This window comes from Paenibacillus antri, from assembly GCF_005765165.1.
Taxonomy (GTDB): domain Bacteria; phylum Bacillota; class Bacilli; order Paenibacillales; family YIM-B00363; genus Paenibacillus_AE; species Paenibacillus_AE antri.
Genome location: NZ_VCIW01000017.1, coordinates 115344 through 173014 on the forward strand (window position 1 = coordinate 115344; position 57671 = coordinate 173014).

44 protein-coding genes (2 of these 44 cut by a window edge) are annotated in these 57671 nt (G+C 55.8%); 8 read left to right on the top strand and 36 right to left on the bottom strand.

What is annotated here, in order from left to right; translation table 11 throughout:
• From FE782_RS22375 to FE782_RS22455, 17 genes are all read right to left on the bottom strand, one after another.
• Positions 1 to 752: the 5' portion of a polymorphic toxin-type HINT domain-containing protein gene (locus FE782_RS22375; protein ID WP_238392614.1), read on the bottom strand. Its footprint begins 328 nt before the window's first position; 752 of the gene's 1080 nt are visible here — the first part of the coding sequence; the start codon lies at positions 750 to 752; the stop codon falls past the left edge of the window.
• Between the two features lie 10 nt (positions 753 to 762).
• Positions 763 to 3363: a phosphoenolpyruvate synthase gene (gene ppsA, locus FE782_RS22380; protein WP_138196566.1), complete on the bottom strand. Its 2601-nt coding sequence runs from the start codon at positions 3361 to 3363 to the stop codon at positions 763 to 765.
• 218 nt (positions 3364 to 3581) lie between these two features.
• The gene (locus tag FE782_RS22385) at positions 3582 to 4277 is read right to left on the bottom strand and encodes a class I SAM-dependent methyltransferase (protein WP_138196567.1); all 696 of its coding nucleotides are present in this window, start codon (positions 4275 to 4277) and stop codon (positions 3582 to 3584) included.
• A gap of 212 nt (positions 4278 to 4489) precedes the next feature.
• A complete protein-coding gene (locus tag FE782_RS22390) occupies positions 4490 to 6139 on the bottom strand; it encodes an extracellular solute-binding protein (RefSeq protein ID WP_138196568.1) in 1650 nt (549 codons plus the stop codon).
• 42 nt (positions 6140 to 6181) lie between these two features.
• The gene (locus tag FE782_RS22395; RefSeq protein WP_138196569.1) at positions 6182 to 7060 is read right to left on the bottom strand and encodes a carbohydrate ABC transporter permease; all 879 of its coding nucleotides are present in this window, start codon (positions 7058 to 7060) and stop codon (positions 6182 to 6184) included.
• Between the two features lie 13 nt (positions 7061 to 7073).
• A complete protein-coding gene (locus FE782_RS22400) occupies positions 7074 to 7997 on the bottom strand; it encodes an ABC transporter permease (protein WP_138196570.1) in 924 nt (307 codons plus the stop codon).
• A gap of 9 nt (positions 7998 to 8006) precedes the next feature.
• The gene (locus FE782_RS22405) at positions 8007 to 9041 is read right to left on the bottom strand and encodes a LacI family DNA-binding transcriptional regulator (protein ID WP_138196571.1); all 1035 of its coding nucleotides are present in this window, start codon (positions 9039 to 9041) and stop codon (positions 8007 to 8009) included.
• Between the two features lie 250 nt (positions 9042 to 9291).
• Entirely contained in the window at positions 9292 to 9501 is a 210-nt protein-coding gene (locus FE782_RS22410; protein WP_138196572.1) for a helix-turn-helix domain-containing protein, read from the bottom strand.
• 10 nt (positions 9502 to 9511) lie between these two features.
• Entirely contained in the window at positions 9512 to 9994 is a 483-nt protein-coding gene (locus FE782_RS22415) for a DUF2975 domain-containing protein (protein WP_138196573.1), read from the bottom strand.
• A 211-nt stretch (positions 9995 to 10205) separates the two neighbouring features.
• Complete coding sequence (locus FE782_RS22420) at positions 10206 to 13307, bottom strand: efflux RND transporter permease subunit (RefSeq protein ID WP_138196574.1); 3102 nt, start codon at positions 13305 to 13307, stop codon at positions 10206 to 10208.
• Complete coding sequence (locus tag FE782_RS22425) at positions 13304 to 14341, bottom strand: efflux RND transporter periplasmic adaptor subunit (RefSeq protein WP_238392615.1); 1038 nt, start codon at positions 14339 to 14341, stop codon at positions 13304 to 13306. Before FE782_RS22425 ends, FE782_RS22420 begins: the two co-directional genes overlap by 4 nt.
• Positions 14342 to 14853: 512 nt before the next feature.
• Positions 14854 to 15966 (bottom strand): DUF2974 domain-containing protein, encoded by a 1113-nt coding sequence (locus FE782_RS22430; protein ID WP_238392620.1) that lies wholly within the window; start codon positions 15964 to 15966, stop codon positions 14854 to 14856.
• Positions 15967 to 16149: 183 nt separating this feature from the next.
• Positions 16150 to 16779 carry an HAD-IIIA family hydrolase gene (locus FE782_RS22435; protein WP_238392616.1) on the bottom strand — a complete coding sequence of 210 codons (630 nt, stop codon included), beginning with the start codon at positions 16777 to 16779 and terminating at the stop codon, positions 16150 to 16152.
• A 33-nt stretch (positions 16780 to 16812) separates the two neighbouring features.
• Positions 16813 to 17802 (bottom strand): HD domain-containing protein, encoded by a 990-nt coding sequence (locus FE782_RS22440; protein ID WP_138196576.1) that lies wholly within the window; start codon positions 17800 to 17802, stop codon positions 16813 to 16815.
• 43 nt (positions 17803 to 17845) lie between these two features.
• Positions 17846 to 18703, bottom strand: coding sequence for a DMT family transporter (locus FE782_RS22445; protein ID WP_158299505.1), 858 nt, complete (start codon positions 18701 to 18703; stop codon positions 17846 to 17848).
• Positions 18704 to 18809: 106 nt separating this feature from the next.
• Positions 18810 to 19775, bottom strand: a complete 966-nt coding sequence (locus tag FE782_RS22450; protein WP_138196578.1) for a hypothetical protein — start codon at positions 19773 to 19775, stop codon at positions 18810 to 18812.
• Between the two features lie 182 nt (positions 19776 to 19957).
• On the bottom strand, positions 19958 to 20443 hold the full coding sequence (locus FE782_RS22455) for a DinB family protein (RefSeq protein WP_138196579.1): 486 nt from the start codon (positions 20441 to 20443) through the stop codon (positions 19958 to 19960).
• A gap of 263 nt (positions 20444 to 20706) precedes the next feature.
• Between FE782_RS22455 and FE782_RS22460 the strand changes: the two genes are divergently transcribed.
• Positions 20707 to 21273: a hypothetical protein gene (locus FE782_RS22460; protein ID WP_138196580.1), complete on the top strand. Its 567-nt coding sequence runs from the start codon at positions 20707 to 20709 to the stop codon at positions 21271 to 21273.
• 105 nt (positions 21274 to 21378) lie between these two features.
• The gene (locus tag FE782_RS22465; protein WP_138196581.1) at positions 21379 to 21798 is read left to right on the top strand and encodes an NUDIX hydrolase; all 420 of its coding nucleotides are present in this window, start codon (positions 21379 to 21381) and stop codon (positions 21796 to 21798) included.
• Here the strand turns inward: FE782_RS22465 and FE782_RS22470 are convergent.
• Positions 21773 to 22438, bottom strand: a complete 666-nt coding sequence (locus FE782_RS22470; RefSeq protein WP_138196582.1) for a YitT family protein — start codon at positions 22436 to 22438, stop codon at positions 21773 to 21775. The two genes, FE782_RS22465 and FE782_RS22470, sit on opposite strands and share 26 nt — an antisense overlap.
• A 184-nt stretch (positions 22439 to 22622) precedes the next feature.
• On the opposite strand from FE782_RS22470, the gene FE782_RS22475 reads away from it, so the two are divergent.
• The gene (locus tag FE782_RS22475; RefSeq protein WP_138196583.1) at positions 22623 to 23069 is read left to right on the top strand and encodes an Lrp/AsnC family transcriptional regulator; all 447 of its coding nucleotides are present in this window, start codon (positions 22623 to 22625) and stop codon (positions 23067 to 23069) included.
• A gap of 82 nt (positions 23070 to 23151) precedes the next feature.
• Here the strand turns inward: FE782_RS22475 and FE782_RS22480 are convergent, their stop codons facing one another.
• Positions 23152 to 25722 (bottom strand): transglutaminase-like domain-containing protein, encoded by a 2571-nt coding sequence (locus FE782_RS22480; protein WP_138196584.1) that lies wholly within the window; start codon positions 25720 to 25722, stop codon positions 23152 to 23154.
• Positions 25723 to 25743: 21 nt separating this feature from the next.
• A complete protein-coding gene (locus FE782_RS22485) occupies positions 25744 to 26763 on the bottom strand; it encodes a carbohydrate-binding family 9-like protein (RefSeq protein WP_138196585.1) in 1020 nt (339 codons plus the stop codon).
• 110 nt (positions 26764 to 26873) lie between these two features.
• On the opposite strand from FE782_RS22485, the gene FE782_RS22490 reads away from it, so the two are divergent.
• On the top strand, positions 26874 to 29165 hold the full coding sequence (locus FE782_RS22490) for a helix-turn-helix domain-containing protein (protein WP_138196586.1): 2292 nt from the start codon (positions 26874 to 26876) through the stop codon (positions 29163 to 29165).
• A 74-nt stretch (positions 29166 to 29239) separates the two neighbouring features.
• On the opposite strand, the gene FE782_RS22495 is transcribed toward FE782_RS22490, so the two are convergent.
• The 6 genes from FE782_RS22495 to FE782_RS22520 all read right to left on the bottom strand — a co-directional run bounded on the left by FE782_RS22495 (position 29240) and on the right by FE782_RS22520 (position 42035).
• Entirely contained in the window at positions 29240 to 30880 is a 1641-nt protein-coding gene (locus tag FE782_RS22495; RefSeq protein ID WP_138196587.1) for an extracellular solute-binding protein, read from the bottom strand.
• Positions 30881 to 30965: 85 nt separating this feature from the next.
• Complete coding sequence (locus tag FE782_RS22500) at positions 30966 to 31877, bottom strand: carbohydrate ABC transporter permease (RefSeq protein WP_138196588.1); 912 nt, start codon at positions 31875 to 31877, stop codon at positions 30966 to 30968.
• Positions 31878 to 31898: 21 nt separating this feature from the next.
• Complete coding sequence (locus FE782_RS22505; RefSeq protein ID WP_439116451.1) at positions 31899 to 32858, bottom strand: ABC transporter permease; 960 nt, start codon at positions 32856 to 32858, stop codon at positions 31899 to 31901.
• Between the two features lie 302 nt (positions 32859 to 33160).
• Complete coding sequence (locus FE782_RS22510; RefSeq protein WP_158299506.1) at positions 33161 to 39496, bottom strand: FIMAH domain-containing protein; 6336 nt, start codon at positions 39494 to 39496, stop codon at positions 33161 to 33163.
• Positions 39493 to 40824: a neutral/alkaline non-lysosomal ceramidase N-terminal domain-containing protein gene (locus FE782_RS22515; RefSeq protein WP_138196590.1), complete on the bottom strand. Its 1332-nt coding sequence runs from the start codon at positions 40822 to 40824 to the stop codon at positions 39493 to 39495. The genes FE782_RS22510 and FE782_RS22515 overlap by 4 nt, the downstream gene beginning before the upstream one ends.
• Positions 40821 to 42035, bottom strand: a complete 1215-nt coding sequence (locus tag FE782_RS22520; RefSeq protein WP_138196591.1) for a DegT/DnrJ/EryC1/StrS family aminotransferase — start codon at positions 42033 to 42035, stop codon at positions 40821 to 40823. Before FE782_RS22520 ends, FE782_RS22515 begins: the two co-directional genes overlap by 4 nt.
• Before the next feature lie 189 nt (positions 42036 to 42224).
• Between FE782_RS22520 and FE782_RS22525 the strand changes: the two genes are divergently transcribed.
• The gene (locus FE782_RS22525; protein ID WP_158299507.1) at positions 42225 to 43607 is read left to right on the top strand and encodes an extracellular solute-binding protein; all 1383 of its coding nucleotides are present in this window, start codon (positions 42225 to 42227) and stop codon (positions 43605 to 43607) included.
• A 54-nt stretch (positions 43608 to 43661) separates the two neighbouring features.
• Here the strand turns inward: FE782_RS22525 and FE782_RS22530 are convergent, their stop codons facing one another.
• From FE782_RS22530 to FE782_RS22555, 6 genes are all read right to left on the bottom strand, one after another.
• Positions 43662 to 44552 (bottom strand): carbohydrate ABC transporter permease, encoded by an 891-nt coding sequence (locus FE782_RS22530; RefSeq protein WP_138196593.1) that lies wholly within the window; start codon positions 44550 to 44552, stop codon positions 43662 to 43664.
• Between the two features lie 13 nt (positions 44553 to 44565).
• The gene (locus FE782_RS22535; RefSeq protein ID WP_138196594.1) at positions 44566 to 45522 is read right to left on the bottom strand and encodes an ABC transporter permease; all 957 of its coding nucleotides are present in this window, start codon (positions 45520 to 45522) and stop codon (positions 44566 to 44568) included.
• Between the two features lie 63 nt (positions 45523 to 45585).
• Positions 45586 to 47223, bottom strand: coding sequence for an extracellular solute-binding protein (locus tag FE782_RS22540; RefSeq protein WP_158299508.1), 1638 nt, complete (start codon positions 47221 to 47223; stop codon positions 45586 to 45588).
• A 136-nt stretch (positions 47224 to 47359) separates the two neighbouring features.
• Positions 47360 to 48610, bottom strand: coding sequence for a DegT/DnrJ/EryC1/StrS family aminotransferase (locus tag FE782_RS22545; RefSeq protein WP_138196596.1), 1251 nt, complete (start codon positions 48608 to 48610; stop codon positions 47360 to 47362).
• A gap of 2 nt (positions 48611 to 48612) precedes the next feature.
• Positions 48613 to 50331, bottom strand: coding sequence for a polysaccharide deacetylase family protein (locus FE782_RS22550; RefSeq protein ID WP_138196597.1), 1719 nt, complete (start codon positions 50329 to 50331; stop codon positions 48613 to 48615).
• A 311-nt stretch (positions 50332 to 50642) separates the two neighbouring features.
• The gene (locus tag FE782_RS22555; RefSeq protein WP_138196598.1) at positions 50643 to 51155 is read right to left on the bottom strand and encodes an SRPBCC family protein; all 513 of its coding nucleotides are present in this window, start codon (positions 51153 to 51155) and stop codon (positions 50643 to 50645) included.
• Between the two features lie 202 nt (positions 51156 to 51357).
• Here FE782_RS22555 and FE782_RS22560 point away from each other — a divergent pair, with 202 nt between their 5' ends.
• On the top strand, positions 51358 to 52362 hold the full coding sequence (locus FE782_RS22560) for a ketoacyl-ACP synthase III (protein ID WP_138196599.1): 1005 nt from the start codon (positions 51358 to 51360) through the stop codon (positions 52360 to 52362).
• A 179-nt stretch (positions 52363 to 52541) separates the two neighbouring features.
• On the opposite strand, the gene FE782_RS22565 is transcribed toward FE782_RS22560, so the two are convergent.
• Positions 52542 to 53222, bottom strand: a complete 681-nt coding sequence (locus FE782_RS22565) for a glycoside hydrolase family 73 protein (protein ID WP_138196600.1) — start codon at positions 53220 to 53222, stop codon at positions 52542 to 52544.
• Between the two features lie 201 nt (positions 53223 to 53423).
• On the opposite strand from FE782_RS22565, the gene FE782_RS22570 reads away from it, so the two are divergent.
• A complete protein-coding gene (locus FE782_RS22570; protein ID WP_158299509.1) occupies positions 53424 to 54245 on the top strand; it encodes a nicotianamine synthase family protein in 822 nt (273 codons plus the stop codon).
• A 46-nt stretch (positions 54246 to 54291) separates the two neighbouring features.
• Entirely contained in the window at positions 54292 to 55464 is a 1173-nt protein-coding gene (locus tag FE782_RS22575) for an MFS transporter (protein WP_238392617.1), read from the top strand.
• A 54-nt stretch (positions 55465 to 55518) separates the two neighbouring features.
• Here FE782_RS22575 and FE782_RS22580 read toward each other — a convergent pair whose 3' ends face one another.
• The 3 genes from FE782_RS22580 to FE782_RS22590 all read right to left on the bottom strand — a co-directional run.
• The gene (locus tag FE782_RS22580) at positions 55519 to 56310 is read right to left on the bottom strand and encodes a serine hydrolase domain-containing protein (protein WP_138196603.1); all 792 of its coding nucleotides are present in this window, start codon (positions 56308 to 56310) and stop codon (positions 55519 to 55521) included.
• 122 nt (positions 56311 to 56432) lie between these two features.
• Positions 56433 to 56888, bottom strand: a complete 456-nt coding sequence (locus tag FE782_RS22585; RefSeq protein ID WP_138196604.1) for a DUF4871 domain-containing protein — start codon at positions 56886 to 56888, stop codon at positions 56433 to 56435.
• A gap of 258 nt (positions 56889 to 57146) precedes the next feature.
• Positions 57147 to 57671 carry the 3' portion of a hypothetical protein gene (locus FE782_RS22590; protein WP_138196605.1) on the bottom strand. It continues 516 nt past the right edge of the window, so the window shows 525 of its 1041 coding nt (coding positions 517-1041); the start codon falls outside the window, past its right edge; it ends in the stop codon at positions 57147 to 57149.

Genomic DNA, 57671 nt, shown 5'->3' on the forward strand with positions numbered 1-57671 from the left:
ATATTATGAACCCAAATCCCTAAGTCACTTACAAAGTAGGTATGGAAGTCAGCAACAGTAAAGTTGTACACCTTAACTTTCTCATCGTGTTTAACAATCTTGATGCTATCAATCGTCAAGGTATTGCCATTACTCTGCTGTAGCTTATCCCCCACCTGCAAGTCAGCCGCTAGTACCCAGCCTTTACCTTCAACCCAAAACGGATGGTTGTCGGTGGTCTCAATGACTTGGTCGCCTACGGTCAGTTCGTAGATGATTTCCTTATCATTTCGATACAGATGCGTGACTTCCTTGTAAGCTTGCTCGCCAGTCTCTTCATTCTTGGCGAGAACCATATCTCCGACTTCAATATCTTCGATATTCTTCTCCCCTTCGTCTGTGAGCACCTTTGTTCCGGCAGTGAAGCAGTTGCATCCTATAACTGCCTTCTTAACATCATCAACTACTTTTTTAAATGCGTCAGTGACCTTTTCTAAAAAGGCCGGAGCCTTTTTAATTACCGTTGGTGCAGCTTTAACGGCTCTTACTCCTGTCCCACCCGGCATATAGTCAATTGTATTTACGAGTGGTTGGATAAATCCGATTTTCTCATTTTCCCACTCCAAGGCAGCTTCGCAATAGGATTGTCCGAGAGCCTCAGTAAAGCAATGACCACTCGGGTCAACATACCGTAAGGGGTTGTTAGCTACATACGTATAAAGATTCAACGTCAACGGATTCGTAATATCCCCTTCATACGTATCCTTATCCATGATGCGGCCGCTACAATATCTCGATATACCCTTCTGTTCCATGTACGCGAATTCGTTGCCCATCTTTTATCAGTTTGGTAGCATTTTCTACTCCGACAACTGCTGGCAAGCCGTATTCGCGTGCGATAACGGCTCCATGGGTCATCAGTCCGCCGACTTCGGTGACTAGGCCTTTAATGGATACGAACAATGGCGTCCAGCCAGGGTCAGTAAAGGAAGTGACTAAAATATCCCCATCCTCTAGTACAGCGTCTTCCATTCTTAAGATGACACGTGCACGCCCCTCCACCACCCCGGAAGAAACAGGAAGACCTACCACAGCTTCGGACGGGAGATTTCCCCGGTTATACTTCCCTGTAATGATTTCGCCGTCAGACGTGATGACACGCGGGGGAGTTAGTTTTTCAAAAAATTTATATTCGTCTTTTCGTTTATCGATGATCCGATAATCAAGCTTGTTGGTACGCACGACCTCGTGAAGTTCTTCAAAAGTGAGATAGTATATATCTTCTTTTTCATGAATAACGCTCGCTTGTACGAGTTGTTCGGCTTCTTTCAGTAAAGCCTGCTTATAAACGAAGTAGCGATGAATCATGCCGTATTTTGGATACTCGCGATAACCGATGAAATTCCGGATTCGATCGATCATTCGTTTCGTTTCTTTGGCTTTTTGTTCACCATCCGGTAATCGTTTCAATCGAGCTAATAATTCTTGTTCTTTTTTCAAAGCTTCCCGGCGACCTTGCTCCATTTTTCGAATGCCGGCATTCGGTTCAAAGTTTTTGACGTTATTGAGAATCATTGGGACAAGTGTAATCGGCTTTTCGCTCCAACGAGTTTTGGTAATATCGATTTCTCCGGCGCATCGCATTCCGTATTTATTGAGAAAAGCATGGATAGCGTCTAAAGCTTCCTGTCCACCATCAAACGTAACGAGTTCATCCGAAAAGTTATCGTCTTTTACATGTTGTAGAAAATCGACTACTTCTGGATAAGGACGTATCGCATCTGCTACATCCAATAAAGCCAGACCCATTTCCGAAGTAATATTGTTTGATACAGATTGAGAAAGCGTATCTGCTGCGTTTTTTTCGCCTAACCACTCGTTCATGTTTTCATTGATCCATGATGAAGCATTCATAGCAGCCATAAACACTGCCGAACTTTGCGGGTCAAATAAAATCTTCTTTAATTGCTGGATATCTTCCAGAATAAAATCAAACAAATCCGCTCCCGATTTCGCTTGGATGTTTTGTTTTAACTCTTCTATCGATGTTTGACTACGCTTAATCAATTCAGAAACGATTGTCGGATTGTTATCGATTGGTATCGGTGTAACTGAATTGCTTCTGCTGGGACTCGGCGCTTCTCCGTCATTCGGTAATGATTTAATAAAATCTCCTCGCTCGATTATGGTCATAAGTGCGTCTTTCATGAGCGGATCATGTTGTCCCATGGTATTTAATAAAGTTTCTCTGCTGACGGGTGAAGCCAGATGATGCTTGATATCAACAAACAACCTCCCGCCGGCTTTACGCATAGGCGCAGGAGTCGTCAACAGGAAAAAAGACAATCCCAGCGGTTTCATGGGGTCAAGCATCATTTGTTGATGACCGACAGATACATAAACGTGGTTTTCTTGATCATTCGCTTCAGGGATCGGGTATAAAGTAGTGATCGGCCGGCTCTGGACAATGTAAAAAGTATCGTCAACCAAACACCATTCGATATCTTGCGGGCAGCCGAAATAAGCTTCGATTTGCCTTCCTGTGCGTGCTAGTCGTAAAATTTGTTGTTCGTTTAGCGTTTGAGTCATTTGCCGATCGGGATCGATTTGCCGGGTCTCCGTTCCGCCTTCTTTTCGTCCATAGACAGCCAACTTTTTGGTTGCTATCCTCTTTTCGACGATTTTCTCTTCGCGCACCTTATAGCAATCGGGAGATACCAAGCCGGAGACCAGCGCTTCCCCAAGTCCGAAGCTGGCATCGATCGATAGCAGCTTGCGGTTAGAAGTCATCGGATCCGCGGTGAATAAAATTCCTGAGGCCTGCGGGAAAACCATCTTTTGAACGATTACGGATAAATAAACTTGACTGTGGTCAAATCCATTTTGCATACGGTAGACGACCGCGCGATCTGTAAATAAAGAAGCCCAACATTTGCTAATATGCCGTAAAACGTCGTCGACGCCGAGGATATTCAAGTAGGTGTCTTGTTGACCGGCAAAAGAGGCATTCGGTAGATCCTCGGCCGTCGCGCTGGAACGCACTGCATAAGCGTGCTCCTCCCCAAACCTGGCGAGATTGCGTGTGACTGCTTCCACAACATCGGAAGGAATTTCTACTTCCATAAGGGTTTGTCGAATCTCCCTGCTGATTTCGCCGATTTTGTCCCGGTCTTCTACTTTAAGCATGGCTAGTCGATCCAACAAAGCGTGATACGTCTCGTTTTGTTCGATGGCTTTTCGATATCCCGCTGTTGTAACACAAAATCCTTCAGGTACTTGTATTCCTTCCATTTTTGATAATTCCCCTAAATGTAATCCTTTTCCGCCAACGAGAAGAAGCTGCGTCTTTTCCACTTCCTGAAAACTGAGGACCAATGAACTCATTCGATATCGCTCCTAACCAGTGAATTGTGAAAAAACATTTGACAAGGGATTGGCGGCGTGGTACACTTAAATTGTAAGATGAAATAAATATGCCTTCGAAGAATTAGGTAGTCGTAATCCGATTATATCATCGTGTCTTTTTATGCGCAATATATAAAGAACCTGGAACGCTGTCCAGGTTCTTTTTTTGATTTCCCGCTTCGAGGCGCGGCCATCATTCAGTTTTTATACCCCAACGCTCCGAAATGGTCGGGAACATCAGGGGCATAGGCGTTCGGCGGAGCGGCCGATTCCGAACCTGGCTCGAATGTCCTTATCGACTGGAACCCTACATCCATGAAATCGTTCAGATATTGAGAGATCGGGCGATGGTACGCCCCTAGCGTGGAGCGAAGGGTGCCGGTGCCTTTGGATTTCCAAAATTGCGGAGCGTATTGATATACCTTCCTTGATCCGTCCTCGTCAGGATGGCTGAACGGCGACTGGAAGCAAGGGTGCATAACGAGCCAAATCATGAATCCGCCGGGTTTGACGATTCTATAAGCTTCCCGGAAAACTGCCTTATGATCGGGAATGTCCATAAGCATCAAACTTGAGATGACTATATCGTAAGACGCGGTTTTAAAATTTGAGGGGAGAGCCATCGCGTCGCCATGGACCCAATCGACCTTTTCGTTCAACGCTTGCGCATGAGCCAGCAATTTTTTACTGATATCTACCCCTGTAACCGACGCACCTAATCTGGCTAATTCGCTCGAAAGATCTCCCGATCCGCAACCAAGATCGCAAATGGATGCTCTCGACAAGCTTGTAATCCGTTCCAATCGGCTAATGATGAACCGATGAGCTCGCCCCGGGCCGCCTTTTCGAACCATTTCCCTGTACTGATCGGCAAACGAATCATAATCGATCATGTCGCTATGCCTCGCTTTAACTTGGATTTATTTCCCACACCTTCATTGTACAGAATGAAAACCAATACGAAAAATATATTGTTTAGAACAAACCGTTCACAATTCGAGATCGGTTTATTTGCGTGCGGCTTCATTGATGCGTTGGGATCACGGAAAAAGAAAGACCCGCAAGCGGCACCTCATTCGGTGTCCGCTTACGGGTCGTCGCGCGATTAGTTGCTGTTATAACGGTCGAAAGCTGCTTGATATACTTTCAAATATTCCTCTACGCCCATATTGTGCACGGTTTGTACATAGCTGTCCCACTCCGTGAACGGCGCGGAACCGTTAATGAATTTCGCTTCCATCTCGTTCATGTACGTATGCATATCCGAACCGATCGTGCTCATGAATTCGGTTTCCGATTCGGTAAAGTTGAAATTATACCATAGCTCCTCGATTTGGTGCGGAGCGGCCTTGTTCCCGGCCTCGACGGCTTCCGGAAGCGATTCGGAGCCCTTAAACCAGTTTAAGTGCACATAACCGGGATAACTTCCGCCCATCCAGCTGACATAGTCGGTAAGCGCTTGATCCAACGTCAATCCGTCCGGGTTGTTTTTAATCTGCTCCACGAACTCCAAGGTCCCGTCCGTATTTTTCTTATAACTTACCCCTTCTTTGCCCATAAAGAACAGCGTCGCGCCTTCTTCGCCGAAGAAATGATCCATCCAACGGACCGTCGCTTCCGGATGCTCGTTTTTATCCGTGATAGCGAACGCCCCGGGCCATACCATCGGCACTTTGATATGCGTGTATAACTGATCCCCGTGAGGGCCTTTCAATGCTCCTAAGCCGATATAGTTCTCTCCGTTATATTGAGTTAGCGGATTCGGGTTGATGGTCGAAGCAAGCAATTCTTGCGCTCCTTTGGCATACAACGTCTTGCTGTCTTGCGTGAAAATGTCCGGGTCCACCAAACCTTCGGTATACAGCTTGTTCACGAACTCCAAGACTTCTTTATAATTCTGCGTCGTCCGGAAAAACCGCAGCTCGTTCGTCGCCGGGTCCACGTCCACATGCTTATGGCCGAGACCGCGGGTGCCGACGCCCCAAGCGCCTTTGATTTGATCGATGAACGCGCCGGTCCCTGTCCCGCTATACGGGATTTCGTCCAACTGGCCGTTGCCGTTCAAATCGGTATTTTTCACAGCCACCAGAAAGTCGTAATATTCCTGGATCGTCTGCGGCTCCTTGATTCCCAGTTGATCCAACCAGTCTTGCTTCACCCATAACGGCGTTCCGATCAACATCGGAAGGAATTCCGGGTCGTAGAAGGAAGGCATCGAGTAGATGTGTCCGTCAGGCATCGTGAGCGCCTTCCGCAATGCAGGGTACTTCTCCATCAAAGCCGTAAGATTCGGCGCGTACTGTTCGATCAACTCGTCCAACTGTACGAAGACGCCTTGGCTGCCATATCTCATCAGATCGGCTGCGGGCACGCGAGCAGTAAAGAACGCGTCCGGATAGTCGCCATTGGCGAGCGCCAAGTTCCGTTTCTCGGTTAACCCGTCGAACGGAACGAATTGGAAGTTAATCTTCATGTTACTCATTTGCTCCATCTCTTGGTACACGAGGCGCTCCTCGAACGGAGTGCTCCCGTTCGCGGGCGCTAACCCTGTAAAGAACGTCAGTTCGATCGGTTCATTGACGATAGGCATCCCCGTCGCATTGAAAGTCTGCTGCTGTTCGGACGAATTCGTCCCCTCGTTGGACGAGGCGGACGGGCTGGTCGGTTCCGCGGCGCCGCCGGCGCAACCTGCCGCTAAGCTTGCTGTTAAGAGCATCGAAGACGCTGTTCCTAGCCACTTTTTCCTTACCACCATGAATCTCTCTCCTCTATCGTTTTTATATATGCTCTGAGGGGATTACCCCTTTAAAGCCCCAATCATAACGCCCTTCGTAAAATACTTTTGCAAGAAGGGGTACAGCAGGAAGATCGGTAGATTCGCCACAACGATAATGGCAAACTTGACGGTTTCCTCGTCCATGATCGTTTGCGCATGCGCATGGTCTGAGGCATTGATCATCTCTTCCATCTGCCCTTGAATTAAGATTTCGCGCATAAACAGCTGCAGCGGATACTGCTCTCGATCCGTTAAATAGATGAGCGCATTGAAATACGCGTTCCAATGACCTACCGCGTAGAATAACACCATGACCGCCAAAATCGGCAATGAGAGCGGCAAGACGATCCTGAGGAGCGTTCGAATATCGGAGCTTCCGTCGATCGCGGCCGCTTCCAATATTTCGCCGGGAATACTGGTTTGAAAATAAGTTCTCATGATGAGAATGTTGTATACGGAAACGGCGCTTGGAATGATAAGAGCCCACATCGTGTTGGTCATGCCAAGGTCGCGCACGACCATATATGTCGGAATCAATCCCCCGCTGAAAAACATCGTAAACACGATCAAAGCCATAATGAGATTTCGTCCGTAGAAGCTTCGCTGGGACAACGGGTAGGCCGCCATCATCGTCATCACAACGTTAATGGCCGTACCGACGACCGTATAGAGAATCGTGTTCGCATAACCCGTGAGTAAGTCCCTATTACCGAATACCTTCTCGTAACCGGTGAAGCTGACGTTTACCGGCCAAAGCCACATGTTCCCCGACAGAACGGCGGCGGGATCGCTAATCGAAGCGCTGAGCACGAATACCAACGGATAAATGACGACGGCGCTTATGAATACCAGCAAGGCGCCGTTCACGATATCGAACGGATGAATGTTGCGCGATAGCATATCCTCTTCCCCTTTACCACAAACTTGTCTGATTCAGTCTTCGAGCCATCCGGTTCACCATGACGAGCAGCATAAAATTCACGACGGAATTAAACAGTCCGACGGCCGAGGCGAAGCTGTACTGCGAACCGAGGATCCCGCTGCGGTACACGTAGGTCGAAATGACGTCGGAGGCTTCCATATTCAACGAATTTTGCATCAGAAACACCTTCTCGAACCCGACGCCCATGACCGATCCGACATTCAGGATTAACAAGATAACGATCGTGGGACGAATGCCCGGCAAGTTAATGTGCCAGATGCGCCGAAGCCGCGACGCCCCGTCCACGCGAGCCGCTTCGTGCAGCTGCGGGTCGATGCCCGAGAGCGCCGCCAAATAAATAATGGAGCTCCATCCCATCTGCTGCCAAACACCGGAAAATACATAGATGCTCTTGAACCAATCCGGCTCCGTCATAAAATAGGTCGGCTGACCTCCGAACGCTTCGATCGCTTGGTTGACGATCCCCGTCGTCGGGGACAAAAAGATGACGACCATGCCAACCAATACGACGGTGGATAAAAAGTGAGGCGCATAAGTAACGGTTTGTACGAACCTTCGGAACGGACTGCTTCGCACCTCGTTGATCATTAATGCCAATACAATCGGGATCGGAAACCCGACCGCCAGCTCATAGAGGCTTATACCGATCGTATTTTTCAGCAGCCTCCAGAAGAAAAAGCTGTCGAAAAACCGTTCGAAATGTTTCCAACCGACCCAAGGACTGCCCCATATTCCCTTCGTGCCGATGAAATCTTTGAATGCGATTTGAACGCCGTACATCGGAAGATAATGAAAAATTAGAAAATATACGAGTACGGGGGCGATTAATAGATAGAGCTGCCAATGCCGCTTGACGGCGATATACAACTTTCTCGTCCTCAACGAGTGCTCCATGGTTTCCTCCTATGCAAAATGTTCGTGTTTGGCGCAGCTGCCTCGAATGACGAATTCGGTGGGCAAATAGCTGGTCAACGGCAGCGGGATTTTCCCTTCCATCCGTTGGGTCAGCAGCTTCACGGCAATCCGCCCCATTTCTTCCTTATGTACTCGAACCGTCGTCAGACCCGGATTCATGTATTGGGACATTTCGATATCGTCGAAAGACACCACCGACATATCTTCGGGAATGGACAGTCCGAATTCTTGAATCGCTTTGTAGGCGCCGTACGTCATCTTATCGCTTGCGACGAAAAGCGCCGTCGGCCTGTCGTTCATTCGCAGGACATCCACCATCGCTTCATAACTCTGCGCCGTATCGAAGCCGCCGTCCCGGATCCACTCGTGGATCAAGGGAATCGAGTTTGCGCCGAGCGCCTCCTTGTACCCTAGGTAACGCGCTTCCTGCTCGAGAGGGGCGCCTACCCTGGAGCTTCCGCCGATAAAGGCGATTTTTTGGTGACCGAGTTGAAGCAAATATTGAACTGCTTGTCTGGCGGCGCCGCGAAAATCGACCGTCACGCCATCGATTCCCGGCTCCTCTAGACCTCCCACGCAGAATAGCCACGGAGCCTGCTTCGACAGCGTTTTTATGATCGAGGACTTCAACGGACCGACGCAGATGACTCCTACATGCTGTTTATCGATGTCCGCGAACGGGTCGGACTTGAAGAAATCCTCGACTTCGACGGTAAAATCCAACGCCAATCCCTTCGTCATCAGCTCGCTTTCGATTCCGTAGATTATTTCTGAAAAATAAGGATCTTGATATTTCGCCTTCGCCTGATGTAAGACGAGTCCAACCCTGATCTCCGATGCTTTCTCGCCGCTTTCGTCCGGCAGTTGCAGCTTGTGATAGCCCAGTTCTTTCGCGATTTGGATGATCCGCATACGAGTTTGATCGTGAACCGGTGCGATCCCATGATTCCCGCTCAGCGCCCGCGAGACGGAGGATATGGAAACGTTCGCCCGATCGGCGATCTCTTTCAACGTAATTTTCATGACAACACCCGACTTCAATTAGATATCGAACCGCAGCCCGTTACGCCTGAAAAAAATGCAAAAAATTGCAATTTCCGCTTCGTTTTTTTCAATTTCTTGCTTTTAGTTTAGTCGTGTAGTGTTAAGCCCAGGTCAAATCTATATGTAGAATTGGTAAAGATAGATTTGCTCCTCATTCCATGCAAAAAAAAAGCACCGGCTCGTTATGCCGGTGCTTCGACTTCGTCTATTCGAACTTCAAGCGATCTCGTTATTCGTCGCTTTTGTATTCAAGAATATCTCCGGGTTGACAATCTAACGCCTTGCAAATCGCCTCTAGCGTCGATAATCGAACCGCTTTCGCCTTTCCGTTTTTCAATATGGAGAGGTTGGCCATCGTGATTCCGACTCTCTCCGAAAGCTCCGTTACGCTCATTTTTCTTTTCGCCAACATCACGTCGATATTGATTATAATGGCCATGTCATTCACCTCAGACCGTCAATTCGTTTTCTGTTTTTATATCGATAGCTTCTTTCAAGAGCTTTTGGAGAACAGCGGCAAAGACGGCAATGACCATGGAGGCGAAAATCAATACCATTCCGATGACGATAATTCCCGGGGCATCGTCTCTCTCCGCTATGAGGTAGAAGAGCGGCAAGCCTACAACATATAAGCCGCTGATCGCGATCGCGCAGTATTTAATAGACTTTAAAGCTCGTACCGATAAATCCGAGAACGCTTTGTTCTTGTCGATATAGCTGAGCAGTTTAAAAGCTTGATACAGAGCAAAGTAAAACGGGATTGCCGCTGCATACATATCGAGGAAAACGAGATATTTGATCGCCGTAAAATCCGGATACAATTCGGCTGCGTAACTCGCAATCTGCGGCACCAAAAATATGCACAAAGCAAGGACCGGGATTCCGATAAGGATGACTGCCGCCTTTAAAAAGAGTGTTGTTCCTTGTTTCATAAAAAGCCCCTCGCTTAATTTAAAATGTAAAATGACTCTAACACAATTCATATCGTTTTGCAATAAATCATTGCCGATATTGAATATAATTTTGCTGTTGCAAAGATACTGAATGTTGCAGAGATACTAAATTAGCGTATTCGCCCGCCCCACGACAAAGACGGCTCTTCGGTCGATCACGAAGAGCCGTCTTTATTTACTTCCTTTGCGCTTATCCTTGCACGGGAACTTCCGTCGCCGCCGGCGTTTCCTTCCGCCGGAACACCCGCTTCACTCGATTCGCGAACCGATCCGCATACACGTACATGACCGGTACGAGCAGCAGCGTAATGAGCGTGGAGAACGAGAGACCGAAGATGACGACGATCGCCATCGGAGCTTGCATTTCGGCGCCCTCCCCAATGCCCAGGGCCAGCGGCACGAGACCGAGCACGGTCGTGAGCGTCGTCATCAGGATGGCACGAACGCGGCTCGGCGCCGCTTCGACGATCGCCTCTTCAAGCGACATCCCCCTGCCGCGCAGCGTATTCGTATAATCCACGAGCACAATCGCGTTGTTGACGACGATGCCGGCGAGAATGATTACGCCGATGAGCGCCGTGATTCCGAGCGGCGTATTCGTGACGAACAAGCCGACCAGAATGCCGATCAGCGTCGGCGGCATGGCGAACATGATGACGAACGGGAACAGCAACGACTCGAACTGTACGGCCATTACGATGTAGACCAGCACGATCGAGAACGCGAGCGCGAGCCCGAGATCCGTGAACGACTCCATCATATCCTGCGACTGCCCGCCGGTCGAATACGTATAGCCGTCCGGGAAGTTCATGCCCGCCAGCGCCGCCTGCACGTCGGCCGAGACGGAGCCCAAGTCGCGGCCGACGACGTCGCTCGTCACGTTCACTTGCCGCTGTTGGTTTTCGCGTTGAATCATGGCCGGCCCCTGCACCTGATTGAGCTCGGCGACCGTCGACAGCGGCACCGTCTGCCCGGAAGGCGTCGTCAGCTTGAGCGACGTCAGCGCCGCCAGATCGGAGCGTTGCTCCTCCGGCAGGATGACCTTCACGTTGAATTCGTCGCCGCCCTCTCGGTACTGCGTCGCCGTCTGCCCTTCCATCGATAACTGAATCTCGCCGACGATTTGTTGATACGTAAGCCCGTAGAATGCGGCCGCCTTTCGATCGACGACGATATTCAGCTCCGCGTTGCCCTCCGAAGCCGATTTTTCGGGGTTGAAGACGCCTTGCACGCCGGAGATCGTCCAGATCACCTGGTCGGCCAGATCGTTCAACACTTGCTGATCCTGACCGTTGATCGCGATTTGAATGGGGCTCCCGCCGGCCAGCCCGCTTTCCAGCTCGGATACGGTAATTTCCGCGCCCGCGATGTCCGCGGCTTCCGCGGCGATCGCCTGGACGACGTCCGTCGTCGCGATCTCGCGCTCTGACGCGCCGACCAGGACGATCGTATAGCTCGCCGTATTGCTGCTGCCCCCTCCGAAGCCGCCTCCGCTTCCGACCGTGTAGTACGCGGTCTCGATAATATCCTCGTAAGGCTTCAGTAGACCGCTGACCTGCTCCGTAATCGGCAACATCTCTTCCAGCTTCGTGCCGCTCGGCGCTTCCACCGTAATTTGCATCTGGCCTTGGTCGGCACCTGGAATAAATTCCATTCCGATGAACGGAACAAGCGACAAGCTGCCGACAAGCGCCGCGAACGTCGCCAGCAGCGTCGTCTTCTTGAAACGCAGTACCCCTTTCAGCAGCCCCTTATAACCCGACAGCATCTTGTCGAACGCGCGGTCGAACCACACGAGACGCTGCTTCTTCGCCTTGCCCCCCAGCGGAGAAATCAATTGGGAGGATAGCATCGGGATTAATGTGATCGCCGCGATGAGCGACGCGACGAGCGAGAAAGAAACCGTCAGCGCCATCGGCAGGAATAAGTCCGAAGCGAGACCCTCGACGAAGACGATCGGCAGGAAGACGACGACCGTCGTAACGGTCGACGCGATGACCGCGCCGCCGAGCTCGGAGGCGCCCTTCATCGCCGCCTCCTTCATCGGCAGCCCCTTCTCGCGATAACTAAAGATGTTCTCGAGGATGACGATCGCGCTATCCACCATCATGCCGACCCCGAGCGCAAGGCCGCCCATGGAAATGATGTTCAGCGTCTGCCCCGTAAAATACATCAGCGTAAACGTGGAAATGACGGCGATCGGAATCGATAAGCCGATAACGAGCGTCGACCTTGCGCTGCGCAAAAATAAGAGGAGAATAAGCACCGCGAGCGCGCCGCCGCTGATCATATTGCTTACGACGCTATTAATCGACTGCCGAATGATCGTAGACGTATCCGCGATCGTCTCCAGCTTTACGCCCGTCGGCAGGTCCTCCTTCAATTCCTCCAACGCCGCGCGTACTTCCTCCGCCACGCTCACCGTGTTTGCGTCGGATTGCTTCTGGACGGAGAGAACCAGCGCTTCGTTGCCGTTCACGTACGAGAGCGACGTCACCTCCGCGAAGGTATCGTTCACCTCGGCCACGTCCGATACGGTAATTCGCCCGCCGGTCGGCAGATGAATGAGCGTATCGCCGATCTCGGCGACCGAAGCGAACTCGCCCTTGACGCTGAGCTGCAGATCGCCGACGCCCTTGTCGACCGTGCCGACCGGAGACGACAGGTTCTCCGTTCGCAACGCCTGCACGATCTGCGACGCGGACACCCCATAACGAGATAGCTTGGCCTTATCGAGCTCGACCAAAATTTCCCGTGTCTTCCCGCCCTGCACCGACACCGAGGCGACGCCGTCCTGCCGTTCCAAATACGGCACCACGACATCCTCGGCGAGCGCTTGAAGCCGAACCGCCTCCATGCCGGACATTCCCATCGTAATGACCGGGATTTGCTGCGGGTCGAAGCGGAGCACCGTGGGCTCGTTCGCGTTGTCGGGCAGGAACCCCTTCACTTGATCTACCTTCTCCCGCACCTCCATCAGAGCGTTATCCAGATTCGTGCCCGTCTTGAACTGCAGAATGATCAATGAAGAGCTCGGCTGCGACTGCGACATCAACGAATCGATACCTTGCAGCGAGCTGAGCGACGATTCCAGCGGCTCCGTAATCAGCTTCTCGATTTCCTCCGGCGCGGCCCCCTGGTACGAGGTCGCCACCGCGGCGATCGGCAAGTCGATCTTCGGAAATAAATCGATCGCGAGGCTTCGCAGACTGACGCCGCCGAGCGCCAAGACCGCGATCACGATCATTAAGACCCCGATCGGCCGCTTGACCGAAAACTCAACGATTTTCAATTCGCCGCCTCCTCCACGATGTTGACCGAGTTGCCGTCGCTAAGCGTGAATTGGCCTTTCGTCACGACGTCGTCATTCTCCGCGAGTTCCCCTTCGACCGCGCTGAGGTCGGATTGCGTCTGCAGCACCGTCACCGTCGTCTCCACGGCGCGTCCGTCCTTCACGAGGAAGACGTACGCGCTTCCGCCCTTCTCCACGATCGCCGACGTCGGTACCAGCGTCGCATCGCCGACGAGCTCGTTCTCAAGCAGAAACTTGGCCAGCATCCCCGGTTTGATGTTTTCTTCCGGATTCGGCAGCTCCGCTTCCAGCGTGTAGAAGCCCGACCCGTCCGCCACGGACGACAAATACGTTATCTTCGCCGTCGACGTCGTGCCGAGATCGGCCAACTCTATCTCCGCCTCCGTCTTGCCCAGAAGCGCCAGCATCTGATTCGTGCTAACGCTCGCGACGATCCGGATCGGGTCCAAAGCGACGATGCGCGCGAACGGCGAAGACTGGCCGACCAGTTCGCCGGGCTCTACTCCGACATCAACGACCTTCCCGTCGATCGGCGCTTCGATCACGGCGTTCTTCGCGTTCAACTGCGCGAGCTCGACGCGGAGCTGCGCCTGCCGCACGCTCGTCTTCGCTTGATCCAGCTGCGGCTGCGGCGCTCCGGAATTATGGAGTTCCTTATACTGATTTTGCGCTTGTTCCAATGCTAGGCGTTCCATCTCCAGCTGAATGCTCAGGTTTTTGCTGTCCAATCGCCCGAGCACGTCCCCTCTTCGAACGAGCTGATCCTTGACGACCGCGAGCTCGGAGAGCTCGCCGCTCATCTTCGGAATGACGTTCACGTCCGCGCTGGGAAGCGCCGAACCGATTAATTCACTTCGCAGCGTCAATGCGCCCTTCACGACTTTCGTAACCTGAACGGGAGTCACCTTCTCCTTGGCTTGCTCGGCGACGGGCTCTTGCATGCTGCAACCCGCAACTGCGGCGGAGACGACGCAAGCGGCCACGACCAACGTAACGGCTCTTGCAGATTTCACGGTTTCGTACACTCCTTCAATATTTCTCTATGAAAATGACTCATCGGTCACAACTATAACCTACATATACGCAAAAGGAAACCTCCAGTTTCATCATTTTTCGCGCGGCTTGGGATGACTCGTTGGTCAATGCCGACGATTCGCCGGAATATCCCACTCGGTGCGGCGCGGCCGCATCAGTAGCAGCACTTTGCGCTTCATCCCAATGGGTTCGCTCGAACTTCCCGGCCGCACGCGGTCGGGTGCCGTTGGCGCCGTGCGCGGACGGAGAAGAAGAGCGGGGGGCAGTTTATAAATAATTGATAACCCCTTCCTACCTGGGGTTAATCCTGTAAAAAAATAACGTCCGGCGAACCCATCGCCAGACGCTGCATATGCCTTTTACTATTTCATAAAAACCTCTCGTTCGGTTGGAGTATGAGCGGCCATTGGAGTCCTGCGGAAATGCCCCTCATAATGCGAAGGATTGGAAAAGGGGAGCCCCCTTCTGTAACGGTTGCCCTTGAGGTTCGTTATGGATGCTGCGGCGGCTTGTTCTCCCGCATGTCCATCAGGCTCTTCCTTCCCTCGTGGAACAACAGCTTGAGCGTCTTCGTCAGCACGATCTTATGCTCCTGCGATTGATTCAGCGCCCGAATCATCTGGGTAACCTTCTTCCACTTGGCGCGGGACAGATCCTCGATCGTCCAGACGTCAGCGGATTGAAATATTTGGAAGAGCGCATCGACGAATTGCTCGCGCTGAGGCTTCGCAAGCTGACCCAGCCACGACTTCAGCGCGGCCTCCACCACGCGGCTCTCCCTCGCCACCTGTTCCGCCCGGACAAAGCTCGGACCCATGACTTCCCAGGAAAACGCATCGTGTTGCATCAGCAAGGACTGATTGCTCCTTACGACTGCATACGCCTCCTCATGCTCCAGCAGCATGCCGACGACCGACGACTGCGGCACGATCGTTCGAATGCGATCGCGCATCTCAGCATAAGCGTCGCTCCTAGCGATCTTCGCATCGAATCCCGGTCCGTCGTTATTGTAGGCCTCTATGATTCGCGACTTAACGTCGGCTCGGCACATGACCGCCGCATACGCCGCGAGGTTGCCGCCCTTCGAATGACCGCCGAGCCGAAGCGGCGCGCTTCCCTCTACCGCTGTATCCTCCAAGTACCGGACCGCTTCGAACTGCGAGGGTACGGGCGTTGTAATGGTCATATTGAAATTTTCCTTCCAACCGACGATCGTACTGTCCGTTCCGCGGTAGGCGACATACACGGTGCCGTCCTCCAGCTCGACATGCATCGCAGCGAATTGCTTCGTTCGGTCTAGGTCGACGATGTTTTGGAACTTGGACAGCTTCGCGTTCGCGAAGCGGGCGCAGTGCCGAACCTTCCCCAGCAACGAGACGGAGTTGCGCACCATATGGCCGAAGCTCTGAATGCGGTCTTCGCTGTATAGATGGAAGTACCTCTCCGCCGCTTCGCGGATGGAAACCGACGCGTCGATCCATTCGGGCGGCACGACATAATCGAAGTTGACGTAGACCAACTGAGCGAGGACGAGATTGTCTACTTCATTGAACGGAGCTTGCTCCAGCGTTAGGTCTCCCCGCCAATCCAAATAATCTAACATATTCCCCACGCTTCCATCCCACCTCTTTGTTCGCGTTGCATGGCGTTTACTCGAAACCTATCAAATTCCGCACCTCATCCCATTCCATAGTTTGAGATTGCGTTATGCTGCCCTTTAGCGGAATAAGGCTGCCGATCGACGCATCGGCAGCCCGTCGTGTTGTAATACCACGTCTTTCACCCGCTAGCTCAAGGAAAGTAACCATTTAACTGCATCATTGATGTTATTGGCTACATAGTCTGGCACGGTCTCTTCCCAATTTCGTCTGAATTCAGTAAGCGAACCTTCTCCCCAGCCCGTTCTTACCAATATCTTTATTGCACCGACTGCATGTGCGGCTAACATATCGGTTTCTCCTACATCTCCGACAACGACGCATCTTGATAAATCCAATCCATGTTTTTTGACCGCTTCATATAACATACCAGGGTTAGGTTTCTTGCATTCACAGTTTTCTTGACTGCCGTGCGGACAAATAAACGAGTCATCAAAACCGTACTCTTTAAACTGTATCCGAAAGTCTTCAAGAGTGGCCTGACCCTTAGAAATCCTATGCTGATTGGTAAATGCAAACACCTTTATTCCGGCAGCTTTGAGTTCATTGATTGCTTCCTGAGCACCTTCAAACAAGGAGAAATCTTGTGGATGAATAAAGTGTCCAGTCCCGCCAATCGTACCATCTCGATCGATAAATACTGCTTGGAAATTCGACGTCGCGTTTTCCTCCTTCGCTCGTCCATTTTTAGTTTTCCTTTGAGAAAAGCATACCGCGATTTTAACATATCTCCGTTTGGTAATTGAAGAATATTCCAATCATCTGCTCTTGGTCGCGCTTCCCCCTTTCGCCTACCCCCACCAAACATAGTAAGTGCCGAGCATTTGATTGAGCTCTTCCATTGTCGCCATAATATCCGGCGACGATTCGGCAATCGAAATACCTCCTACAAGCGGCAATGCTAAATAGAGCTTACTCAACGTTGCTTTTTCCGCAAAAACCGAAGGTTGTTCCCGTGTCACGCGGATCCGCCACGATTGCGCGAGCAGCTTTTCATACTCTTCATTCGTGCTTTCATCGTTACGCAGCAACTGCTCGATATGCGCATCCGTCATGGCAGGCAATGCGGCGACATCCAGTTTACCTTTAGTAATTAAGCTGCGTACCAGCTTCCTCATCATTGCATTTATGCCGATATTGGCCGTGGATCCGTGCATTCGAGCCTCTTCCCAAATGAGATCGACGACATGCCCGCCGACTTCCGGTGTGAACTCGAGGCTTCCATTTATGTAATTTATCCCGTTCAATAGTTCGCTAGTGGATATACTCAAATATCCACCTGCATACGCGCTTCGTACCCAGGAGTCCAGATGATCGGCATGGAGAGTGCCGTCTTTGTTTCTCAGCAAGCTTCTCCGCGTGCCGTCGATATAGTCCATGACATCGACGGGGCGAACATTCGAAAGAGAAAGGATATTAGCGACCTCCTCCGAAAATATGACTTCCCGCGTCCATTGATGATGGTCCACCCCCTCAATCGAGTCGAGCGTATGGCTGAACGGCGCATGCCCGGCATCGTGAAGCAGCGCCGCGGCTCGTAACGCCCGGTTTTCCGGCTCGAAACGCGCTGTAAGTGCAAATACGCCCAATGTATGCTGTAGTCGGCTGTATGTATGGTGAGTGTTGATAAAAGACGCGCCGCCATGACGAACATAATGAAGCCGCCGCACTGGTTCGCTTCTCATTAGTTCTTTTTCTTCGTGGAAAAGCCGGATCGGCTGCCGCCAAAGCGGCTCCCAGAGATCGTCGAGAGCTCCGTCAAGTCTTAATCGATAATCCATCTCGAGAATCCTCCCTAGTATATAAATAAGATTCCATCCCTTATTACCAGACAATAAATACAACACCTATGAAAATAATTAGAGAGCCAAGTATTTTGTGGTGATTGTATCTTTCTTTTAGAAGATACACCCCAAGTAAAGAACCAATTACTATACTGGATTCCCTAACCGGCGCCACTAAACTTACTGGCACTTCAGTAAGAACAATGAGTACCAAAATATACGACAATCCAGCTAAACCACCGGCGATAGCCATTTTCAACCATTCGTTCTTCCATTGTCTGGTTACAGCGCCTATATTCCTGACCTGAACTGCGCCTAATACGAGAACCTGTCCAAGATTTTCAATAACATTTAAGGAAACGGGAGGTATTACAGATACCGCCAGCTTGTCGAACAGTGTATAGCACGTAATGAGAAGGCCGACCAGTAATGGGTAAGGCGACTTAATCATGGACGTAAGCGACTTTAATCCCATTGAGAAAGTTACGCCAGAATACATAATGTAAATACCAATAAAAATAAGAAAGCTGCCTACTACGCTTAGAAATGTAACAGGCTCACTTAGTAATATGGATCCGGCTGCGACTACAAGTAATGGTCCGAGGCCCCTCGAAATAGGATAAGCTAACGAAAAGTCGCTTTTCTCATAAGCTTTGGAGAGGACAATTGCATATGCACTATGCAGCACGATACTTCCCGCGCCCCAAAAAATCCACTCATATGTAATAGTAGCTCCTTTTGGCCAAAAGAGAAAACTTATGGGTAGAAAAATGATGACCGACCAGATTCTCAGCGACCATAAAAAGACCGCTTTATTTTCACTTTGTTTTAACATGATGTTCCAAAGAGCATGTGAAATTGATGCAATTAATACAAGGTAGAACCAGTAATTTGCCATCGGCATCCCCACAATATTCCAATTTTATAAATAAGCAGCCTCAAGAAATGCCGAAAAGCGATGGATCGGCTCCATCGCTTTGTTCTTCGCGTTCTACACTCCTACCTTATTTTGACTCGCCACGTAAGGCACGTCGGCGATCATGCAGCACCAGGAGGAGGGTCATTCCCATCATCACCCCAAGGACGGTGCCGGCTTCCACAGTCAGCACCTGTGCCAGGGGATACTCCGGGGCGTTCGGTGCATCGGGGCGGGAAGCGGACAGTTGGTTGAAAAGATTGTAAGAGAAAAGCATGCCCGACGAGATCCAAGCCGCTGCCATTGGAAGCAGGAACCTCCGAGAGCCTCTGCGGGAAGTAAGCACAAGAATACCCCATGCCCCTGCAAAAGCCCACACACCGGTACTCAACGACAGCAGGCGCCACCATAAATCGCGGTCACCCAGCATTACCGGGTCGATGCCAAGGGTTCCACCCAGCGCCCAGAACACCTTGATAACGCCAAGCAAGATGCACCCGCCTGCGACAAACCTGGCCAGGGAAAACTGCAGCTGCCGGGTGTTACCTTGCGGATCCCCGCAGTCAATCGGACCGCCCAGCGACTCCGGCCACCTCGTCTTGGCGTACCCTGCTAATGCCAGAGGCAGGCAGATACCTACTCCGACAAGCGAGAGCATGACGAAGACTTGCTCATAAACCCAATAGTCGGCCGAACCTGTTCCCATATCCCGACGAATTGCGGCCGGCCCAAGCACTGGCGCCAGTAGCAGCATAGGCACAAGAAGACCGGTGCCCACCCACACAGGAAAGACAACCAACCACGAGGGTAATCGCTCCCCCCACGGCCTGCAGAACGCCATTGCCAATAAAATGCCGGCCGCGGCGAGAACCATGGTGACCGCATTGGCAGTACGCCAGCTGGGGTCGCCCATTTGACTGGTTGGCATAAATAGACCAAACGTCCATGCGATTTTAATCAGCAGATACGGAGACACCGCTGCCGCGGCGCCATACCCCCAGATTTTTCGCATCCGGGTCAAGCGCGCGGTTTGATTTTCCGTTGTGCTTATCATTCGTCACTCCTGCCTCCTCCACCTATAGTCCGGTAAAGGACTAATTTCGAACACCACTCAAGAGTAACCCCTACATGTTTCGGGATTCTAATGAAAACCTAAAAGAAGTATAAATTCTTGTCGTTGGGTGGACGCACCTACGAAATGCGCGTAATAAATGCAATTAAAAAAAGCGAAGTAAGCTAAAGCGCCGATTCGGCCCAGTCGCCATGCAGTTTGCGGATATATACGATTTGGCCGATATGATACGCGTTATGGGTGGTCACGTTGGCGATGACCTGCCACCACTTGGCCGGCTCCTCGAACCCGTCCGCGCGCCGTTCCAACTTTTCGGGAACGAGCTCCTCCTGCCAGCGCAGCAGCACTTTCAGTAAAGCTTCCCTCAAGGTTTTGAAATCTTGGCCCTCCGGCACGACGAAGCTTGCGTCGTTGCTCGAAATCCGCGGCACGGCATCGAGCCGGGACGCCCGGCAGCGCTCCTGCCAAGTCTCGTTCCAGTACAGCAGATGCTGCGCGATCTCCGAGATGCTATTGACGTTCGCGTCCGGCTTCCGGAAGGCGTCTGCCTCGGACAAACCTTCGGTCGCCTGTTTGAAAGGCGTATACCAGCTCGGATCATCGGCATTGGCAAGCAGCTGGTCGGACAGTACTTCCTTCGCATGAGCCATGAAGACACGCTCCTTTCGATTTTTTTGATTCTGATTGTTGCCCCCACCCTCCCAGTATAATAAATTTCCAGGGACGATACAGGTAAACTTGCATCATTTCCAATCGTAGGGAATGAACCGATTCGAAGCTCGACCAGGTGTTAAGATCGTGAGATTCGCGGGTTATTTAGAAAGAGAGACAAGGACACAGACAAACCTATTGCAATATTCATAGGATATTACGGAAGAAAAGTAGGGGAATTGCAAAGAGGAGGTAATCCCGAATGACGATACGCAAAAGAAAGCCCTCGCTATTAAAACCGGGTCCGAGAGCGAAAAGGAAGCGGATCCCCGTTGCCAAGATCATGTCGATCTACCAAAGACGCCTTCGTCTGCACAATGCGATGCCTGTCAAGAACGTGTCCGTCAGCCAACGCAACATCCGAATCGGAACGGGCGAAGATTGGACGAATGCGATCGAAGTGACCAGAAACCCCGCTTGGGTGGAGGTAAACAATGCGGATTACGTCTGGAGCGATCGAAATCCCACCGGCGATTTCGCCGTCGTGTCTAGACGATTTCGAATTCCTCGAGGAGACATCGAACGAGGCAGCTTGTTCCTGTCCGTCGACAATTACGCCGTCGTTCTTATTAATGGAAGAATCGTAGTATACGACAACCCGGAAGCGAACGCCGCTTTTTTCAACCCGGGCAGAACATTTAACGTGAGACGGCTCTTACGCAACGGGCGCAACGATATCGTCATCATCGCCTTTAATCTCGGGGGTGCGCGATCGGACGCCAATCCGGCCGGCGTTGCCGCCAGACTGGACATCCGCGTTGACGATTAAATGCAACATTCTGGCGGTCCTTCGGGACGGCCTTTTTTGTTTTCCGATGGGGTCGGGGGCATACTGTTACAATAATAACGACGCTACTAAGAATGGAGTCGACAAATGAAAGCTACCTCGGTTGGAGTTCTCATTACGAACGGCATCGTGTACTTGGCCTGTCACTCCACGGGAAACTCCTTTTACGATCTTCCCAAAGGAATCATGGAGCCGGGCGAATCGCCCATTGACGTGTGCTGCCGGGAAACAAAAGAGGAAACCGGAATTTCGTTGGATCCGGCGCGACTCCGAGATTTGGGTGTGTTCCCCTACTTACGAAATAAAGATTTGCACCTTTTCCTCTGGGTTACCGATGAATTGCCCGATCCGAATAGGATGGTGTGCACCTCGTTTTTTGAACATCCCAGGAGCAAGAGATGGATCCCGGAGGTGGACGGGTACCGATATATCCCTTTCGAGGAGACGAATCAATGGATGGCGAAAAGCATGGCGGTTGTTCTCATGAAAATCCTCGAGAAGATTTGATTGCAACCGTGCCTCGCGGCGGTTTTCCCGCAAGCTGATTGCCGACGAATATTTTCTTCTTGTAAAACCCGATAATGCTCGAAACGATGATTACGGACGCGATCGACAGCATGCCTTCCAACGCTCCGACAGAATAGAAGCCAAGCAAGACGATGCCCGTATCGAACACAAAATTGACGTTTCCCGGATTCACGTTATACCGGTTCTGCAAAAACAGAGCTATAATGTTGACCCCGCCTAAAGAAGCGCGGTTGACGAACAACGTCGTTAATCCGATGCCGCAAAGGACGCTGCCGATGAACGTTCCAACAAACATGTTGAGAACGAAGTCTGGGAGCCAGCGATCGACGGCGGTCATCGTCGTCACCGACAAGACGGAAATCATCGTGGACAACGTGAAATTCCATCCCATCCGGATCGCCGCAACGAAATAAAACGGGATGTTCACGATGAAAAACAACAGTGCGAACGGCATGTCGAACATATAGGAGAGCGTCAGCGTCAGTCCCGCCGTTCCGCCCGTAACGACCCCAGAATGCTTTAGTACGATGAGTCCGAGGCTAACGAGCAAACAACCTGCCGCAATACATAACGGACGACCCGCCCCTGCAATCCGGCCGCGCCGAAATAGGTAAGTCATCGCGGCATCCCTCCCTGTATCCAATGGTAAGCGCTCGATATCCTGACGCCATTAGTTTACATGTTATAATACGAAGCTCGGAAAACATATGCATTTATGACTAAAAAACCGCCACAACCCTTTCCGTTCCGAATATAATTTGCTACGATTTATTGCATATTGAAACGAAGGAAGCTGAGAACGAATGGACAAAACCGATATTGCGTTATTGAACATTTTGCAGGAGGATGCGCGAATTACCGTGAGCGAATTGTCCAAGAAGCTGATGCTAAGCCGGCCGAGCGTCACGGAGCGGCTGCACCGCCTTCAGGAGAAAGGGATTATCGAGGGTTTCTCGGCGCGCGTATCGCCTGCGGCTTTCGGCAGGAATACGATGTTGATCATCCAGATCAGCGACTTGAAAATCCCCGCGATGCAATGGGAGAAGATGATCGTAGAGGAGCGGGACGTGCTCGAATGCCATCGAGTGACAGGGCACATCGGCTATGTCATCAAGGCGGCCGTGAACGGAATGGACGGACTTCGCGCGCTTGTGGATCGTCTCATGAATTACAGCAATTACGTGAACACGTCCGTCATCTTGACTTCTCCGGTTTCTTATCGTCCGATTGTTCCCACCGGAGAAGAATAGACGCCCTGTCTCAATAGAAAACAGCGGCAGCTCTGGACCGGAAGAAGTCCTTGGCTGCCGCTATTCTATGATTTCCTCGGGATTAATTCATCCCTTTTACCGTTCGGACCAACTCGGCCCCGATCCCGAGCTTATACCCTTCGGCAGCGTACCGAATTCGTCGCAAGCCGTCCACAGCGACGACGACGGGGCGGTCCATGCCGCGAAGACCTTCGAACGCGTCGCGAAGCCGACGCAACAGCTCCTCCCCCTCGTCGACCGCGATCGACGCCGTATCCGGCAGCCCTTCCGGCGACGCCAATCGCGAAGACAGCGCATCCCGGACGAATAACCGGATCGGTCCGCCCCAACGTTCGAGCTCGTGCTTCGCTTCGCGCAGCTCGCGCTGCAGATGCTTCGAAGGTTCCCGCTCGGGATCCAGCCACGCGAAGACGGCGCCGGCTCGCGCGATGTCGGATCCCCCCGCCAGGCCGGCGAACGCGACTTCGCCGATCTGTCCCAGCACAGGGATCCGGACGGACTCCTGCGGGAAGGCAAGCTCGACAAGTGCCGTCTCGCCGGGCGACACCGTAAAGAACGCGAGGCGCGCACGAGCCGTGCCGTCGCTTAACCGGACGGCCGTCGTCAGCCGATACAAGCCGGCAAGCACCTCGTAGGGCTTGCTGTAGACGTCCTTTTCCCCGAACGGAATTTGCAGCGTATGGAACAAGCCGTCCTCGAGGCGCGCAATCGTGAAGTTCAGATGGTACGCCGCTTCGACGTCCGCGGATGCTTCGGCTTTCGAGAAGACCACCGTCCCCTTCTCTCCGGGCGCTGCCGGAACCTCCGGCTCTCCGAAACGCGCATCGCGCCATTCGCCGGCTTGCCAGTATTGGGGGCGCAGGTCCAGCGGCTCGAGACGCGCCGGAACGCCTACGCTTCTAGCCGCCGCCACGAACAAAATATCCCGGCTGAGCGGATCCGCCGTCTTCATCCGATACGTCCCGACCGGCGTCGTCATGCCCGCATACCGGTCGACGTCCCGAACGATTCGCAGCTCGCTCCGAAGCCGCTCGACGAGCGCCTCCGGATCGTCTCGGAACCGCCCCCGCTCCTCCTGGGAGAACGCCGCTTCGAAGAACGCCCGGTAAGGCGCGATCATCTCGTGACGGACGCGCGGGCAGAGCACGTAAGCGTCGAACCGTTCCGGCGCGTCCGCCTGGTCCGCGTACGCCATCGCCCCCTCCAGATGGTCGAGCAGCGCAGGCCGGAACGTATCCGCCAAATCCTTATCCCGCAGCGTCTCCAACAGCCGCAGCGCCCATTCCCCGCGGCGGGGCGCCGCCTCTCGCAGAAACGCCGCGATCTCGGCCCAGTTGCCCTTGGCCTTCCGCAACGCGGCTCGCACCCGAGGCGCCGGAAGCCGAAGCGCGGTCGCCAGCTCGTCGGCTTGCTCTTCCGTAACGAACGTCGCCTCGAACGCGGCGCGAACGGCGGTCCCTTCCCGCATGCGCGCTTCGTGACGCTGCCGCTGCGCTTCCGTGACCGGCGCGTCGTCTCCCTCTTCGGCGACCGGCGGGGGCGTCATCTCCCACTCTAGCTCCTCGCCGGATTCCGGCGCCGCGCGAAGCGTCAACTGGAACTCCGGCCCTTCCGCGACGCGGACGCGCCGAAAGCCCCAACCGGTATCGGTCCTCGCGTGCACGAGCAGGTCGCCGTACCCGGTCGTCAAGCTCGCCCGCCCCGAATCGTCCGTCCGGCGCGTCGCGATCGAATAAAACTCCGCGAAGTTATACAGTTGGAAGTGTACCTCCGCGCGCCGCGGGTTCCCTTCTTCGTCGACGACCCGAATCGTGATTCGCTTCGTCGGCGCGTAGTTGTCCAGCATATTGATTTCCGCATACCACGGGTGGTCGGAGCAGATTTCTTCCGCCCCCGCATAGTCGGCGGCGACCCTAGTATTCACGAGCATCGCCCTGCGGGCCGGCGCCCGGAACCACCCTTCGTTCAGCTTCGGCTCGGGCTCGCACGCCCCGAGGAAATGCCATCGACCGTCCGCCCAAGCCTCCACCCACGCGTGGTTCGAATCGCAATGCGCCCAACGGGGCGTGTAGCATTGCCTCGCCGGAATGCCGATCGACCGGAGCGCCGCTACCGCGAGCGTCGACTGCTCCCCGCAGCGGCCCTGCGCCGTACGCATCAGCGTCAGCGGAGACACCGTGCGAACATCCGTGCCGACATAGGTCGCCGTCTCGTGGCACCAATAATTCGTCTCCAGAATCGCGTCGGCCATGGAGAGATCCTTCACTCGGTCGTACAGACGGTCGAGAAGGACGGACCGGCTGTCGTCGACGTTTTCGTTGTTGACCCGATAAGGCAGCACGAAATGCAAGAAAATATCGTCCGGCACGCTCCTCCCCCAAGGCATCCGCTCACGGACCGCTAACGCCTGACGAACATGGTTCAGGAAGAAAGCCCCGTCGTAATCCGCCAGATCGTGCAACGGCATGTACGCGAATAGAAATTTCAGCAACAGCTTCTCTTCCGGCTCCAACGGTCCGTCCAATAACCGGAACAGGTCTTCCTGGCGGTGGCGCGCCCATTCTCTCTTCATCTCCAGCTTACGTTCCAGCGTCTCCGCGTCTAATCCGTAGTTCATCGTATACGCAGTCATTCGTCTTCCCCGCCCTTCCGCTTATTCTCTCCAAAGCTTCCCGTCTTCGCGAATATGCAAACGCGTGCGCCCGTCGCCGGACGGCGCCGAGGCGTGGAACGTACCGCTCGTCGTCTCGAGGCGCAGCTCGCATGTCCAGCCTTCGTCGTCGACGAGCCGCTCCGGTTCGTCGCAGTAGACGCCATGCTCCGCGTAATAATTCCGTTCGCGGTAGTACAGCTTCCTGAGCTCCCACTTCACGCGTTCCTCGGGCGGCAACGTCCATTCCATCTCCGGCTCGCCCGCGAACTGAACGTACCCCCACAGCTCGGGATAGTGCATGTTGACGATCCCCATGGGGCTCCACACCCAGTTCTCCTCCGGCAGCGGACGGCCGGTAGCCGGATCCTTCCGCTTCGCGTAAACGCCGTCTTGCACGTCCACGTGCCACTCCACCCGGGAGAAGTTCACGCGCCAGAAATCCCCCTCCGACGGACGCCATCCGCCGGGCGCGCACTCCTTCAAGCTGTCCCACGGCATCGCGATTTCGACGCTCCACTTCCGATTCGCCGCATCCGGCCGGTTGATCGTACCGTCGATATGGACCGCCGTGCGCAGGCCGCGGATGTCCCATCCATTGATCGCCGGCCCCCCGTCCCGGTAAGGCTTCGGGAGCAGCAAATCCCATACCGTGTTGAAGGCGTTGATTTCGAATTCATAGTAGTTGTGCGAGTCGCCGTCCGGGTCGATGAAAATTTCAAAGTCGTTGTCGTAGAAAATGACGGAATCCCGCTCGGTTTGCGTCGCCCAAATCTCGTCTTCTTCGAGCTCTGCGCCGAAGTAAAAATAATCGTCGTCCCAGAGCATCTTCGCTCTCGTTCGTTTCGCAGGCAGGGGCTTGCGGTCGCCTTCGATGTCGACGAAGTCGTCCGTCCAGGGAGCCGCCCCCCAGAACGGCTTATCCAGACGGCCGTCGAGCTCCGACGGTCCGACGGCTCTCCGGCAGACGTAATGTTTCGGTTCGTAGGCGATGTTCGGTTCGGGCACAGGGCTTCGATTCATCGTTTTTTACCTCCGGTCAACATAAACATTGATTTCATGCCGAGGTTCCCCTATCATTTTGGTAGCGGATACATGACTATAGAACAGATCCGACGCGCGGGGGATACGACATGAAATGGAACCATTATAAGTCCAAATTACTGCTCCGGTATACCGTTTCGTACTTATCTATTTTCCTAGTCCCTCTCATTTTTCTCACGGTGATCATCTATCAGAATGCCGTAGACAATCTCCGTTCGGAAATCGAGCAGAAAAACGTGAACCAATTGGTTCAAGCCAAAACCGTCATCGACGGGCGGATGAAGGAGCTGCAGGATATCGCGTCGCGCATCGCTTACGACGAGCAGCTGACCCCTTACCGGGTACAGCACCCGTATTTCAGCCGTGAAGCGATCGCCGCGTTGGACAAATACAAAGCGACGAACGCCATCATCAGCGAGTTGTTTCTGTATATCCGAGGCGACGATAACATTTACTCCACGCAAGGGATGGAGCATCTCGACGTCTTTACGGAGCGGTACAAATTTCATAATTGGAAACCGGAAGCGCTTTACCGAGATTTGAACGAGACGCAGCATCCGACGATGCGCCCGGCGGAATCGGTGACGCAGAGCGCGTTGGTGCAGAAATCGCTGCTGTCGTTCATGGTGCCGATCACGCCCAACAAGCCGTATCCGCACGGCACGGTGCTATATTTTATCGACGAATCGAGCTTGACCGACCTTATCGACTCGGTCCTCGGGGACTTCCAGGGCATGACCGTCATCTTCGACGAACAAGGTCGAATATTGGCCGCGAACGCGCATCAAGAGACGATCGACAGCGGCGACGCCAGTTCATTGTCCCGGCTCGAGCCCGGCATTCACAGCATTCGCGCGGGCAGTCAACGACATTCCGTCGTCTCCGTCCGTTCCAGCGCGAACGGATGGACGTACGTCACCTCGATGCCGAGCGACCAATTTTTCAGCCGGATCTTTCATATCCAGACGTTCATCGTGATCGTGTTTTCCGTCGTCGTAGCGTTCGGCACCCTGATCGCGGTTCTGTTGGCGAGACGGCAGTACTTCCCGATCTCCGATCTGATGGAGTTCGTGAAGTCGAAGAAGCGCGGAGCGGCCGCGCCGCAAGCTCCGGCCAGCAACGAACTGGAATGGATTCGCGAGACGCTGCGCGATTACAGCCTGCGGATCGACATGCAGGAGCCGTACGCCCGCAATCAGTGCCTATATATGCTTCTAAAGAACGGGACCGGGAACGACCTCCCGCTCGAGCTCATGCACACCCTCGGCATTCGCCTGGAGCACTCGTATTATTTCGCGGTCCATCTCGGTTGGAACGGCACGCCCGGACCGAAGGACGGCAGCGAGCGGAGCGCGATGATCGAACCGTTCTCCGACGCCGGCCTGCCTGAGCTCGACGCCCATGTGTACGGCATCGAGCTGCCGCACCCGGATCGGCTCGCCTTGATCGTCGGCTTCAACGCCGAGCAAGACGCCCAGGCGCCGGTTCGAATCCGAGGCATCGTCGACGAGCTGCGGCGCATCGCCGGCGAACGGTACGATTCGCTTCCGTCGATCGGCGTGGGCACCGGCTATACCGATCCTGCGGACTTGAACCAATCGTACGTCGAAGCGACGTCCGCGTTCGAAAATCGGGTTTCGAGCGAGGCCGGGAGCGTCGTCTACTTCGACGACCTGTCGCATTTCCACGACGGCGGCGAAGCGTTCTGGCTGCCGAAGGAAGTGCTGCTGAAGCTCGCGCAAAGCTTGAAGCAAGGCAACCTCGAGGTCGCCGCGCACATGGTGTCCACCGCTTTGACGAATTTGCGGGCGGGCGTCGCCCCGATGCCGCTGCTGCGCTGCATCTGCTTCGACCTGTTGAACACGATGCTGAAGACCGCTTCCGAGCTCGGCATTCGCGATGTCGTCCAAGTCATTCCGCAAGTCACGACCTTCGAGTCGCTGGAAGAGCTGGAAGAGAAGCTGTTCGTTCTGGCGGCGAACATCTGCGAGCAGGTCGAGCGGAAGCTCGAAACCGAAGAACGCTTTCTTCTGGACCGAATCATGGCGTACATCGAGGAAAATTACGCCGATTACTCGCTGAGCCTGGAGTCGATCTCGGAAAAGTACGCCGTCTCCCCATCGTATTTCAGCCGTTCTTTCAAAGAGAAGGCGGGCATTAACTTTTCGAAATATATTTGGCAGAAGCGCCTCGACGAGGTCATGCATCAACTGAAGTCGACGAGCGACCCGCTGAAGGACATCATCGCGCGCGTCGGCTACCTCGATCCGCCGAACTTCATCCGGAAGTTTAAGAAAGAGACCGGGCTGACGCCCGGACAATTCCGCAAAATGTACGGAAATCAGGAATCGGCGGCCGCGTTAGCCGCCGACGAAGAGTAATCGAAAGCCAACCCCGCGGGACCGTCCGGTCCTGCAGGGTTGGCTTTTTTATGCCGGTATGCCGCTAGCCGTTCTTATTGATCCCAACGGTCGTAAGCCGCTTGGTAGATTTCCGCGATGCGATCCGCGCCCATCTTCTTCAGCTGGGCGACATAGTTGTCCCAATTGCCCAGCGACTCTTGCCCCGTTACGAATTTCGCCTCCATCTGCTTCACGTACGTGTCGAGGTCGGAGCGCAGCTTCGAAGCTTCCTCCTGCTCTTGTTCCGTCAAATAGACGATCGGGTACGGCACCTTCGCGATCGGTACGAGCTTCTCCTCGTTCTGCTCGAGAATCCATTGGTCGTACTCGTTCTTCAGACCCTTCGATACGTCGTTATCCACGACGCCCGGGGTGACGATGCCGTAATTCGGCGTCAGCGTCGCGCGGAACTCCTCCCGATCGCCGCCGCCCGGCACGTCGAGGAACTTCTTCACGCGGTTCGCCTTGTCCGTGTACTCCCACAGCGTGCCTTCCGGTCCGAGGTCGAACAACGTCGAGCCTTCGTAGCTGTACAGATAGTCGATCCAGCGGATCGTCGCTTCCGGATGCTCGTTGCCGCTCGTAATCGCGAACGCGCCGCGGGACAAGCCCGGGTGCTTGCCGTACACCGGCGAATCGGCGATTTCGCTCTTCAGCGGCTTCATCATTTCGTCCTCCGGGTCCGGCTCTCCGCCGAGCGTGAAGTACGGCAAGTAGTCCGAGAAGATCGCGAGCTGATTGTTTTTCCCTTTAGCCTTCTTCTGCTCGTCGGTTTGCGAGAACGTCTCCTTGTCGAGCAAGCCGTCGTTCCACAGACGATTGAGGAACGTCAGGTACCCCTTATAGCCCTCTTCCATCGGCGTGTAATGCACTTTGCCTTCTTTGTCGCTATAGATGACCTCGTTGTAGATGCCCCACCAGCCGAGCATGAACATGCGGACGTCGTCCAGCTTGACCGACGCGAACGGAATTTCGTCCGCTTGGCCGTTGCCGTTCGGATCTTCTTCCTTGACGCGCTTAAGATACGCGTACAATTCTTCCGTCGTCTCCGGAATTTTCTCCATGTTAAGCGCCTTCAAAAATTCGCCGTTGTACCACATCGGCCCGCGGTACCAGACGGCGGACAGGTCGATGCGCGGCAAGGAGTAAATATGACCGTCCGGCGTCGTAATCGACTTGCGGATATCCGGATGCTCGTCCAGCACCTTCTTGATGTTCGGCGCGTAATTGTCGATCAGATCCTCCAACGGGAGAAGAACCCCTTGAGCGCCGTACGTGACTTCTTCCGCAGGCGTAATGCTGGCGGCATAGAACATATCCGGATAATCGCCGCTGGCGAAGACGAGGTTTTTCTTCGTTTCGAAGCTGTCCATCGGCGCGTTCCGGTACTCCAGCTTGATGCCGGTCAGCTTCTCCATCTCTTGAAGGACGACCATGTCCTTCCAATTTTGCATGCCGGTATCCGGCGCCATGATCGACAACGTAACCGCCTCGTTGACGATCGGGAACCCTTCCTTGTTGAAGTTGCCTTTTTCCGCGGATTCCGCTGCGGGTTGTTCCGCGGTTTCCCCCGACGAAGACTCCGTCGCTGCGCCGCCTTCCGAGTTCGGCGACTCGGACGTACCGCAAGCGGACAGAATGCCGAACACCATCGAGAAGGCTAATACAAAAGACCACACCTTAAACCTTTTCATTGATGATCCTCCCTTTATAATCGATTATATAATATCCGAGTCATAGAAACCCGGTTATTACTGCGGTTACGGCCCGCCGGGGCGATCAGCCCTTGACCGATCCGATCATGACGCCTTGCACGAAATACCGCTGCAGGAACGGATACACGACGATGACGGGCAAGGTGGAGACGATAATGACCGCGTATTTCACGAGCGACGCGACGTCCGCCTTGTTGTTCATCGCGATGGCGACCGAGCTGTCGACCGCGACGCCGGTCATCTCCGCGGACATCTCCTGCAGAACGAGAATTTGGCGAAGAATCATCTGCAGCGGGTACTTCGACTCGTCGTTCAAATAAATCAACGCGCCGAAGTAGCTATTCCAGTGGCCGACGCCGTAAAACAGCGCCATGACCGCGATGATCGGGGCCGACAGCGGCAGCACGACCGTCGCGAACAAGCGGAGGTTCGTACAGCCGTCGATATGAGCGGCCTCCTGTAACTCCTTCGGGATCGTCGATTGGAAGAAGGTGCGCGCCACGATGATGTTCCATACGGAGGCCGCACCGGGCAGCAGCAGCGCCCACATGCTGTTCACAAGCCCTAGATCCTTCACAAGCAGATAGCTCGGAACAAGACCGCCGCCGAAAAACATCGTCACGAGGAACATCCCCATGAAGAACCCGCGGCCGACGAAGTCGGAACGGCTCAGCGCATAAGCCGCCGGCAGCGTCACGAATAAGTTCAAGGCCGTGCCGACGAGCGTGTATACGATCGTGTTCGTGTAACCGGACCAAATCTTCGGATTGTTGAGCACCAAGCGATACCCGTCGAACGTAAGCCCTTTCGGCAGCAGCCACATCTCGCCGGAGTTGACGAATTTCGGATCGCTGACCGACGCGCTGACGACGTACAGCAACGGATAAGCCACGATAATTAAAGCAAGAACCAGAAATACGTAATTCACGAAGACGAAAATTTTATCCCCCGTGGATTCTCTCGCAAGCGAAGCCATGCTTTCTTTCCCCTCCCCCGATTACCACAGACTCGTTTCGCTGGTGCGCCGCGCGATTTGGTTGACGGCGATCAGCAGGATCGCGTTAATGACCGAGTTGAACAGGCCGACGGCCGTCGAGAAGCTGTACTGGGCGTCGAGCAAGCCCGATCGGTATACGAACGTGGAGATGACATCCGACGATTCCATGTTCAGCGGGTTTTGCAGCAGCAATATTTTCTCGAAGCCGACGCTTAAGATACCGCCCATGTTCAGAATCAACAGGATCGTGATCGTCGGGAAAATCGCCGGAATGTTAATGTTCACGATGCGCTGGAACCGGGTCGCCCCGTCCATGATCGCCGCCTCGTGCTGCTGCGGGTCGACCGCCGACAGCGCGGCCAAATAGATGATCGTCCCCCACCCTGTCCCTTGCCAGACGCCCGACAAGACGTACACCGTCTTAAACCATCTCGGATCGGTCAGGAACTGCGGAGCTTCGAAACCGAACAGCTCCACGAGATGGACGATCATTCCCGTCGACGGCGTTAAGAACGTAATAATGATGCCGGACATGACGACGACGGAGATGAAGTGCGGCGAATACGTCACCGTCTGCACCGTACGTTTGAAGAAACTGTCCTTCACCTCGTTGAACGCCAAAGCGAGAATGATCGGCAGCGGGAATCCCACTGCAAGCTCGTACAAGCTGATGCTTAACGTGTTCCATAATAAGTCCCAGAAATAATACGATTCGAAAAACCGGGTGAAATGCTCGAATCCGACCCACGGGCTTCCCGTGATCCCCTTCGTCGGGATGAAATTTTTGAACGCGATTTGAATGCCGTACATCGGTCCGTAATGGAAGATGAGGTAGTAAAGGAATGCCGGAGCTATAAATAAGTACAACTCCCAATTCAACAACATCCTCGACCATGCCGTTCTCCCTTTCGTCTTCCGCACCGCGTTCGCGGCGATCGCGCGCTCCCCGTGCTGCTGCACCGCGTCCACTCCTCTCTTCTTCGTTGCTGGCCAGCGCTTGTAAGTGCTTACACTTATGATTAAGGATCTGGCGGGGCGTTGTATATATGTCGTTTTTTATTGTCAGCCGGCTGCGGGAAAATGCGGGTTTCGCCGCGTTTCGTCCATCCGATTGTCATTCCCGCGGTGTCGCTTCCGCCGCCGCGATTGTCACTTTCGTGGTGTCCATATGTCGATTTTGCTCCCGGGGAAAAAGAAAAGCGAACGAGCCGACGGACTATCTCCGTCGGCTTCGTTCGCATGGAACGCTGCTATTCTAAGAGTTACTTCTTCGTCAACCATGCCGCATCGGAGCTTAGCGCGGCGAGCGCGCGTTCCGAAATATACTCCCGCAGCGGCTCTCTCGCAAGGGCGGCGGCGAAGTCCCCGAGATGCTTGGCGGACTGCTCCTCCTCCCCCTTCTCCTCATGATGCCGCGCCTGCCGGAGAAGATTCGTCAGCTGGGCGGCCAGCGGTCCGGACACCTCTCCGGACGCGATGTACGAAGCTAAGAGCGCCTGCATCGACGAGACGCTGGTCGAGATCCGAAGCGTGACCTCCGCTTCCGCCGCGTTGCCTGCCGAATCGGTCGCCGTCGCGACGATTCGGTACTCTCCGAGCCGGCCGGCGAAATCGAGCGGTTCCCCGCTGTAAAGCTCGCCGTCCAGACGGATCGACTGCGCAGCCACCCCGGAATGCGGATCCGACGCCTCCAGGGAGAGGAGGATCGGTTCGCTGTCCAACGCCTCGACGACCGTACCGGCAGTCGCCGCCTTCCCGTTGATCGTAAGCGTCAGCTCGGGCGGCGTCGCGTCGACGCGAACGGTCAGCGTCTTCGGCGCTTCGACGTCCCCGGACGCGTTCGTCGAGCGATACAGCATCTCGTGAACGCCGCTTACGCCGATCCGAACGGGAGACTCGTACGCGGTCCAGCTCGCTCCGCCGTCGAAGCTGTATTCCGTCCGCGCGACGGCGCCCGCGCCCTGCACGACGGTCAACGTCACCGACGCCTCGCCCGCGTACCATTCGCCATGCCGTTCCCCGGATACTTCGGCCTCGGTCACCGGAAGCACCCGTTCGTCGGTCAGCGGGATGCGAAAGCGCGCCCCGACCGCGAAATCATAAATATATCCTTTGGAGAAATCGTTCGGATCCGCCCAGCGGCGGATCGGCGTGACGTCGCCGATGTCGAGCGCGTAACGATCGTCCCCGAGGGGTGCTGCCGCCTCGATGCGATAGCTGGCGTTGCGGACGCCGTCGTTAGCGATATACACATATTGCCCCTTCAACTGCCCCGCATCGACGCCGGCTTCGTCCAGCCGCACGACGATTTCGTTCTCGACGTTCAGCTCCCTCGTAAAGTCGACGACCGTGCCCGTTGCGGCGACGCCGCCGTGCGTATACTCGATCGCCCGTCGGCCGTTCTGCTCGGAGAAGACGCCGAAGCCGCCCGCGAACGCGAATTTGCCGTCAACGACGTATTCGACGTTCGGATGAACGCTGCTGACGATGTAATCCGTTCGGCCGTTCGTCAGCGTCACCTTGACCGCCCTCGCGTCTTCGTCCGCCGCCGGGCGTCCGTTCACCGCGACGGGCACCGCTTCGATGGATTCGACGTAACGCTCGCCCTTGTACGGCTCGATGACCGACGTGAACGTGGAGCTCAGCTGCGGCCCCGAACGATGCGCGATCAAATAACGCATCGTCGCCGGGTTGCCCGGCTTGTTCTGCGGCGGGACGCCGTCCGCCAGCGCGACGTCGTCCGCCTCGCCGAGCATCGTCAGTCGCAGATGGACGTCGGTCGGCGCGCCTGCCCCGTTGCCGTAGATGTCCCACGTATCCTTCACGTTCCAGTCGACGCTGAACCGGTCCGCGGGGGAGTCGTCTCTGGCGACGTTCTTTAAATAATGGAACCCCGGTCCCATATACCCCGCACCGGCGACGCTATCCCCCGCCGGGCGCTTCCCGAACTCGACGCCGGGTCCCGCGTACGTTCCCGTCGGCTGCGGGGCAAGCTCCAGCCCCTCCGTCGTCACGACGGCGTCGGCGGCGTGGAAGCTGAAGTGATGCTCGCTTCCGCCCTTCACGCGGAAGAAGTCGACGGCGTACGAATTCGCCTCGTCCACCTTGATCATCGCCGTCGTTCTGCGGTACATCTCGGTTTGCGGATACGCCTGCGGCGCTTCGACCTCGACGAGCTTCACCATCTCGCCGTCATGGAAGCCGACCGGCTGCGCGACGATTTGGGTTTGCTGCTTCGACCGATCGACCAGCACCGTGTTATGGCTGATCGTATGATTCTCCCATTCGCTGCGGCGCGGCGTCGACCAATCGGCGAATTCGGGATAGCCCAGCTCCGGCAGCAAATCGAGTCCGAACGCGTGCAGGCCGAGGTTCAGCGTATCCTTGTGCCCGTGGCCTCCGTTGCGGCCGTAATACATCCACACGTCGCGCTGCGTATCGACGTTGCGCGGATCGTTCTTCACGGCGAGCGCCGCTTCGTCGTACAGCAGCAGCTGAATGACGCCCAGCTTGTAGTTCGTCGCGGCGTCGCGCTTGCCGACGCCTTCGAACCGGATGAGATGCTCTCCTTCGGTCAGCTCGAGCTCGGCGATCGTCTCGAGCTTCGAGGAGGCGCCGCTCGATCCGTAGAAATCGATCCGTCCTGCGACGGTCCCGTCGACCAAGACGTCGTAGATGCCGTAGCTGGCGGCCCGGAACGGCTTCACGTTGATCTCGTACCGATCCGTCTTCGGCACCTCGAACGCGAAGGCGATCGCATGGCCGGGCGCCTCCGCATTGAATTGGATCGTCCCGCTGTTCGCGAACAGCTGATAGCCCGCGGTCGCTTCCCCGATGTCCAGCTGGCTGAAGTTGTAGCCCAATCCGCTGAATCGCCGCCCGTTCTCCCCGTCGCGCAACGCGGCGAAGCCGTACCCGGTCAAGTTGGAGCTCTTCAGATGGAGCGGCCCATGCGTCTCGATGGCGGCCGCGATGTCGTCCGCGATCCGCTCCGGATCCGCGGTAAAGATGTCCCCATGGAGGCCGTCGACCTGATTGCCGTTCCGATAATAGGCGAGCTGCGCGTATACCGGGTCGCGGTACTTCTCGAACGCGGTCAGCAGCTGACCTTGATCGAGGAAATTCGCCGGCCCTCCGGCATTGCCGGTATCGCCGATCAGCGCGAAATACCGATCGCTCAGCATGAGCGGATAGGTGGCGGAAAACATTTTGCGGAATTTCACGTTTTGGTACAAATCCGCCTCGGGATACAGATCGTACCCGTCCAAGATGTCCGCCGTCTCTTGGAACAACCCGACCCAACCGCTGTTGTACGCGGGCGAAGCTTCGTTGCCGGCCCCGTCGCGGTCGACGTCGTCGACGAGCAGCGCCGAAATGTTGCCCCCGGTCACTCGGTAAGGTCCTGAAACGAGTCCGCCCGTTTTGAAATTGAAATCGAGCCATTCCTTCGTCTCCGGCATCGCGTCGAACACGACGGCGGCCATGGCGAGCGTCGCTTGATGCATGCCGTTGTTGCCGCGGATTTGCGCGTTCCGCACGGCGGGATAAATTTGCTTGACGAGGCCGTCCTCGATGTTGCGCTTGATGCCGACCGCGGACCGCTTCAGCACGCCTAGATCGTACCGATCGGCTTTCCCGCTCAGGAACGCAATGATTTCCGGGTCGTCGATCGCCGGGAAGAAGGCGTCGTAGGCGCTGACGAAGTTTCTGACGAGCCCCGTCTCCCAGATCGAGCCGATAATCTTCCCTTTGCCGGTTCCCCCATGCGAGTTCAAGAAATCGGTCGCGCTATAGGCGGCGATGTCCATGTCGGGGTACACGTCTGCGATCCGATCCAGCAGGATGACTCCGGCCCGCGCGTACCGAGGATCTCCCGTATACACGTACGCATCCCGCAGCGCATTGACCGCCCGGCTGATCTGGCCGCCGTGCCAGACGAACCAGTGATTGTAATAGGCAACGAACGTCCACCGATTGCCGTTCTCGTCGACCCAGCCGTTGCCGTCGTCGACGCCCCAGGTCGGCCCCTTCTCCGGATACAGCGTGTTGACGAGCAGGCTGCGGTCTGCGAGCTCCTGCCGGAACACGCCGTTCGCGTCCAGCCCGCTCTCGTAATAAGCGGCGAAGTCGTTCGTCGGGAACGTATAGCCGCTGCTCGGATCCGTCAGCTTCCATGGCTTCGTCTCCGGCTCGGCTACCCAAGGATAGTTGCCGTACTTGTTGATTTCCGTACCCGTGATCGGACTGCCGAGCGTTTGGTTCACCGCATAGCTGCGCGGAATCGTCTGCGGCGTGACGAGCTTCCATAACGCGTCGTATCCTCTTGCGAGGAACCGTTCGGCTTCCGCGACCGCGCCTTCCTTCTCGTTGCGGGCCCACTCGTAGGCTTCGATGTTCGCCCTCGCCGCAGCTCGCTTCTCATCCGTGAAATACGTGGTTCTCGTCTTGCGGTTCGTCACCGGCTCGGCCGTCAGGTCGATAACGGCGGTATGGCTCGCCTCGCCGAGCGTGACGGCGACGGCGATCGACGCCGCCCCCGGGCCGACGACGGCGATGCGCCCGTCGGACGATACGACGGCGACGGTCTCGTCGCTGCTGGCGTACGCGACGGACGCCTGCGCTACATCCGCGGGCTCGCCGTTATTCAGCGTGCCCGTCAGCGCGATGCGCGCCTCGTCGCCGACGAAGAGCGCCGAGCTCCGGATCGTCGCTTCGATCGCCGCGAGCGCCGGGGCTGCGACCAGGATGACCGCGCTGCCTCGAACCGTGACGCCTCCCAGCGTCGCCGTCGCCTCGATCGTCGCGGAACCCGCCGCGATCGCGGCGACGACGCCCGCATCGTCCACCGTCGCGACCGACGGATCCCGGCTCTCGAACCGCACGACCGCGTCCGAGAGATCGACGACGGCGCCGTCGTCGGCGTACCCCGTCACGGTCAGCTGCGTCGTCGCTCCTTCGGTTAAGGCGGCATCGGAAGCCGAAACGTCGACGGCCGCGAGTCGCTTGTCGTTCACGCGCACCGTCGCTTCCGCCTCCCGGGCGACGCCGTTCAAGGTAACGACCGCCTTCACCTGCGCGGTGCCCACTCCCACGGCCGTCACCGTGCCGTCCGATCCGACGGCGGCGACGGACTCGTCGCTGCTGACATACGACCGCGCCGCGCTTTCCACGGTTCCGAGGTCGTATTCATAGCCGTCGTCCAGCATCCCGAACAGCTCCAGCTTCGTCGTCTGTCCGACCATCAACTCGGAGGCGCCGGCCGCGGCGCGAAGCGTCAGCAGATTCGGAAACCGATCGACCTCGACGAGCTCCAGCTCGCCGGGGTACAGATGGAAGTAGCCCGCGCGCTGCAGCACCTCGAGCCGCGCCTTGTGAACGCCGGCCGCCAGCTCGAACGTGCGCAGCGCCTGCTTGCCCTTCTCCTTCTGGTAAGCGGCGGAATAGAAATTGTATTCCCCCGCCGCCGCGCCGTCGACGAGCAGCCGGCCGACGGCTCCGCTCGAGGCGCCCGCGCCGTTCAGGTGCGTACGGTATATTCCCGTCTCCGGCACATGCAGATCGAAGTCGATATACTGCCCGACCGCATTCGCCTGCACTTGAATGCCGTATTCCTGATGCCGGTACGAATTGTGGCCGAGCGGCAAGCGGACGTCGACGATTTCCCAACCCGCCGACTCGAGCGTAGAATCCACCGGCAGCTTGAAGTCGTACACGAATCGATTCGGCGGTTCGCCGCCGGCGTCGGACGAGACAAGGAAGTCAAGCGTCCCCCGCCTCGTCACGCCCTCGTAGGTCGCTTCCGCGGTAAGGGTCGCGGCGCCGTCGGCGATCGCCGAGACGACGGCGCCCTGTCCGTCGCTCTCGACCACCTGCAGAACGGAAGGGTTGCTGCTCGTATAATAGACGTTCTCCGTAACGGAGACCGGCGTGCCGTCGGACAGCGTCGCTTCGAGCGCCACCGGAACCGCTTCGCCCGGCTGCAGCGCCGTCTTCGCCGCGGACAACGCGACGGTATCCAGCTCGACGAAAGGCGTCCCGCCGACGAGCTGCAGCTGCTGAAGATATAAGTACGCATAATATCGGTTGTTGGAAGCGAGCAGCCGCGTTCCTTTGGCGGTGAACGTCAGCGTATGCATTCCCTTGGACAGCCTCAGACCGCTTGCCAACGCCGCCGTTTCAGGCGTCGCCTTCGTGTCCGACGTATGGTAGAAGCTATGATCGACCGCGACGATCGCATCGTCGATCGCGATGTCGACAGTGCCGCCGACGATGTTTCTCCAATAGATCAGGTTCACGTCGTATAACCGGCTCTCCGGAACATAGAAGTTAACCCTTATGTATTCGCCGTTCGCGTCCGGCGAAACCGCCGCGTTAATCATCTGGAAGCTCGTGGCGGTCAGCCGCATGCCGGCCGGATTCGTCGCCGCCACGTTCCAGCTCGGGTCGTTCGGCGCATTGACCAATTGGGCGAAAGCATAAGAAGTCTCGACCGGTCCCGACTCGGCGCTCGCGACCCCCGGGGACAACCGGGCGCTTCCCAAGAGCAAGGCCGCGATCATGAGCCAGATCCAGAATCGTCTTCCGTGCAAGTCCATCATTCCATCTCCTCCCATTCTAGAACATTATCAAGCAGCGCCTTCATCGACTCGACGACGCGGGCTTCTACCTCCGGCGCGAACGGGGACGGCAGCGCGAAATAGTAGGCCGATTCCGCCGGCTCGTACCCGCCTTCCGCGAGCTGTTCCGCGGTAGGGACGTAGCCGATCATGCCGTTGCTGTAGGGAAGCGGCAGCGCGGCGCCTTGCGCGTACGACTTCGCGAAAGCGCCGTACGCGCCGACCATCTCCGCGTTCATGGCGAGCAGCGTCAATCCCCGCGCGATGCGTACGCCGTTCAGCTCCAGCGGAATCGTCGGCGCGAGTCGGTCGGGACGCGACGACAGCAGGCGGGCCCATTCCCCGCGGATGCCGTCCGCCGCGGCAGCCTCCTTCAGCCGACCGGGGCCGGGAACGCCCTCGAGCGGAAGCTCGACCGCAAGACGCCCGGACGCAAGTTTCGCGGGCTCGAGTCGCTCCATCGGTCCTTCCAGAATGCGAACGACCTCGTCCGCCAGCCTGCGACCCAGCTCGAGCACGTCGCTTCGCTCGCCCTTGCGGAACCCGCCGTCCTGAACGAGTGCCGGACGAATATCGCCGCAGCAGCCCTGCAAGTACGAGGCCGTCGCCCCTTCGCCGAGCCATCGCTCCGTCAGCGTCATGGCGATCCCCGGAAAGTCCGGATGGACGACGTTGTCGTCCGTCGTCGTCGGGTGGCACGCGTAATGCGCCCACACGCCCGCGGTCGTTCCGTCGGCGCGGCGAAACCGGACGACGACGACTTCCGGATCGCACGGACCTTCCGGGTTCGGCGCCATCGCGATGCGACCGTCGATCCGCCGGCGGCGATGGACGCCGATCGCGCACGCCCCGCGCCCTCGCTCGACGGCAACGGGCTCCAAGCGGGCGAACGCGTCGTCGACGCACGAGAGCAGCCGCGCTTCCAGATCCCGAACGTAATCCTCGTCCGGCAAGCCGAGGGACGGCGCGAACCGATCGCTCGTCTGCGGACCGCCGTGGGTATGCGTCGCGTGCAGGATGACGGCCGACGCCGGCAGCCCCCAACGCGAGCTTAGCTCGCGAAGGAGCGCCGGCAGCCGCTCCGATCCCCACCAGATGAGATCGGCCTGAACGAACAACGCCCGAACGGGCGCCCCCCCGGCCGGCTCCCCGCTCTCGAACGCCCACGCCTTCAGTAGCAGCGGGCGATCCACCGCTACGAAGGCAGAGCGGCGGGACGCGAAGCCGGCCAGCGGCACCGGATGCCGAGGCGTGATGTCGACCGTCGCGACGCCTAAGCGAAGCCCCGGCGAAATCCCCTCGCGCCTCATGCCGGGCCGAAGCTCCCGGCGGCCAGCGGCGCGACGACCTTCTTGACCGCCTTCGCGACGTCGTACATATCCGCCTCTTCGCCCAGAAGCACTTGCTGATGCAGCCAGAGCGCTTCCTTCTCGCAGGCCCGCTCGCTCACGGGGCAATGGTAAGGCCGCCGCTCGCCCGTCCGTTGCTCGATCTCGCGGATCACCGCGCGATTTCGGTTGAGCGAGACGTAGCCCGGAGCGACGGGAATGCCCTCCGCGCCGATCCGCCGAACGACTTCGTTCTTGTCGACGCGGTCCGCCAGCTCCGGCGCAAGCTTAAAGATATAAAGATGGTACGCATGCCGCGTGATGCGCGGATCTCTGCGGAGCGTCTCGATGCCTTCGACGTCTTCGAGCAGCTCCGTCAGCAGGCGGCCGTTGCGCTCGCGCCGTTCCATCTGCTCCTCGAGACGGGTCATCTGCCCGAGCAGGACGGCCGCCTGAAATTCGGTCATCCTCAGGTTCCAACCGATATGCTCGTGCTGGTACCAGGCGCCTTCCCGAATGCGCCCGACGTTGACCAACGACCATGCCATGTCCGCCAGCGCCTTGTCGTTCGTCAGAATGATCCCGCCTTCGCCGGCGTTGATGTTTTTGCTCGACTGGAAGCTGAAGGTGCCGAGGTCGCCTATCGCGCCGACGCCCTTCCCTTCCCACTGCGCGCCGACGGCTTGCGCCGAATCCTCGATCAGCGCAAGTCTATGCCGCTCCGCAATCGCCTTCAGCCGGGTCATATCGGACGGCGCGCCTCCGATGTGCACCGTCACGACCGCCTTCGTCTTCGGCGTGATCAAAGCCTCCACTTTGTCGGGATCAAGAAGCAGCGTATCCGGCTCCACGTCCGCGAAGACGGGAATCGCGCCGAACAGCAAGGCGGAGGTCGCGGTCGCGATGAACGTATACGGCGGCATGATCACCTCGTCCCCCGGGCCGACGCCCGCCGCCAGCAGCGCGACCGTAATCCCGACCGTTCCGTTCACGACGGTGACGGCATGAGCCGCTCCATGCAACGCCGCGAACCGCTCTTCGAACTCCGGCAGCTTCACGCGGCCGGTCCCGCCCCACTTCCCCGAATGCAGCACCTCCAGCAGATGCCGCTCCTCCGCTTCGCCGTAGATCGGCCATTCCGGAAACGGCCTCGTCCGCACCGGCGTCCCGCCATCGATTGCCAACGGTTCCATCCAACATTCTCCTCCCATAAGCGAATAAAAATAAGTAGTTGTATCATACCTGTATTATAATAGGGCATGCTTGGAAACGCCAGCACAATATTCGCGCGGGATGACAAATGTATTAAAGTTGTATTTCTTTTTTTCTTGCATTAAAATACTTAGTAATCCATGGCAATACATAGGAGCAGTGTGCCGTCTATGAAGAGAGAAAACGAGTTTCGCTATTCCAAGCTGGCTAATATTTTACGAGAGCAAATTCTCTCCGGTTATATTAAACCCGGACATTTCTTAATGTCAGAAAACGATCTGTGCAAGCATTACGGCATCAGCCGAACGTCGGTCCGCAAGTCGCTCGACCAGCTGGCGAAGGAAGGCCTCATCGTGAAGAAAGTCGGCCAAGGGACGATCGTATCGCCCGATCTGGTCGTCGAACATACCCAAAACAAGGTGCTTCGCATCTTCACGACGTCGCCCTCCAACTTCTTCGATCACTGCATGCCGATTTTGATCGAGGCGTTCGAGCGGGAGTTTCCGAATGTGGAAGTCAAGTGTTTAAGCTTCTCGACGTCGGAGTTCTGGGAATCCGTCCAGGCCAGCATCGAGCTGGGGCTTCGGCCGGACCTCATCTTGACGACGGACCGGCTTTTCAGCGACGCGGGTTCGATGATCGACTTTATCGATCTGAACGACCGACTAGGCGAAATCCGCGATCTTATGTACCCTCGCCTTCTCGCTCCGTTCCTTCGGGACGGAGAGCTGAAAGGAGCGGTGGCGACGTTTTCCACGTTATACCTGGCCTACAATCCTAACCTGTTCCGGAAATACGGCGTACCGGAGCCATCGGATTTGTGGACGACCGAAGAATTCTTAAGCGCCGCCCGCCGTCTGACGATGGACACGAACGGCGACGGCATCGACGATCTGTACGGCCTTACGCTGTCTTCTTCGCTGAATCGCTGGCCAGTCATCGCGTTGCAGAACGGAGCGGACTTCAAGCCGACCAGCGGAAAGGCGCCTCTCGTGAAGACGTTGACCTTCATCCACGACCTGCTGTATCGGGAAAAGGTCGCCACGTTGTCGCCGAGATACGTGTTAAACTCCGAAGCCTATGCGCGCGAGAAGGCGGCGATGATGATCACCACCTCCATCGAGATGGCCGGGTGGAGAAACAACGGACTGGACTTCGAATCGAAGGTCGCGTCCCTCCCGTTCGGCGAACGAATGGGCACGATGCTGATCGCGAACGCCTTCATGATTCCTTCGGAGAGCGACGAAATCGATTTGGCCGTTCGGTTTCTGCAGATGGCCTTGTCCCCGGACATGCAGGAGAAGCTCGGGGAAACCGCCGGCTTTATGTCGGCCCTGCGCCCCATCAACGAAGCGATCTGGAGCAAATCCTTGCTTCAATCGTTGTACATCGGCGAAGACATTACCGAATACAGCTACTTCCTGCACGAGCTGTTCGGCGATTTCGGGCTGGTGGACGATTTGGAAAACGAAATGCACTTATACTGGTCCGGCTTGGAATCCGCAGAGGAAATCGCTGAGAAGCTTCTTTCCATGATGGATGGCCGCGACTAGCCGCCTTACAGCAAGAAAGCTTCCGTCGCCGATGGAAGCTTTCTTCGTTTTCGCTTACCCTTTCACCGCTCCGAGCAGCATGCCTTTAATGAAGAAACGCTGCAGGAACGGGTAGATGGCGAGCACGGGAAGGATCGCCACGACGACGGTCGCCATCTTGATCGTCTCCGGCGGCAGCGTCTGCAGCAGCATCGGATTCGAGATCGACAGTTCTTGGCTCACGTTCGGCGTCTGAATCATATTGCGTAGCACGACTTGGATCGGGTAAAGCTTCTTATCGCTCAAGTACATGATCCCCGCGAAATAGTTGTTCCAATGACCGACCCCGTAAAACAAGCCCAACGTGGCCATGATCGGCGCCGACAACGGAAGGACGATGCTGGCCAGCGTCCGCACGTCGCCGCAGCCGTCCACCTTCGCCGCCTCCTCTACCTCGGTCGGCAAATTTTCGAAATACGTCTTCATGATCAGCAGGTTGAACGTCGAGACGAGCCCCGGGATCATGAGCGACCATACCGTATTCATCAGCCCGGTCGCGCGAACGACCAGGTAGAGCGGGATCAGTCCGCCGGAGAACAGCATCGTGAACACGATCGCGAGCAGTACCGCATTGCGGCCCGGGATGAATTTCTTCGACAACGGGTACGCCAGCAGCGTCGTCACGATCAAATTCAGAAGCGTGCCGACGAGCGTCACGAATACCGTGATCCGCAGCGCCTGGGGGACGGTCCGGCTAGAGAAGATCGCTTCGAACGCTTCCGTCGTGAAGGCGGAAGGGAAGAGCACGAAGCCTCCGTTTCGCATCACCTCGGAGTAAGGCGTGACGGACATGACGAACACGAAATACAACGGAAACAGCGTCAGCAGTCCGAAGATCGTCAGAAGCGCGTATATCACGGCGTCTGCGATGCGGTCGGACGTTGTTTTGTACGCGATGCGGGACACAGCGATCGACCTCCTACCAGATTCCGGATCCACCAAATCTTTTCGCGAGCTTGTTTGCGCCGATGACGAGCGTGAAACCGATGACGGATTTGAACAAGTTCATCGCGATCGCTACGCTGAATTCCAGCTGCTCGAGACCGCGGCGGAACACCCACGTGTCGATAATGTCTCCGACCTCGTATACGCGCGCGTTCAGGAAAATATACACCTGATCGAAGCCAGCGTCCAAGATGCTTCCGATGCGCAAAATCAACAGCAGGATAAACACGTCTCGGATGCCGGGTAGCGTGACGTGCCAAAGCTGGCGCCAACGCCCGGCTCCGTCCACGACGGCCGCTTCGTAGAGCTCTTGGTTTATGGTAGCCAACGCGGCAAGGTAGATGATCGCGCCGAATCCGGTATTTTTCCATATATCCGTAGATACGAGAATCGTTCGGAACAAATCGTTGTTCGCCAAGAAATTGATCGGGGTCCCGCCGAACTCGCGAATATAATAATTCACGATGCCGGAATCCTGCGCCAAGAAGGCGAACGTTAAGCCGTAGACGATGACCCAAGACAAAAAGTAAGGGCCGTAGGTGACCGTTTGAATGATTTTCTTGAACCACAGCTTCCGAACCTCGTTCAGCATCAACGCCAACAGCACGTCCGGGAGCATATTGAACACGATTCGGTAGACGCTGAGCACGACTGTATTGCGCATAATTTCATAGAAGTACGGCGAATCGAAAATGGTCCTGAAATGCTTAAATCCTACCCATTCGCTCCCCCAAATCCCCTTGGACAAATTGTAATCCTTGAAGGCGATCAACAACCCGCCCATAGGAACGTAATGGTATACGAGATAGTAGAGCAGCCCCGGTACCATCATCAAATAAAACCATCGGTATCGGGTTAACGCTCTTCCGAACCTGATCCTAAGCGGCGCAGGAGCGGCTAAGGCATTCGTTACGGCTTGTTCCCGCTTCATCCGCACACCCCTTTCGATTACAAATATAGAGGGGGTTCCCCCCCCTCTATATGGTTCGCCGCTTTACTGAATGACCCCTGCCGCCTTGATTTGCTCCGTATACGTGTCGAGCATCGCTTGCCCGCCGTATTCGGTCATCAGCTGCTCATGATATTTCGGCCAGTTCGACGCATCCGGCTCGTCGAACAACACTTGGACTTGGAGCTCGCGCATCTTCTTGCGGAAGTCCGCCAAGTTGAAGCCCGGAGGCGGCGCGACGTTCGTTCCGATCGACGGCAGCAGCTTATAGGATTGTATTGTCGCTACGATGTCCCGGTCGCGGTCCGTCATGCGCTCGTCGATGATTTCCAGCCCAAGCACCTCGGGTTCCGGATTGTTCGAATACAGGAAGCGGTATACCAGCTGGAAGTTCCCCTGCTCGACGACGTCCTTCTGGAGGGCGTCCAAGTGAGCTTGCGACACGGTGATCGTGTTGCCGCTGCGCGTATAGTGTTTTCCTTCGATGCCGTAGTTAATGAGCAGGAAGCCTTCTTCGCTCGACATCCAATCGATGATTTGCGCCATGCGCTCCAACTTCGCCGGACTTTCCTCAGCGGTCGTCTTCGCGAACATGAACGGAGCCTCCGGCAGATTGTGCGTCCAAGTGCCCGTCTCGGCGAACGGATGGAACGGCAACCAGTTGGCGTTCGGGTTGAGCGCCTTCGACTTGTTCTGAATGCTGACCGGGTCGCTGTCGAATGCGAACGTCTTGTTGCCGCCGACGATGATGCCGGCTTTGCCGCCCGCAGCCTTATCGACGTGCTCCGTCCCCTTCAGCAGGAACCAGTCCGGATCGACCGTGCCTTCGGCCATCATATCCTTGATGCCTTGGATGACGTGTTGCACGTTCAGGTCGCTCTGTACGTCGACGAGCTTGTTGTCGCGGATCATGAACGCGCCGACCAAGTCGTTCTGGATCCAATGCGGGAAGTCGTACGAAAGCGAGGTGCCGTTGCCGACCGCCGTCAGACCGTACGTGTCGTTCTTGCCGTTCTGGTCCGGATCGTTGAACGTAAAGGCCCGAATGACTTCCATCGTCTCTTCGTAATTCGTCGGCATCGACAGACCGAGATTATCGAGCCAGTCCTTCCGAATGTAGTAGGAGCGGTACACGCTCCGCGGGAAGATGAGCGGCGAACGTTCGAATTTCCCTTCGACAGAATACCGTTGCAGCTCCACCTCGCTGATCCACTTGAAGTAGTTCGGCATCTTCGCCGGAGTGACGTAAGGCGTCAGATCGGCGGTGACGCCGTCCAGGATGTACTTTTGGGAGTTGGCGCCGCTCGAGATGAACATGTCGGGAGCGTCGCCCGACGCGATCAGCAGGTTCAGCTTGTTGTCGTAATCCGGACCGCTCGGCGCGTTTTCGATGACAAGATCGACATTGAACTTCTCTTCGATCGCTTTGCCGATGAAGTCGGCCTCGCCTTCCGGGAGGACGGCATCCGCGGCCGCCGGGAAAAACCACTTCAATTCCAGCCGCTCCATCTCCGGTTCCGCAGGCTCGGACTCGCTCGCCGTCGGCGTCTCCTGCGGCGCGGCAGGCTCCGTTCCTCCCGCCGGCTCGGTGCCGGCATCGGTGCCGCCGCCGGAGCAGGCGCTTGCGACCAGCGAGAAGGCGAGCATGCCTGCTAGCGTCAGCTTCCACTTTGCAATGTTCATCGTTCTAGACCTCCCATAAATGTTTTCCAACCCTTCCTTGTAACGACCATGTAAGGAAGTATGACGCATCAAATTGTGATATGTATCATACCTGTATTATAGTATGGTTTAATTTTCGGAGTCAACGCATTTTTTTCTAGATGACAGCGTTTTCTTTGGGGGCAAAGAAATAAACGACCTTTCGAACCGCTTTCACCATATCATCGATGTCTTGATCTGTGTAATGTTCGTTAACATTCAATCTCACCGCTGTCTGCAGAATGCGTTCCGCGTTCGGGCATAAGCCTCGTTCGTACGTCGCCCCGCTAAGATCGAAGGGGAAGCTGCTTCCCGGGTACGCGCTTCGCCGCTGAAACAACGGCTGCATATACACTACGTCGGGAATATACCCGGGGCTGTTCGGAATGCCTTCGGCTGCAAGCGCTTCCGAAAAAGCCTCCCGGCTGCACCCCAGCGCGTCTTCCTCTACGCGCAGCATATAAAACCAATACGTACCCACGTTGCCTTGCTCTACGCGATGCGCCGTAATGCCGGGCAGTCCTTGCAACCCTTCGGTGATCCGGTCGCCGTACGCGGTGCGGCGCTCGCAAATCCACGGCAGCTTCTTCAGCTGCGCGATGCCGACGGCCCCCTGCAGCTCCGTCATCCGGTAGTTCGGAGCCAACGTCTGCAGCTCCCGCATAACGTCCGTGCCGAAGCGGCGGTAGTTTTTGTCCGCGAAGGCGTGCACCGCGTGAAAATCGTCCTCCCTGCCGGAGTTCACCGAGACGATGCCCCCGTCCCCCGTCGAAATATGCTTGAAATCGTTCGTGCTGAAGCAGCCGTAATCGCCGATCGTGCCGGCCAGACGTCCCTTGTATTTCGCGAGATAGCTCTGCGCACAGTCCTCGATCACCTTTAGCCGATGCTTCCGCGCGATCTCCATAATCGGATCCATATCGCACGGATTGCCTGCGAGATGAACGACGACGATCGCCTTCGTCTTCTCCGTGATCCGGGCTTCCACCGAAGCGGGATCCAGGTTATACGTGTGGGGATCGAGGTCCGCGAATACCGGGATCGCGTTCTGGTACAAGATGCCGACCAGCGTTCCTTGGTCCGTGATCGGGCTCGTAATGACCTCGTCGCCGACCGTGACGCCCGCCGCGCCCAACGCGACATGAATCGCGGCCGTTCCCGAGGAGGCGGCGACGCTGTATTTCACCCCGTACAGCGCATTGAAATCCTCCAAGAACTTCTTCACCTTGCCTCCGAAATGATAAAACAGCGTGTTCTGCTCCAACGCTTCGAGCAGCTCCTTCGCTTCCTCGAAGCCGAAGCGCCGGCCGGTGCCGAACGGCGTCACCTTCGTCTTCGGCCCTCCGTACAAAGCCAACGGTTCGCTCATCGTTACCCCTCCTTCGCGATCGCTTCATTCGACCGGTTCAGCACGGTTTTCCGGCACGGCACGCCGTAATGCCACTCGACGCCGGCGTCAAGGTCCGCCGGTTCGGCGATCGGCACGAATATCGCCGCGTCGTTCAGCCCTTCGGCGCCTCTCGCATGGACGGCGCCGTCCGCTTCCACGCCCACGATCTCGACGTTCCTCCGGGCGCGTTCCCAATCGTTGATCCGCTCGCAAGTCCAAAATTCGAAGCCTCGTTTCCGCGCCTCCGCGACTACCTTGCGAAGCGCCGCCGTCACCGGAGGCTGTTGGTGAATATGAACCTGGTGGAACAGGAAGTGCGCCACGCCCTGCACCCGAGCGACCTGCTCGAGGAACGGAACGACGACGCTGGAATCGGCCAGGAGCATATGGTCCAAGTCCTGGGTCAAGAAGCTGATTTCAAGCACGTCGTATGCGCGATTGCCGTCGTCGAACCAGGAAATCGGGAAATACGGGTGACACGTCCCGAACAAAAAACCGATGTTGCCCTTCTTGCTGGGCCCTCTCGTCTGCTCGGCTTGAATCCCGTGTTTTTCGCACCATGCGAACAGCTCCCCCCACCCTTCCGTCCGGGTGTAATGGTTTTTGTTCGACACGATCGGCGCGCCGCCCGTCGCTTCCTTCAACCAAGCGAACTGGCGGTCGAATTCGTCCTCGCCCCAACGTCCGTTCTGCGCGTCCAACGCGTTGTAATGGAAAGCCAACTCATGACCGTCCCGCTTCGCCTTCTCGTAAATATGAGGGCTGTACCCCGGCTCGATCATGCACCACGTGGAGCGGATGCCGCACTCCTTCAGCACGGAGAGCGTCGTCTCCGCCGATTCGTCGAGGTTCAGGTCGCTGTCGTGGGAAATCATCGCGACGGCGGGTACGCCGTCCGGCCAGAGCCCGAGGAACGGGAGCGTCAACCCCATGGCCGTAACGCGCTTAAGGAGATGCGATATGAGCTGCTCCTTCCATAAGTCCGCGTACGGATGCGCGAAATACGGGGCGCCGGTTTCGGTCTTCTCGCGGTCGAGCTCCCAATCCATCCCGCAGCGGTCGTCAGCCTTCAAGATGCCTTCGTCGACCGCCCCGGTCCCGTCCTTCGCCGGGACGCCGTCGTGGAACACCGGCCCGGTTCCCTGCTGAAGCAGAACGATCGTCCTCGGAATGTTGACGGACCAACGATCGATCGCGCCTTCGCCTACCCCGAACCGCTGCAGCGCGGCGCCCGCTTCCGCTCCGTCCGGGCATTCCTTGCGGATCGTCCCGACTTCGGCCGAGGCGCGCGGCGACGACGAAGCCGGCGCCCAAGGCACTGCCCCTAGAAACCGCAGCGGCCGGCTGTCCCCGCCGGTCGTCGGCATCGCTTCCGCGTATCCTACCGGAATGTCCCGTTGCTCGTAGCAACCTAGTTTCGACGCAAGCCCGTTCAACCCTGCGTATGAAATTACGATGCCGCCTCGCTCCGCGTAATTCCATATCGCCTCCGCCGTCATCGCGTCCTCCTCCGCGAAGGCGACGAGCAGCACGTCCGGCTTGCACTCTCCAACCTGTTCCGTCCGGCGAATCCATTCGAACGGAATGCCCGCATGCGCCAGCACCTCTCCGACGAACGCCTCGAATACGTTGATTCCGTACCGGTGGCGCCGTTCTACCGCCGCTTGATCCAACAATACGCCTATCCGTGCCATTCTCATCGGCTATTACACCTTTCTATGTCTGAATTGTACTGCCCGTTTAGCGCATACACCGTCGGCCCGGTGCTCTTGTCCCTCCTCTTATATGGTACTTGTTATATACCTGTATCTATTTTTCAAGATACTTCTTTATGCACTTGGTGTCAATCGTTTTTCTGAGCGAAAATGGAAATAACCGACCTACCCGTTGGGCGATCGGTTCGCGACGATCATCTTAAAAAACAGAAACGACAGCGGCGGTCCTGGACTAAAGTAAGAAGTCTTGGACTGCCGCTGTCTCGAGCCGTCTTTTCACCCAACGGTACAACCGATCATTCGTCGTCCCGTTGTGCCAAATAGGTTTCGAGCTGATCGAAAGTTCCGCCGAAGCCCTCCTGCATCGATTCGAACATGCCCTCGAAGAAGCTTCTCTCTGCCTCGGTTGCGTTGATCGGTCCGCTGCATAAGGTCATTGTGGTACTACCGTTAATTTCACTGAAGGTTACCGTATTGCGGATCTCCAGCGGGATCAAATCGCTGAATGGCGCCCGGACTATATGGCCCGCCTCATCTGAAAAGCTGTTGACCCAGACGATCTTTTCGTAAGCAACGATTTCCTGATAAACAAATTTCCCCCACATTCGATGACCATCGGGAGATTGCATGTTGTAATGGAAAATGCCTCCCGGACGGAAGTCCCATTGCGCGACATGAATTTTAAATCCTTTCGGTCCCCACCATTGCTTCAGATGCTCGACCTCGGACCAAGCTTTGAATACAAGCTCGCGCGGCGCGGGGAGAACGCGCGTTATGACTAACTCCTTGCCTTCCGGTTCTACCGTCATTATTTGAGCCTCCATTTCTTGACGAATCCTGAATGAAGTATACCCCATTCAGAATATTCCGGTCAAGGAATATTAAATGAGATCATGAACCGCCGCGTCGATACGAGGGGGCCATTCTGCTATTGCCTTTTCCAGAACTTACAGCTAGTATTATGACCATGTACTATGACTAGCATATAGTTGCGTGGAAGGAGAGGATATTATGTTTCATGCGGGTCCATCGCAATCCAACGCCGTCATTACGGCTATCGGGTCGTACGTGCCCGAACGCGTCCTTACGAACGCCGACCTGGAACGACTCGTAGACACTAACGATGAATGGATCGTACAGCGTACCGGCATACGGGAGCGCCGCATCGCCAGAGAAGACGAATTCTGCAGCGATCTGTGCATCGAAGCGGCAAGAGATCTAGAACGACGCTTCGGGATCGACCTAAGCGACGTCGACTACATTTTGACCGCGACATCGTCCCCGGAGACCGTCTTTCCGAGCATGTCCGCTCGCGTGCAGGCGGCGCTCGGCATCCGGTCCGCCGGAGCCGCTGACCTTCAGGCGGCTTGCGCGGGCTTCGTGAGCGCCCTGCAGCTCGCGAACGGGCTCGTTCTCTCCGGACTGCATCGGAAGGTGCTCGTCATCGGAGCGGAGACGCTGTCCAAGATTACGGACTATTCCGACCGGACCACGTGTATTTTATTCGGCGACGGCGCGGGCGCCGCTCTCGTAGAGGCGGCGAAACCCGGCGAGTCGGGGGCGTTTCTCGGCTCGTGCGTCTCGACGACCGGGGAGTCGGGCCATCAGCTGTACCGCACCGCTCTTTCGTCGACGATGAACGGAGTGCCGCTTATAACAAGCGGGAAGATTGTCCAGAACGGCCGCGAGGTGTATAAATGGGCTGTCTCCGAAGTATCCGAAGGGGTGCTCGCCTTGCTTGCGGCATGCGGTCGGACAGCCGAATCGGTCGCCTGGTTCGCGCCGCATAACGGGAATGTGCGCATGCTAGAGTCGATAAGCGAACGGACCGGCATTCCGATGGAGAAGACGCTGCATTGCTTGCCCGACTATGGCAACACCTCCGCCGCCTCGATCCCGCTCGCGATCGACGCCGCGTATCGAGAAGGCAAGCTGACGACCGGCGAGGAGATCCTGCTCTACGGCTTCGGCGGCGGTCTCGTGCAGGCAGGACTGTTGCTGCGATGGACGTTGTAATCCCTACGGAGACGGTTGTCGCTAGTCATATCAGAATACGAGGGCTTTCGACGCGGAAACACGCTGGCCGCCGCGGCCGCCGTCGGGACCGCGCTTCATAACAAATACGGCTCTTCGGGCGATCCCGAAGAGCCGTATTTCCTTGGTTATAGACCCCTTTTCCGAACGGACCGCCTTTGCTATTCCTTGCGATCGAAAGCGCCCGCTCGGTCTAACACGACCAATGTGCGAAAGAAGCTTCGGTCGCCTCTCGGATCGGAAAGCAGTTTTCGCTCGACGAGCTTGGTTACCGTCGCTTGCGCCCAAGCGGGCGGCTCGGTCTCTAGGACCAGCGCTTGCAATTCTGCCACCTGCTTTCGCAATTCCTCCAGAGCTTCCATGATTTTCTCAGCCTCCTTATCATAACGTTCCAAGTTATAGCTTCGAATGATGGACGTCAGCTTCGCGGCGTACGCCGGGTCGGTCGCGTAACCGCTCGCCTGCAGCGCTTCCGCTTGCTCGCGAGGCGTTGCGGCTTCGATCACGCGTCCGTATCGCGCGCGGTTGCCCAAGAACAACAGCACCTGGTCCTTAAGGCTGTCCTCGATGGAATCGTAAGCCCGAAAGTTGGCCTGTACGTCGATTTCTCCGAGATCGTCCGTCACTTCCCGCGTGGCCTTATTTACGCTTCGGCCGTGCCAGTATTCCGTCATGCGCCCGCTCCCGACCTTATACCCGACGAGATTGTTCCAAGAAGGAATCGTCCAACCGGTCTCGAGAATCGTCTGCGCCAGGCTGACGCTCGGAAATAACACGCCGCCGTCGACGCGAACGCTTACGACGACCGGAGCGACGATGGTAAGAAATTCGCTCGGCTGCATGCGCGTCCCCCCCCCTCGTCATTAGTATATTCGTGGGTCGGCGTGGAGGAGGCGGCGTTTCGCTTAACGGGCTCCATGACCTAGTTCGTCCTAAGTCGGGAAAGCCGGTTTATATTCGAATCTAATTGATAATAATTATCACTGATGACAATGATATATCTCTACGACCATAATCATCCCAAGATGAAAGCAGGAATTCGCATGTATGGACATTCGGAAGCACTCCATAATCCAAAGGTGGCGGGCAAATACGAGCTCCTACTAGGTATCAAAACGCTTGATTACGAAATTAAAGAGCTGACCCGCTTTTCCAAGTCCTGCTGCGAGTGCTATTCGCTCTTAAAGGAACGAATCGACAAGCTGTGCCGCTTTATGACCGACGAAGATAACGAAAACCTATGGTTGCTTTACGGCTTTCACGACGATGTTCGGGCGCATGCTCAGAGGTTGAGGGAAAGCTCCGCGCAAGCCGTTTGCGATATGGAGAAATACCATTCCCTCTGTCTCTGCGACGAAGGGCGTACGATCTTCGAATACCTCTCCACCCTTTCCGATTCAGTAAAGGAGGAGTTCGTCCGGTGCCGCATCGACGAGACGTCCAACGTGTTGTTTATCGGATCGGGCGCATTCCCTTTATCCGCTCTGACCATCGCTAAAGAAACCGGGGCTTCCGTGCTGGGACTGGACATCGACACCGAGGCGGTGCGGTTGTCGAACAAAATAGCGGAAGCGTCGGGTCTTCGCGAGAATGTGCGGTTCTCCGGCGTTCGGATCCGCGAGATCGATTCCATACGCGAGGTAACCCATGTCATCATTGCATCGCTTGTGCCACAAAAGAAGGAGCTTCTGGATGAACTGAAATCTATCGTTGATCCGAACGCAAAAATTATCGTTCGGTACGGCAACGGACTGAAATCCGTCTTTAACTACCCGATGGAGGGCGTTCCGGACGATGCGTGGATCCCGCGCGAGCTGCCGTCATGCGGAAAGTTGTACGACGCCGTCCTATTTAGCCAAAAATAAAGAACCCTCCTTGAGAATATATATTTCTCATAAGGAGGGGGCCAATTTGGATCGGAATGGAAAGGTAAGTTTGAGCGTAGCGTGGATAACCCTGTATCTTATGGGTACTGACTTATTTGTGGTTTCTCCGCTGCTCCCCTTTATTTCGGAGGCATACGGGGTTCGCTCGGCGACAGTTGGATGGATGGCAACCGTTTTTGCGATTACTTACGCGGTTTCGGCGCCTTTCTTCGGTTGGCTCTCGGACAAAAAGGGCCGGAGAACATGGATTACATTTGGGTTGTTGCTGTTCGCCTTTTCGAATGCACTGACGGCTTATGCACCATCGTTTTCATGGCTTATTTTTAGCCGTATCTTAGCTGGCTTGTCGGTCGCGTCCGTCACGCCTTTGATCTATGCAATCATTGGATCTATCGCACCGCCCAACCGAAGGGGAAGGTGGCTTTCCATTGTTGTTTCGGGGCACTTAACGGCTCTTTGGGCAGGAGCGCCGTTCGGCACATTCTTGGAGCACTATCTCGGATGGCGTTCCGTATTTATTGTTATGGCTGTTTCGGGTGCCGTCCTGGCAATCGTGAACTTCAAAACATGGAGTGCGGCTTCGAAGTATGATGCAGGGGTAAGTCTTTTACAAGGAAATATCTTGAAAATATTAAGATCGGTAAGTGTTACCGCCGTCTGGGCCATTTCCATGTATGCCCTTTACGTTTATTTAGGAGCGGCCCTTTACTCTGAAAATCATTTTTCAACATCTGAAATTGCACTTTCAATAACTTTTTACGGTATTGGCGCAGTATTCGGAAGTCTTACGAGCGGACAATTGACAGATAAGTTCGGAGAAAGGAAAATTTCGGAAGCTTCGTTATTATTCTTGGCCATGATCCTCGTTGGTACAGGAATCTTTTTCTCGACTGACGATTGGGTTTATTTATTCCTGTTCCTGTGGGCATTGGTTGGGTATGCAGGATTCACATCGTACCAAGCGCGATTAGCGGTTGAATACCCGGAAGAACGAGGAATCGTTATGGCATGGAATAATACAGCCCTCTATGTCGGTATCACCCTCGGGTCAATGATCGGCGGCTATATCATCACCAAGTGGGATTATTCCGTCCTCCCTTATATTTGCAGCGTCGCAGCGATGCTTAGCTTTGCACTCAGCAAAAGGTCTGAGTCCGAAACTTCCGTCGACGGAATCAAACAAGCCCGTAAGCGATGATGGCGCGCACGAACCAGTTCGATCCTTTCATGTTCTCCTCCGTTAATCGTCAATCTATAAAATCTCGTTATCGATATACTTCATCACGTCATACGCACCCGATGACCTGTTTGAGCAAACAACGGCCTTAATAGATTTACGGGGATAATAAGCAGAGTGGAAGCTCACGCCAGGATCGTAGCCCATCACGTGATACTTTACGATGTCATCCCCGGTTTTCGCGATCCAGACACCATAACCGTAGAAATTGCCATCGTTATCGACCCTTGTATGAGCAGTAAGCATTCGCTCAGTGGTCGTAGTGCTTAATAGCTGATGTGTCACCAGTGCTTCCCAGAACTTTACCATGTCATTAACGGTTACGAATGCCCCACCGTCGGAGCCGCCTTTGGCAGGCAATGAGTAAATGTTTGTCTTCCATGTGCCATCCGAGAAGTCGACATACCCTTGTGCTGTATTGGTTGGGAGAGCATCAAACTCGAAATAACCCGACCTACTCATACCCACTTTGTTGAAAATATTTTCTTGAACATATTCGGCAAAGCCTTGTTGGGTTACCGCCTCGACAATCAGCCCCAACAAAATATACCCTGCATTGTTGTAACCAAATCGAGCTCCGACGTCGAACTTCATTGGTCTGTGTTGAAAGAGCGGCAAGAAATCCTTGAGATTCCTAATTTGGTACATAGGTGTCTCACGCCACAACTCTTCGAAGTCATGCATAACCTCTTCATCAAAGTAATCTGGTATTCCTGCTGTGTGCGTTAGAAGGTGATGAATGGTACACTGTTCCTGAGAAACCGTTACTTTCTCGAGCGAGTCGAATCCGCTCTGTAATGCTCGCATGCATATAAGCACCTCATATATTAAGTTCTTTCAACTTTACTGTTACTGCAGCGAAAAAGCATTCGGACGTTTTGCGGCCCGCGTACCTTTTATTGATTACTGCTCGTCAGCTCCACTAACGTTCATTCTGCCTTGACTTCGATTACGATGCTCGTGAAGAGCTTGTCGTCGAAATAAGCGTCCAATCGCCACGTCCCAGCCTCAGGCAACTCGATGGAGGACGGCACGTGCCCGTCGGCTCCGTTGTTCGGTCCGCCAATCGGAGCTGGAAAATCCAACGGGAAAGGATTTACCTTTTCGCCCGTTGCCAAATTCACCGCTTCGGCTCTAAATTTTCCGCTTAACTCTTTTGCAGAGCCCCAGAAATGCCACATGTGCTTGTTGGGCTTTCCCGCGACGAATTCGGGTCCCAAAAGCCCCATCTTGCCCTCGATCCCCTGCATCTCCGCCCCTGTGCTCGTCGTAAAGAAAGGACTGGCATCGGTTTCGACGCTGACTTCGCTCGATTCGTTGCAGGCGCTCAGAACCATCATAATCGCAACGATCGCAAGGCTAGAAATAAAAATTCTCAATTCCATATCCCTCCACAACGAATCGGCATCCTAATTAGAAACATGAAAGTAAAGCAACAAAATACTTTATTCCAAACAGTATTGCAAAATAAGCCCCAATCCACAAAGCCGCGATTACTATAAGGGATATTCCAATCCATTTCAGCAGCTTTGACTGTTCCAAATGGGTCCCTCCTTGAGTTAAATATCTTGGCGATTAACAAGAAGTCACCCCCAGCAACCACAATAAATGAAAGATAAAAGCCGAGAGGATAACCCTTCCTCCTACAGCGGGATCGTCAGCAACATTGCGGCCACTTCGTCGTCCGCAAAATATAGGTAAAATCGAAAATAATCACCGATCCGGTATCCCCATGCGTCGGGAAGCGCCCGATTCGGAGCGCCAAGCTTCACCAGGACGTCCTCCCGAGTCGTTCCGACCTCGATACCGTCCGGCGTCGCGTACCCGGGCTCCGTGAACGCGTAGGCGAGGTTCAGCTTCAGCACGCCGCCGTCGTACGCTGCCATCGGTTCGAGCTCTCCCTCGAAGCCGACGAAAGACGTCTCCTCTAGTGGCTCCGCTCCCGACAACTCCGCTTCCCAAGCGAGATAATCTTTCCCCTCGACCGTAAGCCGTTCCGGCTCGACAGCTCCCTCCGTTTGCACTCCGCCTTCGCTTGGCGTCGACTCGGCTATCAGCGCGTCGTAGAAGGCCCCGACCGTCCCCATCGCCGTCTTCGGTTCGAACAGCTCATAGAGGAGCAATGACAGATGCGTATCATACGCGTACAGATATCCGGTCCCCGTCGG

Coding starts and splice junctions, on each gene's coding strand:
- FE782_RS22545 (WP_138196596.1), bottom strand. CDS start 48,610: ATGAGCGAACCGTTGGCTTTGTACGGAGGGCCGAAGACGAAGGTGACG.
- FE782_RS22560 (WP_138196599.1), top strand. CDS start 51,358: ATGTTTCATGCGGGTCCATCGCAATCCAACGCCGTCATTACGGCTATC.
- FE782_RS22500 (WP_138196588.1), bottom strand. CDS start 31,877: ATGGCTTCGCTTGCGAGAGAATCCACGGGGGATAAAATTTTCGTCTTC.
- FE782_RS22485 (WP_138196585.1), bottom strand. CDS start 26,763: ATGAATCGAAGCCCTGTGCCCGAACCGAACATCGCCTACGAACCGAAA.
- FE782_RS22395 (WP_138196569.1), bottom strand. CDS start 7,060: ATGCTATCGCGCAACATTCATCCGTTCGATATCGTGAACGGCGCCTTG.
- FE782_RS22495 (WP_138196587.1), bottom strand. CDS start 30,880: ATGAAAAGGTTTAAGGTGTGGTCTTTTGTATTAGCCTTCTCGATGGTG.
- FE782_RS22585 (WP_138196604.1), bottom strand. CDS start 56,888: ATGGAATTGAGAATTTTTATTTCTAGCCTTGCGATCGTTGCGATTATG.
- ppsA (WP_138196566.1), bottom strand. CDS start 3,363: ATGAGTTCATTGGTCCTCAGTTTTCAGGAAGTGGAAAAGACGCAGCTT.
- FE782_RS22570 (WP_158299509.1), top strand. CDS start 53,424: ATGTATGGACATTCGGAAGCACTCCATAATCCAAAGGTGGCGGGCAAA.
- FE782_RS22430 (WP_238392620.1), bottom strand. CDS start 15,966: ATGTTAGATTATTTGGATTGGCGGGGAGACCTAACGCTGGAGCAAGCT.
- FE782_RS22540 (WP_158299508.1), bottom strand. CDS start 47,223: ATGAACATTGCAAAGTGGAAGCTGACGCTAGCAGGCATGCTCGCCTTC.
- FE782_RS22415 (WP_138196573.1), bottom strand. CDS start 9,994: ATGAAACAAGGAACAACACTCTTTTTAAAGGCGGCAGTCATCCTTATC.
- FE782_RS22520 (WP_138196591.1), bottom strand. CDS start 42,035: ATGGAACCGTTGGCAATCGATGGCGGGACGCCGGTGCGGACGAGGCCG.
- FE782_RS22565 (WP_138196600.1), bottom strand. CDS start 53,222: ATGCAGCCGAGCGAATTTCTTACCATCGTCGCTCCGGTCGTCGTAAGC.
- FE782_RS22480 (WP_138196584.1), bottom strand. CDS start 25,722: ATGACTGCGTATACGATGAACTACGGATTAGACGCGGAGACGCTGGAA.
- FE782_RS22400 (WP_138196570.1), bottom strand. CDS start 7,997: ATGGAGCACTCGTTGAGGACGAGAAAGTTGTATATCGCCGTCAAGCGG.
- FE782_RS22555 (WP_138196598.1), bottom strand. CDS start 51,155: ATGACGGTAGAACCGGAAGGCAAGGAGTTAGTCATAACGCGCGTTCTC.
- FE782_RS22455 (WP_138196579.1), bottom strand. CDS start 20,443: ATGGCTCATGCGAAGGAAGTACTGTCCGACCAGCTGCTTGCCAATGCC.
- FE782_RS22410 (WP_138196572.1), bottom strand. CDS start 9,501: ATGGCCATTATAATCAATATCGACGTGATGTTGGCGAAAAGAAAAATG.
- FE782_RS22535 (WP_138196594.1), bottom strand. CDS start 45,522: ATGAAGCGGGAACAAGCCGTAACGAATGCCTTAGCCGCTCCTGCGCCG.
- FE782_RS22445 (WP_158299505.1), bottom strand. CDS start 18,703: ATGGCAAATTACTGGTTCTACCTTGTATTAATTGCATCAATTTCACAT.
- FE782_RS22440 (WP_138196576.1), bottom strand. CDS start 17,802: ATGGATTATCGATTAAGACTTGACGGAGCTCTCGACGATCTCTGGGAG.
- FE782_RS22405 (WP_138196571.1), bottom strand. CDS start 9,041: ATGAAAATTACGTTGAAAGAGATCGCCGATCGGGCGAACGTTTCCATA.
- FE782_RS22550 (WP_138196597.1), bottom strand. CDS start 50,331: ATGAGAATGGCACGGATAGGCGTATTGTTGGATCAAGCGGCGGTAGAA.
- FE782_RS22510 (WP_158299506.1), bottom strand. CDS start 39,496: ATGATGGACTTGCACGGAAGACGATTCTGGATCTGGCTCATGATCGCG.
- FE782_RS22470 (WP_138196582.1), bottom strand. CDS start 22,438: ATGACTTACCTATTTCGGCGCGGCCGGATTGCAGGGGCGGGTCGTCCG.
- FE782_RS22490 (WP_138196586.1), top strand. CDS start 26,874: ATGAAATGGAACCATTATAAGTCCAAATTACTGCTCCGGTATACCGTT.
- FE782_RS22385 (WP_138196567.1), bottom strand. CDS start 4,277: ATGATCGATTATGATTCGTTTGCCGATCAGTACAGGGAAATGGTTCGA.
- FE782_RS22525 (WP_158299507.1), top strand. CDS start 42,225: ATGAAGAGAGAAAACGAGTTTCGCTATTCCAAGCTGGCTAATATTTTA.
- FE782_RS22580 (WP_138196603.1), bottom strand. CDS start 56,310: ATGCGAGCATTACAGAGCGGATTCGACTCGCTCGAGAAAGTAACGGTT.
- FE782_RS22465 (WP_138196581.1), top strand. CDS start 21,379: ATGAAAGCTACCTCGGTTGGAGTTCTCATTACGAACGGCATCGTGTAC.
- FE782_RS22475 (WP_138196583.1), top strand. CDS start 22,623: ATGGACAAAACCGATATTGCGTTATTGAACATTTTGCAGGAGGATGCG.
- FE782_RS22450 (WP_138196578.1), bottom strand. CDS start 19,775: ATGATAAGCACAACGGAAAATCAAACCGCGCGCTTGACCCGGATGCGA.
- FE782_RS22390 (WP_138196568.1), bottom strand. CDS start 6,139: ATGGTGGTAAGGAAAAAGTGGCTAGGAACAGCGTCTTCGATGCTCTTA.
- FE782_RS22460 (WP_138196580.1), top strand. CDS start 20,707: ATGACGATACGCAAAAGAAAGCCCTCGCTATTAAAACCGGGTCCGAGA.
- FE782_RS22515 (WP_138196590.1), bottom strand. CDS start 40,824: ATGAGGCGCGAGGGGATTTCGCCGGGGCTTCGCTTAGGCGTCGCGACG.